The organism is Paenibacillus sp. FSL R10-2796 (assembly GCF_037965315.1).
In the GTDB taxonomy this organism is placed as follows: domain Bacteria; phylum Bacillota; class Bacilli; order Paenibacillales; family Paenibacillaceae; genus Paenibacillus_AQ; species Paenibacillus_AQ odorifer.
This window is the reverse complement of sequence record NZ_CP150178.1, coordinates 1,095,757-1,153,427: the sequence shown is the minus strand read 5'-3', so window position 1 is coordinate 1,153,427 and position 57,671 is coordinate 1,095,757. Positions and strand designations below refer to the sequence as shown.

Below are 57,671 nucleotides of genomic sequence, written 5' to 3'. Positions count from 1 at the left end.
ACGAAAAAGGCAGGTCTCCTGGCTAATGCTTCATCGCTGTTCTTCACCTTCCCACCCTACCTTCGGGGCAGTGGCTTATAGAAGAAACGCTCCGCACATACAGTGGCGGGACCGCGCCGGACTCTTGCACCGGACTTCCCTTTTAAGCAGACGACTAGATTGATAGAGTCTGCACCTTTTCCAGTATGTAGTATCTTATTTTGACATCCATAATCATATCTATTAATACATAGCATGTCTATAGAAAAGCTTAGTATGGGCAGCAAAAAAATGAACAGCAATACGCCACCTTCCGGTAGTTATTGCTGTTCAGAAAGCTTGTTATTCGACTGTTCCATCCGGACTTGCAGTCGGGGAGGGTTCAGCACTTGAATCAGAAGCTGGTGGAATATTAGGATCGGGATCTACGATCAATGTAAATCTTCCGGCTTTGATCATACTTTTCTCTAGAATTGTCGCTCCAGACTCCAATGTAACCTCAACCTGATAGGAAGGTTGTTCACCTTCAGTCACAGCTGTTGCGGAAGGCAACCCAGTGCTGTTCTCAGTATCAGAGGAAGGCGTAGTGGACGGAGAAGCATCAGCTACAGCGTTAGTAGAGTCTGCACCTTCTGCTGTTCCTCCAGTAGTGCCAGCGGCATCTGACTCGTCAGCAGCGTTTCCCTCATCCGTCCCATCCGTTGACGGCACTGGACAAGTCCCATTTGTAGCAGCGACCTTAAAGCTTTTATCTATCTCTGTAGACGAAGACATTAAACTAACCTCAGTCGGTTTAAACTGCACACAGTCATCTGCACTTGCGAAGGTGAACACCAATATGCTGCTCCCCTTATCTCCTTCGACGCTCTGATCCTTCAAGTATACTGAAGCCGGAGGCAGCATATTGCCTGCACTCTGAACAGGGGTCGGCTCAGGGCTTGTCCCCGGCAGAGCCGTCTTCGTATCATCCGGACGCAGCATACTGAATACGATAATTGCAATAATCACCAGAATACCCGTAATGGAGCCGGAGATTAAGAGTCGAAATCGGCTGCGGCTGATCCAGCGCGCCAGCGGGGAAGCCAGTTGGGAGCGGGCTTCATTGTACACATTTTGCAGAGCAGGCCGAGCTGCCGCGACATAGTTCTTTCGGAATTCCCGATTCTTGAACGCTTCACGATCACTGCTCAGGAAATACTTCAGAATCGCCTTACGGTAACCCGGTTGCAGCTTTTTATTCGAAACCGTAAATAAAGGATTGCCTTGCGACCAAGCAAAAAACCGATAGATGATTTCTTTGTCGGAACCGGCTTTACGCTTTAACAGCTCCAGAAGCGCATCGTAATCCAGCGGACCCCTTTCACGCTGAGTTGTATAGTAAAAGGCTAGCGGAAGCCGTTCAAAGGGTTCCAGAACACGCGCCTCTTTTAGCAAACGACGACCCAGTAGCTGCACATCGTCTAGTTCCTGCGGAGACAATCCTGTAAAAATCTCCTCATTCGGCTTCTCTTCACCAAACCAGCGGTAAGCGGCACGCAGCGCATTCTCTTTCTGCTTGCTAATCCTATCCAGTGGCGGCTGCCAATCGACAACATTACCATACCGTAAAAAAACTACCTCCAGAAGCTCCTCCTGCGTCATATCAGAAAGCGATAAGCGGTTCAGTAAGAATCTATCTGCTGAAGCAGCAAGATCCTGCATTAGGGAGAGTGCCTTAGGAGCAACTCCTGTTCCTTTGCGGCGATCTTTTTCTGCCTTATCTACAATTTCATGAATTTCCGCCACAGAAGCCACCGGATCATGCTCCAGCTGGAGCTTTTCTAGCAAATAATCCTTCACAGCATTTTGAGCAAAAGACTGCTCTAACGCCACTGGCAGGAACCGCCCCCAATGGAGCACAAAGCTCAGAATATCCGCAGATCTGGACGCCGCAGCTAGTCTTGATTCCATATAAGGCTCAAGTAGCTGCTTACGGAAATAAGTTTCAGACATCACGCGCTGGAAGTAAGCTGCACTTAACTCATCATTACTCTCAATGATCCCGTAAGCAGCACTCAAAATATCCTTGCGGCCCGCTTCCACACTATGAAGCATCCCATTGATGAAATAATCCACGATTCTGACCCTGTAATTGTGATCTTTAAGTACAAAATACTCTTTAAAGCATTCCATAATCGCCGGATCTGGCACATTTCTTTGCCGAATCAGATCAAATTCCCGGTCAAACCGTTCTAAGAAAATATCATTCAAGCGGATTCTAGAATGAATTGCTCCGTCTGGTTTAAGGTAAGAAAGCAAACCACTTAGCACCGCACTCTTGTTTTCCGTATATAAATGCTCGTTCCCTTGCTCAATCTCATAAAATATAGCCAGCTCATTATAGAAAGAAAGGGTTAGCTTGTGCTCAGGACTCTCTCCACGCAGAATCTGATCGGCGAAGCTTACGAAGTCGTTAATATCTCCTGGATTCAGCAGTAATAGCTTCCACACCAAATCAGCATAAGGCTGGCGGGTCTCGCCAAAATCGACATTCCCCATCCGTCCGGAAGCCAAATCAAAGGTATAATCCTTCTCAATACTGCGGTCACCGGGACGAAGTGAACCTTTTTCCACAAAGCTAAGATGTATATATTTACGGCTTTGCGGTTCATTCGCATAGGTAATCACGCCTAATCTACGGCGGAATTCATACGGCAGCACGCTATACAGAATTTCTGTAAGTTCCACCGCCCGCGCAGACAACTCGGTGATAGGTACGTTTAGAGCCACGTAGATTTTTTTCTTACCTGCTACAGAGAGCATCAGCGCTTGCAATAACGCCTTGAATATCCCTTCATCAATCCCTAACAAGCGTAAGCCTGCGATTGGATCAGGGCTGCGGTCTGTGCGAACAACTGGAATAGAGGGCAGCTCCGGCAAGGTTCCACCAAGCTCTCCAGTATAACGCTCTGCAAAATCAGCATGCAGCCAGTCTCCATAGCTCTGCACAATTTCTTCGGAACGTGAAGCAGGAACTACATAGTTATGTGCAAAAAAAGCGCTTCGTTGGCCTGTGAAATCGGCCGTTTGATAACGACTAAGCCCAATAACTGTATCCCCGTTCTCGGCATGAAATAGGTGCAGCGCACCAGGATATGCAGCCTCATCCTTCTCCCCACGCGCGGTTAACTCTGCAGGAGCATCGTAGAGGCAGAAGGGATGAAGGATTTTTTTCACAAAATTATTGTCTAGACTATCTGATTTCGCTACCGTATCGAAGCCTTCTGTGGAACGAAACACTCCGCGACGTTCGCGGGTGTACATCTGTTGGGCGATTGTTGACCCTGAGAAAACATTCACGGGCCGTCGCTCCCCTCAATATACTTCAGCTTATGCAGCAGCCAAATAAAAGGCTCGTCTACACGAATCGGGCTTACTACACCCTCAATCTTTTGATTCACAGGGTTGCTGCCCAACGCAGATACTGCAAAATAACCCGTATTCGCGAAATAAACATCCATCGTATCTTTAAAGGGTCTGTCCACCTTACCAATAAATCTGCGAATTTCCCCGTCGATATTATGGAACTCGTCCATGTTTAATGTTTTGCGGTGAACATAGTTATTGAACACATTGCTGTTAGACTTGATGTAATCGCCATCTTCATCCTTGAGTGAATGCAGCATATCACTTTTGGCAAGCACAACCGCTGTTGGAATGTCTGTTTTGCTCTTTTCCTGATAGGCAATAAAATCACCGAACATCGTCAGCACCACATCGCGCGGCTCGTCATATTGTGAGACCCATTCTCCCGGGCGGTCACCGATGTTAATATGAATTTTTTCACGGATAGAACGGATTTGCAACGGATCGACCATAAACAGAATACCCGCAGAGTTCTTGATATGCTGACCATGAAGTCCAAGATAATCCTGATCCACCATCCCCTCACCTGCTACATCAAAGAATACAAGTGTCAGTGGCGGTTTATTTTCATCCTTAAAGACAAATTGAAAGATAAAAGGCTCCTGCATTTTTTCCTTCTGTGTAGAAGCCAGCAGATCCCCACGCTCAAAAAGCGGTTCCTCATATAATGTACGGAACTTACGGCTAATCTCTGCATTAAGCGGCATACAAGCGGCATCAAAATGACCTGCTGTAGTATGCTGCAATGTGTGGATCAGCGAGGTCATATACACCGATTTCCCGACTTGGGATGCCCCGATAATCGAGATGATGTTACTTGGCACCTTCCCGGCAGTCACCGGCAGCTCATTATGGCAGGACGGGCAAAGCCGTCTGCGTGTAAGCACACCGTAACGATCCGTAAGCCCAGTTAACACATGATCCGTGTAATGATGATATTCTTCCGGAATATCCGCCGGGTTGATAATCGCTTCTATGTCATCTACCGTATCGAGCCCGAAGCGCTCACGGTATTTGTTCAAGGCGTCATCCTCACCCAATGCGTAATTTTCATCGTCCTCCCGGCTGTGCATAGCCCGAAAGACGACATCCTCCGGAGAGAACTTGGTGAAGCAATACGGACACACTATATCGTAAAAAAGCGGCCGCGGCTCCGGCTGATTCTTTTTCATAAAACGGCTAAAAAAAGACATCTACTCATCCTCCCAAAAGTTGTATCTACGTACTTGCTATGAACGCACTGCTCATTACCCGCTTGTACGCGTAGACCAAGTCTCACTCCGGTACCAATTCGTAATAAAGCCCATATTTCTTGCCATCGGTGAAAAAGATGCGTACAAAATCATCCTTACCGATTTCAATCGGCGGAAGTACATTGCGTCCAGGAGCGAAATCCTGGACGAAGGGAAAGAGAATACCATCCTCTTTCCCTGCCGGATGCCCTCCACGTTTCTTGACATAACAGAGGACATCCCGTGCCACGGGCACTTCTGCCGTAATCGCCATATGTACGGTCTTTTGTTTTCCGAATAAGGCCTTTTTTTGTTGAATGGAATAATAGATCCGGGCTTTGCCTGCACTGACCATCACCCGGTTCACACCATCATTTTGCCTCACCAGGGCAGTCTCACCGTTCTCAGCAAGACGAGCAAATATCGTATAGGATATCAATCCGATCTCATCCAATCGATCACGATAACCATTGTTAGATTTGTATTCCTCACGAGTGTAGAGCTTCATCCCGATCGGCGGATCATCTCCGGTTCCCATGTCAGCCGCTTCTGCGGAGGTTTTGTGGATGTACACCGCCTGCACGCCGTCCGGCCAGCGCCATCTCAGCGTACAGAATCGGTCATCCACTTGGGATGTCACATCCGTTATTCCCGGAGCGGAAGCATTAACCTCGGCGTACCTCATTACTGTAAACCCCTTTCCGCTACACTAGAATCCTTTGCTGTTCCGGCTTCTGCGCCGACCCGGAAAGTTATCCGATGCTGGTGCAGGCGCTGCGTTATTGTTTCTTCTATTTCGATAAATACGTCCTTCTCCTACCGGAATGACGCCTGTAAATAATGCAATAATAGCAGCTAATATAAGAACAGCCAGAAGACGAATAAGACTATCTGTAAAGGAGTCACCGCTAAGTCCAAATTCCAGAATCAGTCCTGCGAACAAGCCTGATATTACGCCGCCAATCCCAAAGCTTTTAGCCAAATGACGGTTATCAAACATAATTCCCAGACCTAATCCAAGCGCAGCTCCCATCAACATCAGTGACAAAATACGAACCGCAGCATAATAAGGACTGTCTGCCGTTGAATCACTGCGCTCAGTTAGCAGCGTCCGATCTCCCAGACGGTCATAGATCTGCTGGAACACATCGCCCAGTAGGGCTGAATCCTTGACATCATAATAGTGTCCGCCTGTCACTCTCGCAATATCCTGCAACAGCTGAGTGCCTGCTGGATCATTCAAGCCCAGACCAATGGTATTCACGGCAATGCCGCGCTCTACATAAGCCTGCAACTCTCTTGTGGTATCGAAATTACTCACTCCGTCAGACAACAAGATGACCATGGCTCCTTGGTCTTTTTTGCCGTCACTGTCAATCTCCTTGAGTGCCTCCGAGACCGCACCGCTAATATTCGTACCGCCTTCGGTTGGCTGCAGATTATCGATTGCAGTCAGCACCTTCTCACGATTCTCCGAATTTGAAAGTGGCGTTAAAGGTTGGACAACTACAGCTTCGTTGTTAAAGGTCACCACGGCTACCTTATTGTCAGTGTCCATTTTTGTAATTAACGCTTTTGCTGCGGAATACCGGCTATTATCGGGATCACTCTGTGTCATACTGCCTGAGTCATCGATAGCCATTACTACATTCTTAACTGGTCTGGCTCCGCCAAAATTCAGCTCATAAACAAACTCCGTTAAAGCTCCAACACCAAGTGCAAGAACAATCATCAGAGGCAGCAGCTTCCACGATAACCCCAGATAGCGCTGCTTCCATGAAGCTCCGTTCAGTCGTGGCGAGATCATCTCTGCAAGCAGGCAGCCTACACCGACTCCCATCGCCACAATGGCAAAATAAATACCCACAAGCAGGATGGAAGGCAGATCGTTATACCAGCTTAGCAGCCATTCGCCAAAAAGAAAGGCGACCCCGCCGCCGATCAGACTGAAGAAGAGCAGCAGCAGATTGATTTTTCTCTGCATCGTTATACTTCCTTTCCGGGTAAAATCTGAATTGTACTCTTATCCTTTAAACATTCCGGGGGTTATGCTGCCTGATAAACGGGCTACCCGGATGTGTTATCATCCCCCAGATTGCACTTTGTGCAATAGAATGGAATAGGAGAAACATCTATTTCTATTCTATTGCATAGTGTGCAGTGGAAATAAGGAGAAATGTCCCTATCCCGGAACTCTAATTAAGAGTTATATCCGATGACTCTATTGCACAAAGGCAATAAAGGGACTCAAAGTGAGGGGACCTATCTATTACGCCATCAGCGCATCTCAGGAAGCTGATCTTCACTCAGCCCATGGAGCTGATAGCCATTCTGAGCATAAGTCTCATAATAGACCTTACCGTTGCGATAATAGAGCAGGTCCTCTAAATGAAAGCCGCCCATCAGGTTTAGCTTCTCCACTCCGCTCCTCCGCTGCTCATGCACGAATCCTAACCGGTAAATCCGGGTTGTCTCATCTACTCCAAAGGCGTAGCGTAGAAACTCTGATGAACTGTCTCCGAAGAAATATTTCTCCTCATGACGATGCTCTTGCGTATATTCGAATAACCGAACATTAATGGCCGCGCACTCTTCTAAATTATGATACAAGCGCTTGAACAGCTCTTCCCTCGATAGAACCTGACGATTCTCATAGGCTGCCGCAACATTTGCACGCCGCAGAAGCTCTTCCTCAAAAGATAAATTGAAAGGTTCTGCTGTCAGCAGCTCCCGACGGCAAATATCAATCAAACGCTCAATCACAGCTTCTTTCCCTTGTTCTAAGAGCTTGGAGATACTGCCCATGTACTTCTCACTGAAGAATATTCCAGGTCCACGCCGGGTTTCGATATCCTTCATCACTTCTTCTGTGACTACGCGGTAGTATTCCATTACGTTCTGGCCCGTTGTTTCGTTTGTTCGCCCAATGCTGTCCATAACAGTAATACGCAATTCTTCCTCCAAAGTCTCCATAGCTTTCACACGGGCCATACTTTCCATATGAAGCTGCTCAAGTGCAGATTCCAAACGACTGCATAGGGCAAGCTCACTTTCTAGGCCCAATAGTTCATATTTTTTGCCATATACGGCTGAGAATAAATAATGAATGAAGTTACGTACTGTTCTTTTATCAAAAAGCGGCACACGCTGGAACGGCTGGCGCTCCACGCTTTCTGCGTAAAGGTCCTCAAGCTCCTCCTGCATGGAGAGAATCGCGGAACGCAGGCCTGCCATATGCTGACGTAAAAGATGGAGCACACTTCCGGCTTCATCACGATCTGCCGTCCACTCCGCAAGCTGATAAAAGCTTACCGCTGGCGTAGATGTTTCCTGTGCCGCCAGCATAGTGCGCCATTGGCGTAATGGATTCATTCCCTCTACTCTCCGGTTTGACTCTGCCACAAAGTTATTGCGGAAATAAGCTTCGCCCCCGTCACCGAACAACTGCCGTTCAGCTTCACGAAGTGACAGCTGCTTCAGTTCATTATAGGTAGGGCGTCCGTGACTCATTAACCCCGTCATTTCATTCAGGCCGTCTTTCTCCGGAAGTAGGTGTACCGCGTGTTCCCGCAAGCTGTCAGGGTCCAGCCCTAACAACGCCTGCCGTTCACGTATAGTCCACGAACTGCCCTCACGCATATCGGAGACAAGCCGCCGAAACGCATGATACAGCACCGCCAAAGCAATTTGAACATTAGGTCTTCTTACCCCGGAAAAGCCAGCAGAGGCGTAGCCTTGTCTTCCAGTGCTGCCCCTGATGCCGCTTTTGAAGGTCATATTGTTATATCCGCCATGACCAGTAGCCTGATCAGAAGCCGGGCGGACCCGATTTTTGAGCAGACTAATATGAGAAATAATCTCGTAGTTGTCATCCATACCGTGTGCAGACATCATACCGCGCTCATTCTTATCGGAGAGCAGATACACAAGGTCAAATAATGCGGAAGGACCATGGGCAACTGGAATCGACAGACCGTCTTCCGTCACAAGTAACGGCGCATTAAACTTATAGTCCGTAGCTTGCATTCTGTCCAATTCACGCAGAAAAGCCAGCCCTACTGAGCTGGAATATCCAAAATTATCCCCTTGCTCCCGCTCATTGATCAGAGCGTAGAGATCTGTCTGTACGGACTTAAAGGACTGGCCGAGTACAGCACGAGCCAACAGTGTAATTTCCGGCAGCAATACATTAAGCGGATCATCAACCCGCGTAATGATAGAGAGATGGATGACGTCAAAAGATGAATATAGACGTCCATAATCCGCTATACTGTTGCTCAGCCGCCGGATAACTTTATTCATTTCAGCAAGATAACGTGTATCCTCATGAAACTTGCGGTAAAGTTCATGACGCACAGTGCGTGGATCTGACCCTGCCGTTTCCGGCAAGGCCATGGCCAGCACCCGGTCTTTTCCTCCCGCAACAGATCCACTTATACTTCCGTCTATTCCTTCTTTTGCCGCACCTGACACAGCATGTAATGCCATAACACCGCCGGCGTTATCCCATTTTCGTTCGCAGCTATCCAGCACCGGACCGATGGCCGGAGCAACCTTGTCGCCTACGAACAGAAACAGGGCAGGGTAATGGATGCTGCTGCGTCCATCCCCTTTGCTGCGCTGTGCCTCTTCCTGTACCGCATATTGTTCACCATAAGATAATGCCTGTGTTTTGATCATAGGCCTATTTCAACTTTCTGCGGATACTGCCGAGCTTGCTAGTCATGCTCTTGTAGAATCCGTACATCTCATCGCCGCTCTCATACTCTACCCGTTCGTACTCCAAGCTATCGCGTGCTTCCAGGAATGATACATACAGTCCTTCCAGCTTATAGAGCAGCGGGGTAACGTCTTCAGCGGCAGTCATTTCACCTGCACGACGTGCTGCCTTACGCAGCAGTACGCTGCGGCTCTTCTCATCCAGCTCCCGGAAGTGCCGATACACGGCATACTCTACGTAGCTGCGCTCTTTCATCAAATTAGCAAACGGCTCCCAAGCGTCCTCTTCTTCATCACGGTCATAAACGTAGAGTGCGCCTTTTTTGATAATGCTGTCCGTATACAAAGCTTCAATGAACTGATCCATCCACTTATCTTCGTCCAGATATTGATGAAGCACACCTTCAAGCTCAGCGGCTTTGGCAGTCAGTTCAGCATATTTAGCCAGCTCCACACGAACACGTGAAATCAGCTGCGGTGAACGAATGAGATTCTCCTGCGCCATGTCCTTGTTGATGCTGCCAAAGATATCTTTAAGGCCTTCCCGCTCCAAGCCCTTCTCACGCAGGCTCTTCAGCTCATCAACCGCCTTCTTCACTTCACCGAGATTTGGGCGTGTAGATTGCAGCTGCATATCGAAACCGTTCAAAATGGCGTCCAGATCAAAAGGTTTGGTGAACACAACAGAATATCTGTTACTTGTGTTCTCATCTACACCTTTTTCAATAATGACTCCACTTGCCAGCGCTTTTGCAAAGTCTGCACGCACTCTAGCGTTATAATCACGTACACGAGAATTGACGTAAGTGTCGCCCCATGATTTTTCTGGAATCGGAGAAGGCAGGTACGTCCAGTTGTTCTTATCCGTCATCACGAGATGGCGACCGATCCCTTCCTTGTCGAGAATGGTCCGCTCATAGTTCTCTTCAAACACCCGCAGCGGCGTGTATACGAAAAGTGGCACACCATTACGTGTATTAAGCCAGAAAATACGATTTTTCACTTGGCTTTCCTTGATCGTAAATTGCGATTTGCCAAGCGCATTATTCTGATAATTACGAATCCCTTTTAGGATACCCGGCGCTTTAACAGGCACGGAAACGAAACCCCATGATGGGAAATGTAAGCTGCCTGAGCTATTGCTAAGGTGGAAGGTAGGCACAGCCTCTTCGTCCAATTTACCGGCAATAATCCGCTCAACGAATTTATCCAGCGGCTCTTCATGGCCGAATTTCATCACAAGGAAATCCTCCATCGAACGGGTAATCAGATCCCCAAACTTATCGCTAAGGAATTCCGAAATTGAGCGAACGATATCAATCTCCTGCTCTTTGACCCAACGTCCGGAATGCTTCAGCATTTCACGGGTGAAGTCACGAATCAGGTCGTCGCCGTCCTTCTGATCCATAATCTTGGAGATGGTCGCCGAAATATCCGGCACGTTCACAATGTTCCAATAATAAGTTTTGTTTCCTTTATAGTCTGCCTGCTCTTCGCCATTGATAAGGATGTCCCCGTTCTTGGCAAAAATCGAGCTAAGCGCACTAAGAATCTCTGTAAACACACCGTAAATCCGGCTGTTCTCATCATTTAAGAGCTCATATAAGTCCTCGTAAAATTGAATCATTTGCTCAGTGCGTTCTACATCGGCGTGCAGCCAATACTCATTGATTTTAGCCTCAATATAGGCATTTTTCTTCTTCTCTTTGGAGACAAAAGCACTGCGGGCATCGCTCAGCTTCTCATCCGCACTGTCCTGCGCCGTCTCAATATCACGTGGCAAACGCAACAAGCTTTCACGTAAAGCCTCAATATAAGACTGAATCAGCTTCAAAATACAGAAGCCCTTCTCGGTATACAGCAAGCGGGAAACGTAGAACGGCCCTTGCTCTGGATGCAGGAAGATGCGCTCCAGCTCTTCACTGAAACGTCCCACAATTTCGCCAGGCAGCTGCTTTTTCGATTTGATATATTCTTCACGGGCACGAGCCAGGAAGTTCTGCTCCAGCTCTGTATCCATGCTTACCACTTGATTCTTAACAACATTGGCATGGCTCAAGCGTTCGCTGTTCTCGTAGCCTGGCAACGGCTCAGGCACACGGGATTCAAACGTCTTGATCATACTGTCGAGATCAATTCCAAGCTTACGTGCGAATTTCTCTACATCCTCTTGACCTGGCGCCTGCTGGAACATTTTTTCCATTTTATCAAACAAGCGGAAAGCCAGGTAAGTCGTCATTTCCTCAATCGGAAGCACAGCGGACGAGGCACCGATAATGTTGTATTCATAGTTAGCTGGGTAGGTCTTGTTCATCTGCGCAATGTTGGTGCGAATATTACTGATATAGTCATGGATGGCGAATTCTTCACCAGACTGTTTTTCTTCACTCGCCATAAAGTTCGTGATGTTCTCCGCCGTTACGTTCATACAGTAATCGTACGCATTCTCCAGCAGCTTACCCTCGGTATTCGTTGCAGAGATCAAATGACATAGATTAAATGGAGGCAGCGGTGAATTTACCGTCAAAATATTACCGTATTGCTGCTGGAACCGCTCACCACGACTGTCCACATTCATCCAGTAATCCAGCTCTTTTAGCGCTGCATAACCGTTCTTGCGAATATATTCACGCGTGTGCTCGCTTAGACTTTTATTAGATAAATTCACGTCAGGTGTAAAGAGGTACCCCAGCGTGTTCACACGGTCAATACCAGCTGATCCATAGTCACGTTCAATAATACCGCGCACGATATAGGCAATATCCAAGAAAGCCCCACTGCCTGTACCGCCCGACAGACCTGTCAGGAGAAAGACCATCAGCTTTTTGTTAGTGCCTACGGATAACGTCTTGATCTTCTTATCAATCGCGCCTACAACCTGATTAATCTTGGTGAACAAAAGCAGACGTCCAGCCTGCCGCACACCAGCAGCACCATTCATACCATCTGTAATACTCAGCTCAGGTGACAGCCAATCCGTAATATAGGAATCGAGGATACTGCGGTTCTGCAACAATCCGCCGATTTCGGCATTCGCCAACAGTACAAATTCATTTTGCGGGTCCAGCCCAATGCCTTTGTATTTTTTTCCACGATCCTGTTCATTCGTCTCAAAAGCTAGAAATTCCACATTATCCGGCTTGTCCCGTTTCTTCTTGGATATCGGATCCTCCGGCAGCTTAAAGCGGCGGTTAATCTGATATTTAAGACGCAGCAGGGCATCAATGCCCGTGCCGCCTAGTCCAATGATCAGGATCGGATTATCAATCGTATCCACCCTGATTTTATCGCTGACAATCCCGCCGCCTAGTGATACATCCAACTGCTGTATATGCTCTCTTACTACTGGTTTCATATGCTTATCCTCCTAAAAGTTTTGCGGAAGCTGTACTTCAGATATCTTGCAGCAAAACTGTTTCTGCGGCATACATTGCCATTGCCTACTATACTAAATATTCCAGATAAATCGTCTTATCTACCGTCTGTAGAGATACTGAAACGCGGTCCCCACTCTTCAGTTCAAGACCACGCGAAGCATCCGCAGCACGTCCGGATCTCTCCACAGTAACACCTTCTCCGCTGCGTAACAGCAATCGGTCATTCTTAGCCGGTGTGAAAATAACAGTTTCGCTCTCCTTCAGTTCAGGCGCCAATTGCAGCAGCTGATGAAGGGTGAACTTGCCCTTGAAGCCTGCAAGCTTCTTATATTGTGGGTAGGTCTTCTCACCCGTATTGCTGTCTTTAACCTCTACTACCAGCTGTCCAACAAAACCACGTGCCGATTTCTTATTCAGCACATACCATGCTGCACCCGCTGCCAGCACTAAAAGAATGCCCCCTATAATGTAATACAGGGTTTTGGATGAGGCTTCCTTCAGGGGTTCTTCGTTGCCAGTCCCTGTAGAAGGTGCTGTTGTTGCTGCTCCGCCTGTCTTCGCGCTGATCTGGACAGGTGCACTTTCCCGATAAAAGCTGCTTTCCTCTGCCCGTACCTTCAACTCGTAGTTATGGCTTTCTTTTACCTCAAATGTACCCTTGAAGACAGCTCCGGAGTTATCCAGTTCGATTTCTTGCACATCACCTGTATCAATATCTGTAGCAAGCAGTACCGCCTTCATATCTTGATACAAATTACTGAGTGTTACCTGAGTACCGTTGCTGAACAGATGGGAGGTGATGTCGATTTTATCACCCTTTTTATAGGTTGCTGATGGCAGCGCATCGATCTTAAGCTCCAGGTCATAGTTAAAGACTAGATTAATATCAATCTTATCCTTTGGCACACCTTTAACCTGAAGTTTCCAATCTCCTTCCTGCGGTGACAGTAGCTTAATCAAGCTATAAGTAGAAGACTTGGACAGCAGGACATTGTTTGAGGGGATCGCAACTTCTTTCCCTGACGGGTCCGTTAATTTCGCTGTCACAGGCTGTGAAGACATAATTGAGATATTGGCTTCCAAAACACTGCCGTTAGGCACGTTGACGGTCACGTCCTGATAATCGCCATTTGCAGTAATCGACTGCACAGGCACTACCTTCAGCTTCAAATGGCTGGCAAAAATCTCACTCAGGATTTGCGGCAGATCGTCTGCTGAGTCCGTCGAAAATGCTTTACCACCCGTCTCGTTGGACAGGTCGGCGAGGCTTTGTTTATTCAGCTTGCCATCTGCATTAAGTCCAATGGTATAGATGGGATAGCCATTTTTTTTGGCAACCTCTACGGCCGCCTTCAGCTCTTTATCTGATTCACTTTGCGTCCGGCCTGTCGCTTTGTTGAAATCGTTATTGCCGTCAGCGAGCATTACAATGATAGGCTCATGGGAAGGGTCACTTCCATTCTGCAGAACCTTTACAGCTTCCTCTACGCCAATAGCGATATCGGTGTAAGCTCCTCGGTCCAAACCATCAATAAAATCCTTCAAATCCTGCTTATCGCTCTCCGAGCTAATTTGCAGCAGGGCCTTTTCCCGTTGCACCTTGTCGGTATAGGCAACAATACCTACTTTATCACCTTGGGTGGATAACATATCTATGAACATTTTCATCGCTTCGTTGGCGATTTTGTTCTTGTCACTAGTCTTCATGGAGTTGCTGACATCAATAAGAAGCACAGCGTCAATGTGAGATTGCGCCGACGTTGCCGCATAGGCCTTAACAGCTGCAAAAGGCGAGGCAGCTAGACAAAGAGCCAGGAGCAATGCCGGAAAGATACGTAGAAAGAGAGTCTTGGTTGTTCTAATACTTTGATATTTACGAAGCATAAATAGGGCTCCTCTTGTGTTATATTAGGCACATATGACAGGTTCAGCACTATCGCTAAAATCTGTAAATAGCATGCCATTATGATATAATTAAACCTTGTAAACTTCAACTTTAGGACCGCCGGACCCAGTGCATTGATGCATAGAAGATTATCATTCTAAAAGCCATCTGGACTGCAGAGCGTCCATGAGAAAGGATTGTTCCATGATTTCATACGTCATTCTTGGGATTACGTTCCTAATTGCCGTAATTCAGATTTCCATTTATGCCGCACATCAGCGCAAACCACTGACACGTGATGATATTAACGATCGACTGCTAGCCGCTTTGAACGGAGGCGATAAAGGCCGTGAATAAGAAAAGACCCGTTACCTTCCGGCCTTTCAAGGCCCCGCGTTACGCTTATGACAAGCTGCGCATCTGTCGCCACTGCGGGCGGTATACCGCTCTTGGCGAAGACCGCTGTGGCAAATGTGGCAGAGCCTCACTTATTGCTGTAGAGCAGCACGCAGCATCACTAGCCAGACGGAAGATGCATACCCGCCTACTATTCATCTTACTGCTCACACTAGCCTCTGTCTATTTTGGAAATAGCATCCAACAAATGATATTGTGTGGTGCCGGGGGTCTTGTGCTTGCTGGACTATTGTACTATACGCAGCGAAAAGTAAGGCAGAACGAGAATCTTCGTTCTCTCAATGAGCTGCTTGGTCGTGGGATCGGCATCATCAAGGAAGGGCTGGAGGTCAACCGTCAGGAAGCTGTCTCCGTACTCCGTGAGGATGATGTTCTTGCCTATGAGAAGCTGCGCGAGCTCTCCATCCTGCTTCGCGGCGACCGGATCGCGCGGCAGCGAGTGGCTTTGCTGCATGGATTTTTACTCCGCAAGGATATGGATCTAGAACTGGAGCAGCTTCTTCTAAAAGACTTCGAACCACTGCTAGCCGAATATATCGGCGAGATCGCTAAAGTCCGTCCCGATCTCATTAAGGATCGTACACTACGCTACGTGAAGAACTATGAAGTGGAGATTCGCCAGATGGCTAACGGCTTAACCATCCTTACGAGCGTTGCAGGAGCGGCGGTAAGAATGAAGCGTTATGCCCTGCTCTACTCCAATATGATTGGCCGATACGTGCAAGATCTGCCCAAGGACCGTTTTATGCGGTTGTCCAAACTCATTGCTGCGAATCCCGATGAACCTTGGAACGGCTTAGACCTCAGGGTAGCTGACATTCGTGAAGCCAAATACCGCTGGGACCCGGAGGTCCAATAGACCTGAAAGCTAAGATGAACCAATATAAAGCAAACATCCTTATTGATGACAACCAACCGTTTCTCAAAGAAATATAAGGATGTTGTATACCGTGAAACTTATACTTTCTTAGGCTTTCTTATATTTTGAAAAAAGAGGCTACTCTATATGACGTTCAAACAATTAATAACCCTGCGAAACTTTATGATCATTTTGTGTATATGCATGCTTGTGCTGCTTGGACAGAAGGTTTTTCTCATCGCAGATAAAATACAAATCACCAAAGAAGCCGACCGTCTCTACGCTGCCGGGGATCTGATTAATGCAGAGGATCAGTACCGTCAAGCAGCGGCCAACTATTCCATTGATTACCAGGAAGAAAGAGTCGCAAAACGTCTGGATGAATTAGCTCCAATCACAGACATCCGCAAAGTTCTGAATGATTTGGTAGCCTCTACTAAGGAGGAAGCAGCGACTAAGGATTTTGCCGGATTTATGAAAAGCTATCAAGCTCTGCTCAGTTTAAAAGCTACATATATGAAGCCAGGCGGTCCCTATGAATCCTATTATCGCCAGTTATCGTCGGCCTCAGGCATTTCAGACCAGTTCACCTCTTATTTCCGTCAGTTTAAGGAGCAGTTCCTTGCCGATCTTGCCCAGAACCAGAGCGGAGGGGTGAGTAATGAAGAGAACTTCAAATGGAATCTTTTGCAGATTCCTGATGCTTATTATGGAAGTGCAGCTTCCAAAGAGGATTTACTAGCCTCAAAGTTTAAAAGCCATGACACAGCTATATTAAAATCCTTAGCAGGAGCAGGAAACTTTACCGGCATGCTGGAAAGCACCCTGTCCCTGTTGAGTGCTTATAGCCAGCATAATTACGAAGCTCCTTGGGTACTTCAACAAGCAGAAAGCAGCGGGAAGATCATCCTGAACAAAGATCTTGAAGGTGACAATATCACAGCTTTTGCTGGGCATGCTGTAGCTTATCGTAATTTTGCAGGATCGGCAGGCATCACGTCATCCAAGGTGCTGACTTTGATCGATACTAGTAAGGCTAAGCTACTAAAAAACGCCAAACGTCTGACAACTAAAGGTCAATATGCTGAAGCGATACAATTATACGGAGAGCTTGCTCCGCTAGAAGATACTTCGACAAACATTGCCGCTGCTAGGCTGGCCTGGAATATTGCAGAGCCTGTTCGCCTCCTTCCTGGCGGTGAAGAGCAAAACAAATACGACAACGTCATCTCCCGCAAAGGACTATTAGGTACAAAAGTGATCGTCGCCGGGACGGATAACAGTGGCGTGCTCTATTATGCCACGATGAATAACGACGACAATGTGGTCACATTAACCGGAAACAGCTTGCCACGCTTCGAGAGTCTGCGCAGTCTTACTTTTAATGAACAGTTGGCAACCTCTTCAGGTGTACCTGTGGTTTTAGCCCAATCTGAGGTTGAAGGTGGACGCACCCTTTTCACAGCGTATGAGATGAAATCAAATGGTATTTCGCAGTTATTTTCAATAGCTGGCGATAGTTATGAACTGCAGTCCGATGACTCTATTCTCGTGCCTAATGCGGATCTTGGAGACGGTGTTGACGGGCAAACGGCACTTTACCGTAAAGTAGACGGCATCTATCAATTCGCGGAGATTGTTCAGGAGTATGCCGTAATCTCAGCTGCGGATCTGACCACTCATCCTTTTGAAAAGGTCTCTTTTCATTGTGAGATCATCGTAGATAACTTCGGCAATAGTCTTGCTTACTCGGATGGGATTTATATTTTGCTCCAAGGAGAAGTGGGTTCCGTTACAGGTAACGCGTTAATTAGTGGCCAATATCAGAATGGATATGAGCTCGTTGGAACAGACATGGGCGAGCAATATGTGCCTGTGTTTATAGTGGAATCCGTGGGTAGCATGAGCTTTGGGTGGTAGGGATTTGGGATACAGGATACGGGATACGGCATACGGGATAACCTTGTCTTTGTGTCGGCTCGACGATCCTGTAAGCTCCACCACTTATAGCAACTAGCGTTGGACAGCGCTTCGATGGTTAATAGGTACGTAATGCCATGAAGATCACATAGCTCGTTAATCATTCGTAATTATCCTGTAGTCTAAGTCTCGTTAATTTACCTATTGCGGATGTTTTTAACAAACCATTGAACTTTCAAGTAATCTGCTCTAGACGCTTTCACACCATTGGTTACGCATCATCCCTTATGTGATCTACGTTTGATGTAACATCTTCAAGCAAATTTGCCATTGTTAGCAGTACCTGTTGCTAGACAAAAAGACACTAACCGGGGGTTGGTGTCTTTTTTCCATGTACTAGCAGTCTATGGATAGATGAAAAAAATCAAAAAGTAACCTGTTACGGGATAATGTCGTATTGCATTAAGCACGGTGACTTTTACTCAGCTACTCAATTGGAACTTTTAATTTCTAAAGCACTTCTATATAGGTCCCACAAACACTCCAAGGAAATAAAATTGTGAACCGTAGTAACAGATATCTTAACCATTTTTTTGGTGAAATCAAATTCAAAGGTTTAAATCGGTGTTCTCGTTTACATAGAGCTCGCTGGGTTCAATTCGATGTTGGTGAGTATGCAACAGCTCTGGCAAACGCCCCATCCGCTCAGCCAAACGGGATAGCTTTTGCTCATGAAAATTAGATAATCCCGTATGAATCCGGTCTTGGAAAGGCTCAAGCCATCTTGTTTCCAGGCTGTCAGAACCGAAATAAACCCCGAGCAGAGAGCCTGCTGTTGCTCCAAAACTATCCGTATCGTTGCCTTGCATCACCTGCTTGCATATCCCGTCACCGACATTGTCTGCAAATCGAAATGTATTAATTAAGGTACCTATTTCCTGATAAACCTGACAGTGACTATAATTTGCATACTTATGGTTAATGCTCTGATAAGCTTCCAGCCAGTTATCTGCATTCGCTACCCTCTGCAGGCAATCCTGAGTAATCTCATAGAATCGGCTCCTTCTAGGTACGAATTGCAGTGCAGTACTTATTATTTTAATAGGATCGCGCAGTACTTGCGCAACTGCAATCGCAGCGGCGATGAACATCGTGGCGTAGATCCCCGTCCGGCGATGTGTAAAACTTGCATCACGCCAAGCTAGCTCAGCGGCAAGAGCGGGTTGACCGGGGCAGGCATAACCGTAAGCATCTGCGCGAATCGCTGCTCCGCATAGTTCTGTATCTTGCACCATGAAGTCGGGCCAAGCCTCTATTTCAGAATGATTGAATAGTTCTCTATCATGCTCCAGATAGCTAATCCCCGATCGAAGCAAGATGGTCCTCTCCGGCCCCCAAGTAGTACTTATCGGAAGATGATTTATCCATAAATCTCTTAAATTTCTTTTCGTAAAACCATCGCCAAATTGTTCTAACGCCATCATACCCATTAATGTGTAATTGATATCATCATCAGGTGCCACATAACGAATTCGCCCCCGCGTCGTCTCAAACCAAGACCAATGTCGACGATCTAAAGCATGGAGAACTTCATCAGAAATGTAATCATTCAGTGGCCATTCCCCTACAGAAGTTAAAGCTTTACGCAATTCCGAGAAGCTGGGGTTTACCTCAATCGGTTTGCCTAGCATTGAACCACAGACTGAAGCGAGGAATCCCGCCTCCACACGCTTGGAGCTATCCTTAAGATTCAAGATGCCGACCTGGCCTAAAGGTCGTGCCGGATCGCATTCCTGCCATATCTCTTGTAAATCGTTTGGTTCATAGTAAGGCCAATCTTCCCTCATTGGGATGGCAACCAAGCTATGAGCGAATTCCAGATAGGCATCATAGCTTGCGGGAAGCTGTTCCAGCTTGGCTAAATAACCCGAGGTTTGATGCCCCTGTGCAAATTTATTGCGTAAAATTCCCTCTAATTGACGATTAAGAAATGTGAGTGATGGCAGCATGCTGTATCTCCTTTGTCCGTTTATTAATCTACGTAAAATAACTTCTACATGAGAATGTAAACGATGATAGATGGAAAAGCAGCCCATCCCATCGCCTTCATTATAAGTTTAAATAAACGAGCATGCGATGATAGAAATAACAGTAAAAGCAATAAGTTTAATAGACTATTAAATAGGGAAAGACACTCTAAAAAACCCTCCAATGGGATGCCAAATGAATCGTCACCCTTATGTCCTTCATTTTTTCGATTACGGGATTACTTGTTGCGTTCGATTAGCATATTACTTTGCCTAATGAGATCGAATGTACTGGTTTATAGCATACACTGTATCCAACTAGTGAACATTTATAATGGTAGTCAAGCAACTATAGCGACTTGGGTGTACATATACGAAGCAGACAACTTTGAACGACTTGGGTAAACAATCCCTACGGATAGTACGCTCCTTCTGCTGACCATGAGAATGGGAACTCCTGTCTGGTCAGTTTTTTTGTCCAAGAGGTGTGGGTAGCCCGTCTATACTCTTTGTGTTTTTCTCTTGTCTATATTCTCTCAGCCCTGCCTCACCCTTTTGGATAGACCAACGCTGCAACGTATCCCGCTCACCCTCATAACTCATGAATGGGACCGAAAATCCGCAGGAAGTCTGTACTTTATGAACATCTATCAAAATGATCTGTCTAGCTCCAGGCAGAGATGTAAACAATGGGGACAGTGTTTCCCATTCTGCTGATTCAGGCAAAATCACAGCCCCTGTTCCATACAGTCTTAAAATATTAGGCGGCCCCTCAAACGCACAAAACATAACCGTCACTCTTCCATTTTCCAGCAGATGCGCGCTCGTCTCATTACCGCTGCCAGTCATGTCTAGATAAGCCACCTGATTAGGAGACAATATCCGAAAACAATCATGTCCCTTCGGCGAAAGGTTAACATGCCCATCTTCTGAAAGCGGCGCCGACCCTACGAAAAAAAGATGCTGCCGAAGAATAAACTCTTCATGTACAGGTAGTATAGCGGTAAATTGTATTCCCATTTGGCATTCTCCATTTCTGTATATTTGTGTGTTGGCTAATTGGTCATCTCTACTCAACTCTATCGGATCCGCCGACTCAATGAGTTCCATGAACTACATGAACTACATGAACTACATGAACTACATGAACTACATGAACTACAGCAGCTTCACCAATTATCTCAGTTCCATCAACCACATTTGCTTAACTAACTAGCTTTGCCGACTACATTAACTTCTATAGTTACATTAGCTCTATCAACTCCGTTAGTTTCACCAACTGGATCAGTTCCAAAAGTGCATTAACTCCATTAACAATACCCACTCCAATAGCTCCTCCATCAAACTAACTTTGACTAGGTCCAAGCGGCGTTTGCCGCTAATGTAGGGCATTTTTGTCTCTCTTTATTGCTACTTTGGCTCGGGGCGGCTAATGTAGAGCAATTTCGCCTCTCTTTCTTGCTACTTTAGCTCGGGGCGGCTAATGTAGAGCACTTTTGCCTCTCTTTCTTGCTACTTTGGCTCGATACCGCTAATGTAGGGCACTTTTGCTCTTATTTCTGACTAATTCGACGTTATGCAGCTGATGTAGAGTATTTTTACCGTACATTTCCGCCACTTTGGCCCAACCCAGCAAATCTACGGGATTTTTACCGTACATCCCCGCCACTTCTGCCCAATCCAGCAAATCTACGGGATTTTTACCGTTCATTCTCGCCACTTGAGCCCAATCCAGCAAATCTACGGGATTTTTACCGTACATCCCCGCCACTTCTGCCCAATCCAGCAAATCTACGGGATTTTTACCGTACATCCCCGCCACTTCTACCCAATCCAGCAAATCTACGGGATTTTTATCGTATATTTTTCCGCAGACACATTAGTTAAGTATATATACTCTAGGGCTTTTCTTATGTCTCCCCCCGTCTGCCTAAATGCAAGCCTCAGCAAGGATTAACAACACATCCCGAGAATTTTAAGCTGTTTATATTCTCTTCCACCGTCAAGTAACCCTTCTCCCCGGTACCTAGCACGTCAGCAAAAATAGGGACTACCTCTCGGCAGCCCCCCTTTCTCTCGCAAGCTGCTTGATACTACTATCAGAAGCAACTCCCTTAAATCCCTTTTTCCCTTTAAAACACATCCCTTTAAACACTTTTCTATAACACTTCCTATAACACTTTTCCCTAAAAAATCTCCCGCTTAAGCACTTAACCCACTAAGCACACAAAACCATCCTTCCCCTATCTATTCAATCGCAATATAAATCTCAACCTGCGTGTCAGCAGGGTCGAAATTCCGTGAATCATAAATCTCAAAATCCCCCGTGTAAGTTCTTACCTCCCCAGACTCCTTAAAGTACGCCCAAATCTCCCCCCACGCTTGCGCGACTACTTCAAATACCGGACCTTTTTTCGTCTTAAAAACCATGTATTTGCTCTCCGGTACAGCCGCATAGGTGAACTGGTTTTCCACTAGTTCGCTTTCCTCTAGCTCGTTTGCCTCTAGCTTGCTTTCCTCTAGTTCGCTTTCCTCTAGCTCGCCTTCCTCTAGCTGCCTTCCCTCTATATGTCTCTCCTCAGCTACTTCATGCCCGATCACAACGGTATACGCTCCGCTCGCATCACTCTCATAATCCGTATACAAAGCATAGATATACTCAGAATTTACCGTAGCTATCTGCCCCGCAATATTACTCTGAAAATAAGTTTCCCACAGCTGCGACAAACCTCCATCAGGTCCCATTTCTGCTTCATTAGTTGTGCGTATGCTAACCCCCGCCAAGGTCATTTTTGCTTTCTCTACAAAATAAGTATTCATCCATTCTCCCTCATTTCCTGTGATTGAACTTAGTATACACAGGCAAAGTGGACATCTGTCTGTCCAGTTCGAATAGATTGATTTCATTCTGGGTTATAAAGACCCCTTTAGGGTAATTAATAGTATGGAACTACACTCGAAGGGAATGACTACAGCATGTCAAAAATCAAATTAGCTGTCATCTACTACAGTGCCACAGGAACTAACTACCAGCTAGCACAATGGGCCGCGGAAAGCGCAGAAAAAGCAGGAGCTGAGGTAAAACTGCTGAAGGTGCAGGAACTGGTCCCCGAGGACAAAATTCAAGCAAATCCAGCCATGAAAGCCCTAGCTGAAAAAACAAAAGATATCCCAGTCGCCACACCCGACGATATAGTCGAAGCGGATGCGATTATTTTCAGTTCCCCAACCCGTTACGGTAACATTGCTTCCCAGATGAAGCAGTTCATTGATACAACCGGTGGCATTTGGGGCAAAGGACTAACAGTAAACAAAGTCGTCAGCGCCATGAGCTCAGCACAGAACCCGCATGGTGGACAAGAAGCTACGATTTTGGCACTCTATACGTCGATGTATCACTGGGGAGCCATTGTTGCAGCACCCGGTTATACCGATCCAGTCACATTCGGTGCGGGAGGCAACCCTTACGGAACAAGTGTCAGTGTAGATGGAGACGGTAAAATGATCGAAGATCAGGATCGGATCCGTGACGCTGTTTTTCATCAAGCGAAGCGTACCGTTGAAGTGGCCGGCTGGGTCCAGGCAGGCAAAAACGCCAATAATCAGAACTAGAGCAGCTTAGTTAATATAACAACACCCCTCGGAGCTACTTGTGTAGCACTGCGCCGAGGGGTGTTTAATTTATATTTTAATTACTCTCCAGGGTATTTAAGCCCCCACTGTGCACGGACTTGATCCAGCAGTTTCAGAATCGCTAACGATTCATCCAATGTCATCACCGGACTCTCTGTAAGCCCTGCCTGAAGACAACGTCCTACTTCCTCCGCTTCAAAACAATATCCAATAGAAGCTCGGTCATCTGCAAAGCTCTCTATCTTCTCATCTCCTATATAAAGCGCAGCCGATTTCGGGTTCACTAATGTACCCTCTACAATAATACGGCCTTCTGTGCCAAACACATGCGCTTCCTCCAACATGTTAAGACGAATACCACCGTTCAACGAAGCGGTTTTCCCGTTACCATATGACAACAGCATCGAGAAATGCTCGTCCACTCCAGTCTCACCTATGTGCACTGTGCTGGAAATAGACTCAGGATGAGGTCCAAACACCATGGAGGCAAAAGAAACCGGATAAATCCCCACATCCAGCAGCGCCCCCCCGCCCAGCTTCGGATTCAGCAATCTGCCTTCCGGGTTCCAGTCGGTACGAAACCCTAGGTCTGCCTTCACCAAACGAACATCACCGATTCTACCCTCAGCAATCCATTCTCTAACCTTCACAATCGCCGGGATGTAGCGACTCCACATTGCCTCCATCAGGAATAACTTATGTGCTCTAGCATAGGCCACAACTTCTTCCAATTCACCGCTGTTTACGGTAAAAGGTTTCTCACACAGGACAGCTTTGCCTGCACGCAGCGCCATTAAAGCATTTTCTTTGTGAAAAGGATGCGGCGTTCCAATATATACCGCGTCTACATTCGGGTCATTCAGCAATTCCTCATAGGTTGCATAGGCATGCGGAATCCCATGATTTTTAGCAAATTCATCGGCACTTTCCTGAGATCTTGACCCAACGGCATAAGCCACACCATTACTGGCATGCGCCAAATCAGTAACAAATTGATGAGCAATCCAGCCTGTGCTAATAATTCCCCATCTCACCTTGTAAGCGTTGTCCATTTTCATTTGCATGTTCCTCCTAATCCTTCTGCTAAGTCTCTTTAATTCTATCAGACCATTCTAATGAATGTATAGGAACTGATGCCAGCAAACACCACCGTCACCACCAAAATAGCAATATTCCAGATCTTGCTCAAGGCCGCTGAGTGCTCGTTAGAGCTTTGAATAAACGCTTTTTGCAAAAGGAATTGTAAAAGCTTCATGATTACGAATCCTAAACAACCCAGCCCGCTTTGCAAAATAACCTCCAGACTAGCTTTACTTACAAATCGATCAGCCATGTTCCCATCATAATGAATCGGCACGGTATCTGGCATTTTGGAATAAAGGAATAAATAAATAGCTACAGGAATCAAGGCCACCACACTGCTTAAGATCATCGTCAGTTTGGTTTTGAACAACGTTTTACCCTCCTTGTGCGGAAAAATAATCTCCCCCGTTATTCTCCTTCCACTTCAATCAGATATATCCCCTTCTTAAATCCACCGCGACGTTTAGCTTTCTCTGCACGTTGCTTCTCCAGCTCCACGCTATTGCTCCCGTGTGTCTCCGCCAGAGCCTGAATCACTTCCATCATATCGGCAAGCTCCTCCAGAGCTTCTTCATCACTTACTGCCTGAAAATATTCCTTCGACTCTTCTTGCAATTTTTTACGTAGTTCAGTTATGTATTCTTTGGACTCTAATATCCTTGTGTTAAAATCTTTACCTTGAGAAGCTATCAAATCGGGGATGCCGTCACGCACTAGCTTTTCATATACAGGCATTTAAGCTCTTCCTTTCTTCTATATTATATTATATCTCCCTTCAATCCGGCTTTGATTCCATCACTAGACGTTCTACAAAAGGAAGATCTGCCGGAGCAAACATGAACTGATCCAGTTCAGCCGGAAGCACCCACCTATGTTCGTCGTGATCCACCAGATCAATTACACCTCCCTGATACCGCGCTTTCCAAGCAATCAATTGGATCTTTATCTCTCCATAGTTATGCTCGTTGATGCCAAAGCTCTCATAGGGAAGGATTGTGATCCCCATCTCTTCCTGAAGCTCTCTTTGCAGACACTCTGCGATGCTCTCATCCTGCTCTATTTTGCCACCAGGAAATTCCCACAGACCTGCCTGCAATTTACCTTGCCGCCGCCGGGCAATAAGAATCTGCCCTTCTTCATTATGTATAATTGCTGCCGCCACCTTGATCACAAAGAACACCTCCACTATTGCTAGTTATTCGACAGATACTACTATTAAAACATACAATTCATTCCAAACCAAAGAGACTCTCCCAAACGCCAACACGGCCTGGGAAAATCTCTTCAGTACAGTCTCTCTATAAATTTCACAGCAGCGTTATCCTTACGAAAGAGCTACTATTTTGTCAGCACAAGCTCCAAGCGAACCTCAAGATTATTTTCTGTATCCAGTACAACGGTGTGGGGATTGCTTAGACCAAAGTCAGAAAAGGCCACTGTTGTCGTTCCCGACAGCATCAACTGTCCCCCGCTATACGCCGCTTGCGACTGAAAGGTGACGTCCTTTTCTACTCCTTTTACGGTAAGCGTCCCCTGCATTTCAACAGGCACAGTTGCTCCTTCAGTCCATTCTGCCGGCAGCTCCGAAAATGACTTCACTACAAACGTGGATTGTGGAAATTCCGTTACGGATAGAAAATCCTCTCCTTTTACATGCTCGTCCCGTTGGCTATTGCCAGAATCCAGAGCGCTCATATCCACTGTCCCTTCCCCGGCCATCGAAGTAGAATCCTCTATATTTACCTTCCAGGTACCCTGAACTTTGTTGTCTACGAAGTTTACTGTTTCTTTAGAGGTCGTCACTGACCAATAGACTTTAGAGGTTTCCCCAAGGGTCCAATCCCCGTTTAATTGTTCGGCTGTGACCGCCACCCCTGCTGATGCTCCAGTGTTATTTGTTGTCTCTCCAGCATCTGCTGTTGTTGCTTGATTTGGAATCACGGACTCGATCTCTACATTATTGCCCAGCGATTTATCCAGTAATGTATAACCTGTGACTACTCCTACGATAATAACTCCTGCAGCGATCAAGGCTATTCTTTTTCTCTTCATCCTGTTCCCTCCAATATTCATAATTTCTGTATGCTTTCAAGCTCGTCCCTCATTCTAACAAAGCAATATGTCGGGAAGAAGTCAGAGCAGAACGGGCTATGATGTGTTAAACTTGTCGTAAATTTTATGGACTGGAGGTACTCCAATTTGACGAAATCCATTCTTGTTGTAGAAGATGAAGAAGCCATCTCTAGGGTCCTCAGTGCTTATCTGAAAAAAGCAGGCTTTCAAGTCACCCGTGTAGCCGATGGACGCGCTGCGCTGGAGTCTTTTGCTATATCTCCTCCTTCATTAGTATTACTAGACATCATGCTGCCAAACATGGACGGCTTTGAACTGCTTAAGCTCATCCGTGAAAAAAGCAGCTGCCCTGTGATCATGCTGACGGCAAGAGATGGGATCAATGACCGGCTAGCCGGCCTCGACGGTGGTGCGGATGATTATATGTCTAAACCTTTTATTCCCGAGGAGGTGGTAGCACGCGTGAACGCTGTCTTACGCCGTCCCTCGCAGTGGTCTGATGGCAGCCGTAAACGGCATTATGGCAGTTTGTTTATCGACTTCACAGCACGTGCTGTCTTTTTAAATGGGGCTGAGCTGAGTCTTAGTCCTCGGGATATGTCAGTGCTGTTATTTCTCGCTGAAAGACCTAATCAGATTTGTACGCGTGAGCAATTAATAGAATTTGTATGGGAAATGGATTATGAAGGAAGCGACCGGGCGGTAGATTTGTCGATCAAAAGACTACGCCAAGCGTTGTCGCACTGGCCTACTAGTGAGGGGGAAATCCGTACCCTAAGGGGGACGGGATATCAATTATGGACAACTTAAAGAGAAACAACGCCAAACGTACCTCTATCCTTTCTTACTGGACGATACGTTATCTGCTCATTATTAGTGTAGGCCTGCTCCTCACAGCTTTAGCTACATTATGGTGGATCCGTCAGGAGGCTATGAGCAATCGTCTGCAGACTGCGGGGCTTTTGGCACAGGAGATTGCAGATCGCAGCTTAAATATGGAAGGCTCCATTGAAATCAGCCAAAATCTCGAAAAACTGATCGAAGACCGGAAGCGGTTTTTCAAGTTAACCATAGAGATGTGCGTGATCATTACTGATCAACAAGGTCAAATGCTATTCTCCCTGCCACCTCTAACTGACAAGGAAATGAGATATAAGCTAAATGATAGCTTGAACGACTCCCGCAGTCCGGAGTTCAAAGCTGCTGTGGCTCCCATAAATTCGGATGACAAAACACTGGGACAGGTTATTGTCCTGCAATCCAAAAAATCACTGCGGCATATTCCACAGGAGGAGATCATATTTTTCTCCATACTGCTGCTGTTTCTAATCATCTTAAGTTGGCTAACCATTTACCTCTTATCTCGTAAACTGGCAAAACCCATTCAGAAGGTAGTCGAGGCAGCGGCTCAAATCAGCCATGGCCGTTATGATATCGTTCTAGATAAGGATGCTAAAGAGCGGGAAATTCATGAGCTGATGATGTCTTTTGAAGAGATGGCAGGCAAGTTACAGCAATTTGAGCAGTCTCGAGCCGTAATGCTGGCCGGAGTCTCCCATGAGTTGAAAACACCCGTAACCTCTATTAAAGGCCTGGTGCATGCCGTCCGCGAAGGGGTCGTTGAAGGTGATGAAGCTGTGGAATTTCTGGATATTGCCCTGCTGGAGGCTGGGCGGTTGCAGCGAATGGTAGCCGACCTTCTGGATTACAATGCCCTGACTGCAGGAATGGTTTCCGTTCGTCACGACCGACTCGATGCCGTACCACTACTATCAGAAATCGTATATCAATGGAAACTGACACAGGCGGAAGATGTTGCTGAACCAGTGCTCCATATGCCGATCAATCCCTTATTTTTGCGTGGGGACTCTCTTCGTATCCAGCAGATTATCGTCAATCTACTTAATAACAGCGTACAAGCCAAAGCTCCGGATCGAAAGGTGCAGCTTACGATAGACCTGCTGGAGCAGCAAGGTCATGGCTTTGCCGAAATCCGTGTTCAAGATAATGGGCTTGGCATCTCATCCAATCATAGTGAGCATGTCTTCGAAGCCTTCTTCCGGGGCAGCGATAAGCAGAGCACACTGCGTGGTCTAGGACTCGGCCTAACCTTCAGCCGTCTGTTGGCCGAATCTATGAACGGAAGCCTCGTGCTTGAGGAGCACTCAGACAAAGGCTGCACCTTCGTGCTGTCTCTGCCGCTTGATGATTAAAAAATAGTCTACGATCCATCGACATGGTATAATCATGTGCACAATCACACCGAAAACCGGAGGCTGTATATGCTTACTTTTGAACAAAAATTAGCGATTCTCGACTCTTACCCCCAGCTGGAACGCAAAAATGTATCCCTTGGGCGCGTGAACTATCACTACGAGGAAAGCCAGCATGATAAGAAAACCGTGGCTTTTCACCTGCATCCAAATGGTAATGGCTATGTGTTCGCAGGCTTACTGCGGGGCTACGAGACAGACGATAAGGGCTTCGTGAATATTCGCGACTACTCGGAATTCGAGCTGCGTAGTTTGCTGGATGCCTCCATCACCTCACTGTCTATTTACATTCCTGATGCTCCTGTAGCCAGCAAAAGAAAGAAAAAGGCTGCGGCAACTGCCGATACACTCTGGACTAATGATGAGGGCCAAACCCTAACCCTAAAGCTTGAGGATGATTTATGGTATGTCTATGCCGACCTCAATCTGGAGATGGCGTTTGAAACGCTTGAGGAAGCTAAAGAATATTTAGCGGAAGAGGGATTTACAGCAGCGCAGTAGTAATTGTCAGACTTTAATCTACACACTCACAACAAAAGAGGTGTCTGAGCAGCCATTTATTTTGGCCGTTCGGACACCTCTTTTCTAATAAAACGATCCTTAATATACAGGTTCCGTATATATGTAACTATAAATACCCAAATCGAGCTCAGAAACCACTTCATAATCTAGTTGGAATTCTATAGTCTTATTTGATAGACCTCCTACAAAATAACTGCCCTCCACAACCAACCTATCCTTCCCTCCAACTGGGGCGACCAAGATCAGCTGTTCAGCTTTATTGGCTGGGATCACAAAGTTTTGCAGCCCACCCGTCTGATCTTGAATATATTTACGGACAGACACGAGGTTACTGCCTAATTCCGAGAGGCCGGAATTGTTGTTCCGCCATACATCAAGCGCATCTTGTTGGGATTGGTTGGAACTGACACACGCCTGATTAACTGAAAGTTCCGGGATTTTATATATATTCCCGCCAATATTATCGATAACTACTTTATGGGTTACTTCCGTACAATTTTCAATTTTCAGAGTCGGCATGGGGTCCTTTTCCTTTGAGAATGTCTTTATGATTTTTTGATCACCGGACTTAAAATTTATTGAGATGTCTTTATTATCCATATTAGAAAATTCGAGCAAGCTATACAACTGATTATTTTTAATTCCGTAGTGCTTTACGTTTATAACAAACCTGTTTCTCTCATCTGATAACGATTTTGATTGCTCTTGGCTTCCTACTGAAATTGTTCTGTTGACCGGGGCAATAATCTTCTCCTCGGCAACTGGTGAGGTTATGTAAATAGATTTTGTACCTTCATCCCAAGTGACACTACTACCCAACACTTCGCTAATAAATCTTAAAGGGACTAGTGTATTATTTTGAAAATTGATACCCTTAATGTTAATATCCCCTTTAACCGCTGAGACCGACTTCGCATGATTATCCCATTTAATAGTTGCGCCTAAAGCTTCAAAGATCGCCCGCATAGGTATGTATGTAACTCCATCTTTCAGTATAGGACTTACATTAAAATGTAATTGCTTACCGTCCAAATAACATTTGAGATCACTGTCTTCCGCAAAGGCTTGACTTGAAGATAAAACAGCAAAACTTATCATCACCACAAAAAAAGTGATAATTTTTGAAGCAAAGTTGTGGTTTTTCATGTTCTTAATTTAGCTCCTAATCTAGAAAAATAAAAAAATTACAATGCAGACCTGAATATATCAAATGGCCAATCAAAATGTAAGTCTAAAAAGAAAACTACCAACGACACCCAAATTATGGTTAGATGAAGGAGAAGCCATATCCTAGAGGGAAAGAAGCGTGAACGCATATGAGTTTTGAAATCGTAGAGGCCACCATACCGGACATCCAAGCCGCATTAGAAGCCGGAGAAATTACGTCAAAACAACTAGTTCTCATGTATTATGAACGCATTGCTGATCACGACAAAAACGGCCTGACGATTAACTCTGTACTGGAGATTAATCCTGATGCGTTGTTTATCGCAGAATCTCTGGATGTGGAACGGGCAATTAATGGCCCACGCGGCCCCCTGCACGGGATACCTGTGTTATTGAAAGATAACATCAATACTGGGGACAAAATGCATACAAGTGCGGGTTCGCTGGCTTTGGCGAATTCTTTTGCCGGGGAAGATGCGTTTATAGTTACCAAGCTGCGTGAAGCCGGCGCCATTATTATGGGTAAAGCCAATATGACCGAATTCGCCAATTTTATGACGAACGGCATGCCCTCCGGCTATAGCTCCCGTGGCGGGCAAGTCCTTAACCCCTACAATATTTCTACGCCAACCGGCGGCTCTAGTGCGGGTTCAGCAGTAGCTGTCGCTTGTAATTTCTGTACGGTCTCTGTTGGCACAGAAACTTCGGGATCGATTCTTAATCCCGGTAATTTGGGCTCCATCATCGGCATTAAGCCAACCGTGGGGCTGCTCAGCCGTTCAGGAATCCTGCCGCTCTCCAATACACAAGACACCGCAGGCCCTATGGCTAGAACCGTTCATGATGCCGTGTTACTGCTAAACGCCATGCTGGGCAAGGATCAGCGCGATGCAGCTATGGGAACAAATACAGGTAAAATCCACGAGGATTATACTGTATTCCTTGATCCGAATGGTTTGCAGGGCGCTCGAATTGGGATACCACGTGATTATTATTTTGAGGAGCTCACAGTTGAGCAGCTTGCTTTGTTCAACGCTTCCGTCGACAGAATGAGAGAGCTTGGAGCGACCATCATTGATCCTGCGGATATTAAGACCGCCCGCGAAATTAGTTACTCTTCGGTGGTATTAAACGAATTCAAAACAGCACTGAATGCTTATTTATCTCATTTGGGCCCCGGAGCACCTATGCGAACCTTGAAGGATATTATTGATTTTAATCATGCACACCCTGTGGAGACTTTGAGATTTGGTCAAGCTACATTAATAGATGCGGAATATACCTCCTCCGGCACACAAAGTGAAGCTCAATATTTACGCCATCGTGCGACTGACCTGAAGCTGTGCAAGGAAGAAGGGATCGATGCCACTATGAAAGAATACAATCTGGATGCCCTGCTGTTCCCTGCCGATTTTGGCGCCAGAATTACTTCCAGAGCAGGATATCCGTCCATCGTCGTTCCTTCTGGATACACGTCGGCCGGCGCTCCCTTTGGTGTAACCTTCTCAGCAAAAGCTTATCAGGAGCCTACGCTTATCAAGCTAGCCTATGCCTATGAGCAGCATTACAAGGTGCGAAAAGCACCTTCGCTAAAAAGCTTCATTTGATTAAACCTATTCCTGGAGTGGAACAATACCTAAATGCCTGTTTCCCTCATGGGACAGACTCCATGTACGCACTTCATAGCTACGAATGCCAGACAGCACGTAAGGATCTTTTTCGGCAAGGAGAACGGCTTCTTCGCGTGAGTTCGCTCTTACAATAACCATACCGCCAGGACAATCACTAAAGGGACCACACAGCACTAATTGTCCTTTACGGTCCAGCTCTTGTAAATGCTTAACATGACCACGAATAATCTCCATGTCTCTACGGTCTTTATTCGTCGGGCTAAGCAAAATAACATAACGAATATCTGCTTGATTGACCTCACTCATCCTATTCTCCGCCTCTCGTTCAAATAGAAACTAAAGCCCTTAACGGTGATTTCCCAATGCCGATTCGGGCTTTTTTATTTCGCAATATCTTCGTTCGTAGCTTTATTCATAATCTCGCTGATTTTCTTCATCGGCAATATTTTGAATCTCATCAGAATGAATAAGAAATAGCTCGTAGTCCCCCTCTGCATGCAGCTTCAGCGCTCGTTCTTTAAAAAACTTCGGGCTGCCTTCCGCCGCATCCTCATCATAAAAGAGCAATATCCCGTCACTTTTGCGGAACAACAAGTCATCTCTGGCCCGGAACTGCCAGCTGCCGTCATAAGGGGCATTACTGACCGCCCTGCAAAAGTCCGCACCCGCAATAATACGTCGGTATTCCTCCTGCTTCTCTTCCTTCCACTTCTCTTCCTGTCCAGTATGCGCCGTAATGATCCCCAATTTCAATTCAGGATATTGAGTCTTGAGTTCACATACCACCTCACAAGCCCAAAGATCGACACCATACTGGCCGGGGGTAATAATCCATTCGACGCCTTCTTCAATTAGCGGCTTTAATCTGTTAGACAGCGCCTTTTTGATATAAGGAATTCCCGGATGCTTATTGTCAAAAATACCGAGCTCATGCGCACGGTAGCCTGTTACGAGTAAATTCTTCATGTACTGCCTCTTTCCTGAACGTTGGTTATCTCTTATCATGACTTACCTTTGTAGAGTTTTATCCCACTTATATGATTATTATATAGCATTTACATGATCTATTTCTTTAGGCAAACTTTCAGCTGATCTTAATCAACCTTTCAGAACCGTCTGATATATTTCTCCTAATCAATCTAAAACTATTAAGGAGAGAAAATAAATGAAGAAATTAATACCGATTATGATCTCAGGAAGTCTACTCGCTTCTCTACTATTGGCTGGCTGCAGCACCAATTCGGAGTCCGAAGGAACAGCTGTTACTAATAACCAAGCGAACACGGCACCCGCAGATAACACTGAGGCACAGCAATCTCAAGGAAACGGCAATCAACAAAACGGCAGACCCGACATGTCCATGAATTTCGGCAAGATTAAGAGTATTAGCGACAACACAATTACAATCTATACGTCAGAAATGCCTTCCCCGCCCGCACAAGGCACTGGAGATACGGCTGGAGCCGATATGCAGAACGGCCAGGCTGGTACTCCGCTGGAAAGACCCGAAGGTGATCAAGGCTCAGAAAACGGTACACCTCCAGAGGGGGGAATACCGGAAGGCGGAGCCCCTGACGGCGGTAGACAAGGTGGTGGACCACAGGGAGGTGGGATGCAGCAAACCTTCTCCGAGGAAACCACAGATATTACAATTGATGCTGATACCAAAATTGTAACGATGACCTTTGACAATGGCACGCGTCAGGAGAACACGATCAGCTTAGCTGACCTGAAAGCTGATGACATTATCCAATATACGCTGAAATCCGATTCCACTTTGGCGGAGAGCATTACCTTAAGCAGCGGAAACCCCAATGGGGATGGCTGAAGGCAAAAAGAGCAGCGACTGAACTACCAAAAAATAACAGAAAAAAATCCCCACCTACGACCAGCTTCAAAAAAGCGTTTTGTAGTGGGGATTTCAAATTTATATAGGTTAGACGAGACTCAACTATTTTTTATCCGACAAAATCAATACTCCACGACCCGGTACAACTGCTGAACCACTGATTACATTACCTGTCAGTAGATCAGTACGCTCAGCTGCCCCAATATCCGCGCTTAAATCCCCGGCAGTGTGGTTCAGTAAGAACAAGTAAGATACGCCATCCTTCACACGTTGAACAGATTCGATACCTTCCGGTGCAGTTACCAGCGGCTGAATGTTCTTTTCGGCACATAGATTCGCTAAGAATCCTTGTAGGAATCCAGCTTCTGGGCTAGTCGCCACATAATAAGCTTTACCTTCGCCAAATTTATTCACAGTCAACGCAGGCATTCCTTTATAGAAATCAGAACCGTACTCTGCCAAAACTTCTGCCCCTTCGGCATGGATCAGATCGCAGAGCAGATCACATTTATAAGAACCACTCAAGCTACCCCACGTTTTATCCAGCACGAGCTCATTGCTCATACCTGGCAGTAATGCATCGATTTCCTCTGCCCAAATTCCAAGCACTTTACGTAACTCGCCTGGATAACCTCCAACCGTTACAAGGTCGTTCTCATTAACAATACCGCTGAAATAAGTCGTAATGAATGTGCCGCCCGCTTTTACAAAGGCTTCAACCTTCTCTGCAAAACCTGGCTTGACCATGTACATTACGGGTGCGATAACAATTTCATACTTGGACAGGTTCTCTTCGACCCCGATCATGTCGGCTTCGATATTTTGCTGATACAGCGCATCATAATATTTGTGGACTTCATCCACGTAATCCAAGGCAACCGACGGTCCGCTTGAGAGATCAAGCGCCCAACGATTTTCCCAATCGTAGATGATCCCTACTTTAGCTGCACTGCGCGCATCCAGTAGTTGATCTCCAAGCTGCTCCAGCTCTTTACCCAGCTCAGCACATTCACGGAATACCCGTGTGTGTTCATGACCCACATGCTCAATTACCGCTCCATGATACTTTTCACAAGCCCCTATCGAACGACGCAGTTGGAAGAACAACACAGTATCTGCACCACGCGCTACAGCCTGGTAACTCCATAGACGCATAACGCCTGGACGTTTCAAAGAGTTGTACGGTTGCCAGTTCTGCTGGCTCGGTGTTTGCTCCATCAGCATGAATGGTTGGCCATTTTTTAATCCACGCATAAGATCATGTGTCATTGCTGTAAAGCTGACCGGTGTGTCCAGTGAAGGATAGTTGTCCCAAGAAATTACATCCATATGCTTGGCCCACTCAAAATAATCCAGCTCCGGATAAAAGCCCATCAGGTTCGTTGTAACAGGTTCGTTAGTGCTGTGTTCTTTGATCGCTTCGTATTCGATTTTGTAACATTCGAGCAAGCTATAAGACATAAACCGGCGATAGTCCAACGAGATTCCTTGGAAGTTAGTACGGTTACCGTTCCATTCTTCACTCAGCTCATTTGGCACCACAATTTCTTCCCAATCATAAAACGTATGTCCCCAAAAGCGTGTATTCCAAGCCTTGTTCAAAGCATCCAGCGAACCATAACGCTCCTTCAACCAGACACGGAAGGCAGCAGCGGACTGTTCGGAATAATCATAGCCACCATATTCATTTGAAATATGCCAAGCTACCAGTGCCGGATGATCCTTGTAGCGTTCTGCCAGCTTACCAGCCAGCTTCGCTGCATACTTGCGGTAAACTGAACTGTTCGGATTGGAGTTATGACGTCCGCCGAACTTACGTTTTCTGCCCTGCACATCGACACGGGTCACTTCAGGATAACGATGAGCCATCCAAGCTGGATGTGCTCCTGTTCCTGTAGCTAGACATACATAAGTTCCATTTTTATATAGTCTATCCATTAATTCATCCAATGAGGAGAAATCATAAGTATCTTCGGAAGGTTGGATTAAAGCCCAGGAAAACACATTAATTGTGGCAACATCAATTCCCGCCAGCTTGAACATCCGTTCATCCTCAGCCCATACTGGCGCATCCCATTGCTCCGGATTGTAGTCTCCACCGTACCAAATTTTAGGTAATTTATCGTTAATCACACTTCGCACACCCTTTATAGTATAATTATATATCTATTGTAAATGGTTAAGGTTGCCCTTTAAATATAAAATAATATCTCATACATATAAGAATATAGAACTAACAGGAGAGGATAACATTGTCCGAAATCATGCATCGCAGGATCGTATTCGTCCATGAAGGTGGACAGCACTTGCCAATCACTTTAGACAGTATGGGGCACAATCATGATCAGGAAAAAGTATCCCGCCCCGATGGTTATGACACGTATCATTGGCTTCAAACCTCAGAAGGTGAAGGGATCATCCATTTTGACAATAAAACCTTTTCCCTGCCCGAAGGCAGCGGCGTATTACTACTTCCTTATACACCCCATCGTTATGAGGCTTCCACTAAAAACTGGGGTACCTATTATCTAACGTTTGGTGGCGATTCGGCACACTCTATTTTGGAGACCCTTGGGATGAATAGTAATTCTTTTTACCGTTGGGAAAATGAAGCGCCTCTCCCCAATTTGCTGAAGGAAATGCTGGATCGTCATGATGCCTATCAGGATATGTTTGGTCTCGGCGCCTCCACAGATGCTTATCGTTTTTTGCTTACTTTGAGTAAATATGGCCAGCTTCAAAATAATACGGCGATTTCCCGCAATGTAGATAAGCTGCAGCCACTGCTAAAATGGATGGACAGCCATTATGGCGATCCTGATCTTGGACTGAACGATCTAGCCGATGAACTAGGCGTATCTGGGCGCTATCTTAACAACCTATTCGTCCAAACTTTCGGACTCTCGCCTTATGCCTATTTCGTACGGTTACGCATCCGCAAAAGCAAAGAAATGCTCGTAAGCCAACCCGATCTTACGGTAAAAGCTATCTCCCAGCTAGTCGGCTTCCGCGATGTCAGCCATTATGTAGCCACTTTTCGCAAGCAATCCGGGACTACGCCGGAGCAATTTAGACGCCTACATTAAATATGCCCCGCCTGCTGTGGAGAAATTGCTCGCTGCGAATATGCGGCTAGAACGTAGTAAGAGTATGGTATGCGCTACTATTGTGTAGAATTGGGCGGTACGGTGAAGTGCGGTACGGTACGGTGGCTGGGTGCATTTGGCTGCGAGTGTACGGCACCTGTGAGATGGATCGTGCAGATCTGCACATGGTGGACTCCTTGTGAAAATCTGCTCATGTTGGGGACTCCATTGTGCAGCTCTCTTCAGTCAGTATGAGTAAGTCAGACGAAATAATTGCACTTTGTACACTTAAAATAGCCTGCACGGCAGATATTATCCATATAAGTGTATTCTGTGCAACTATATTCTCGGAATATGGCCTTGCAGCGGGATTAGCCAATTTTTAGCTGCACAAAGTGCAACTAAAACCAATTAAATACTCCAACACTTCAAATAAGTGTACGAAGTGCAACTATTTTCTGTTGTGCTTCTGTTGTGCTTCTGTTGAAGTTTCTACATGCCCTACTCCACTCATTTTTTACTCCACACTTCCACTTACTTCACTATTCCTACCCCACACATTCCCCTACACCGCTCTTCCCTTACTCCACACATCCCTCACTCCATCTTCACCAACCTCACTTTACCCTACTCCACACATCCCTCACTCCATCTTCACCAACCTCACTTTACCCTACTCCACACATCCCTCACTCCATCTTCACCAACCTTCACTTCACCCTACTCCACACATCCCTCACTCCATCTTCACCAACCTCACTTCACCCTTACTCCACACATCCCCCACTCCATCTTCACCAACCTTCACTTCACCCTACTCCACACATTCCCCACTCCACTTTCCCCTCTCCTGCCACACTCCCAAACCCACTCCAAAATCTCTTTACTCAAAACCACTCAAATCTCCAGCACCTCAACACCATACGGCTCGAGCTGGAGCTCTCCCGATCGAATCTTATTATCCAGCAGGCTGCTGTATTCTCGTGGCAACGGAACGATCACCGACTCGCGGCTCAGATTAAGCAGGAACAAGAAGCTTCCCTGATCTCCAGTCCGCACGGAGGCTTGTACTCCGTTTGGCAATCCTGCAAAGCATAACAACCCTTTTTCCTTAGCCAGGTTCTCCAATAGAACTGACCAGTATTGCTCTTCCGCATGGGTTCCAAAGTAATAAACCTGACCTTTGCCGAAGGAATTAACAGTTACAGCGGGTGTGCCGCGATAGAAATCATCACCATACCAGGCAATTGGCTGGGCCACTACAGGTCGGAGGATGTCGCACCACTGCGTACATTCATATGGGTTACCCTCCGCATCCACGATGACATGTGTTTCAACGCCAATCGGATCATACTCCAGCACTTCAACGCCGGTACAATAGCTCAGCTGCCCAGGCAGCGGTTGCATGACTGCGATGTTGTTTATATTTTTGACGCCACTACGGTTGGTGATCAGCAAGGTCCCGCCAGCGAGGGCAAAATCCTCCAGATTACGTACGATCTCCTCATCCAGCAAATATAAATTTGGAGCGATTACTACTTTGTATCCATCAAGCGGTTGTCTGAGGTCGATAACATCGCAGCCCATGCCAAGCTTGGTCACCGCCCGGTGAATCTGCTTAATGTTCTCATAATAATCAAAGCCCTCTGCCTGCGGCTGAATATCCAGCGCAGCCTTCTCTTCATGAGAATGGAGGATAGCCACTTCGTTTTTCAGCATCGTTCCTTGGAGCTTGCCGCTCAGCCCATTAACCTCATGACATAGCTGCGTGAACTCCGCTAATCTGCGTCCGGGAACATTGCTGTGATCAATCAGCCCGTGCCAGAATTGTTCTGCTCCTGAAGTTGCACTTCTCCAGCGAAAATGAACAACAGTATCCGCACCTCTAGCAATCGCCTGCCATGCATAGGCACGAATTAGTCCCGGATAAGGGGTTCGCCACATCGGCATCCAACAACCCGGAGATCCACTCAGCTGCTCCATGATCCAGAAGTTTTGGCGTTTGATGCCACGGGTTACGTCCAATGAAAGTGCTCCGCTATAAGGCGTTGTCTCTTGTTTGGTTGGCGAAGTATTCGGATAATAATCAAACGCAGCCACGTCCAGATCTGCACCCACTGCGTACATATCGAGACGCTGCGGATAGCTGTGAAAGTTATGGGTTATGAAATGCTCTGGACAAATCATACGCAAAATATTGATCTGCGCTGTCTGAAACGCTACCACCGAATCCCACTGAAACCGCTGAAAGTCCAGCAGAAAAGATGGATTCTGATGAGGTGATCCGCCCAACGGCACGGTAAGCTCATTCCAATCGCTGTACTCCCCGCTCCAAACAACGGTTCCCCATTCTGCATTGACCTCAGCCAGTGTTCCGTATTTAGCTTGTACCCATGCTCGAAAAGCAGTATTACAAGCGTCACAATGACAATCCAACATGCCAAATTCATTATCAGTCTGCCAGCCTATGACGGCCGGGTGTTCACTGTAACGTTCGGCAAGACGCAGAATAATACGGCTGCCATACTCACGCAGCGATGTGCTGTTATAGCAGCGGTGTCCACGTACCCCCGGGTGAAAAATCTCTCCATTAGCAAACACCGGAAGCACATCCGGAAATTTCGTCGTTAACCATCTTGGCGGTGTAGCTGTTGGCGTACCCATCACAACCTGCAGATCATATTGATGAAAAAGGTCCAGCGCACGGTCCAGCCACTCAAACTGGTAATTCCCCTCAGTTGGCTCCAGTCGGCTCCATGCGAACTCAGCAACCCGGACTACTTTAACACCTGTTTCTTTCATCAACTTGATATCTGGTTCCCACATGGATTCATCCCAATGCTCCGGGTAATAGTCCACACCCATCTGAACATGATCATATCGTTTCATTGGCGCTTCTCCCCATCCCTTGATAATCAGCCCTGTTTCCCAAAAAAAGCGCTCCCCGTCTCAAATTGATGAGGTATACGGAGAGCGCTTCTGTTAACCACTAATATCCATTAAATCTTCTCTATAATGTGCTTTACTTATTTTTTAAGCTTGTCCCATGCAGCTTGCATACCAGTCATCCAACCGTTAACGTCAACCTTGTCAGCAATGAACTGTTGAATCACGCTGGCAAATTCTTGCGTTACACCATCAGGGAATTTAGAGGATTGCAGGCCATAAACTTTGTTTTCTTTTACATAGTTCCATACGTCTGCTCCAAGCATACCGATGTCTTCAGGTGTTGCTTCGATTGTGGACAAAGCAGGGATGAATTTCCATTTTTTAACGATGTACTCTTTACCCATATCGGAAGTTACCAACCAGTTCAAGAACGTTTTTGCTTCTTCTTTAGAACCGGATTCTTTGTTGACTACAAGGTTCGCAGGGATACCAACAGTCATTTTGTCATTCTTCTCAGCATCTTCATTGATTGGCATAGGGAACATGCCAATGTTCATATCAGGAGTGATGTTATCAACAAGAGTTTGTGCCCAGTTACCTTCTTGCATCATTGCAGTTTCGCCTTTTGCGAACATTGCCAGGTGAGTGTTAGCATCTGTGGTCAAAGGATTCTTTTGTCCGTATTGTAAAGTCAGTTTGAGATACTTGCTCCACTCTTCAAACGTTTTATTGCCTACAATTGTACCAGTTCCTTCATTCAAACCTTTGATGAATTCATCTACATTATCTTGTTGTGCAAAGGCTACGCTGATCCCTTGGTTACCTAGCAGCCACCATTCCTGATATGCATTACCAAAAGGAGTTACATCGATAGCTTGCAGCTTTTTGGCTGCTTCTTCAAGCTGTGACAATGTTTTTGGAGTTTCAGTGATTCCCGCTTTAGCGAACAAGTCCTTGTTATACACAATACCGATACCCTCAAGGTTCATTGCCATACCGTATACTTTGCCATCTTTAGTCATAGGCTCTGCAGCCATAGGAATCAGATCTTTTACCCAAGGTTGGTCGGACAGATCTTCCATCTTGTCTCCCCAAAGTTCCATTTCTGCATATCCACCATTGGAGAAAATATCAGGCGCATCGCCGGAAGCGAATTTAGTTTTCAATGCTGCTGCGTAGTCCGCACCACCACCAACTGTTTGGATATCCAGCTTGATGTTAGGGTATTCTTTTTCGAATTCAACCTTAAGCTCATTGAGGCCTTCTACGATTTCAGTTTTGAATTGGAAGATCTTAACGGTCTTCACTTCACCTGAATTTGTGCCAGCGCTTCCATTTTGTGAGTTACTAGAAGCGTTATTATTACCACCACATGCCGTTAGAGCTAAACTCATTGCCATTACTGCTGATAGAGCAACTGCGGAGTGTTTCTTCTTCATTATATATTCCCCCTTAAAATAGTGGACTGCTTAAAAAATATTTGGAACGGAGGGCTCGGTGTTAACCTTTCACCGAGCCAGCCGCTATTCCCTCAACAATGTAACGTTGCATAAACAGGTAGAAAATTATAATTGGTGCGACCCCGATTACGAGAGCCGGAAGTGCCATATCCCATTGTTTGGTGTATTGACCAAAGAAGGAGAAAGTCGCTAGTGGAATGGTCCGAAGCTCTGGTGCCTGAAGAATCAAGGATGGCAACAGATAGTCATTCCATATTCCAAGTGCGTTTAGCACGATTGTTGTCATCACCATTGGCTTCAGCAAAGGAAGCACAATACGGAAGAACACGGTAATAGGATTACATCCATCTACTGTAGCCGCCTCTTCAATTTCAAGAGGAACGGACTTGATAAAGCCGTGGAACAGGAAGATCGCCATCGGAACACTGATTCCTAGATTCGTGATAATCAAACCAAGGAAAGAGTTATTTACTCCAATAACATTTACGACCTTCAGAATTGGAATCATGATCGTTTGGAACGGAACTACCATTGCTGCTACAAAGATAAGCAGCAAGAACTGATTGAATTTCGTATTCGCCCGAACCATACGATAAGATGCCATCGCACTGAACAGAGAGATTAGAATAACACTGATCACTGTGATAATAACCGAGTTTCGGAATGCTTCACCGAAACGGGCTAATTTCCAGGCGGTTGAATAGTTCGACCACATAAATACTTTTGGCCAGCTTGCCGCATCACTCAGAATTTCACCGAAGGATTTCACCGAGTTTGCGAGCAAGAAATAGAATGGAGAGAGAAAGAGCAGCGCCAGAAGGATCATTATCACTTCCGTACCAATATTCCATCTCTTTTTTTCCGTAGGTTTCATTACGCTTCAACCTCCTTGCTCTTCGTGATACGGACCTGAATCAGAGTAATGATGGCTACAATTACAAAGAACAGCAGCGCTTTTGCAGTACCCAGCCCGTAACGATTGTTCAGGAAGGCTTCATTGTAAATATTCATAGCAACGGATTCCGTCGATTTGAACGGTCCACCCTTCGTCAAGGACAAGTTAAGGTCAAACATTTTGAATGACCAGGAAATGGCCAAGAATAATCCGATAGTTACAGCAGGCATAATTAGCGGAACTACGATATTGCGTAGCACCTGCCAACGGGATGCACCATCAATATCAGCCGCTTCTAGTACTTCTTTAGATACGTTACTCAACGAGGCAATGTAGATAACCATTAGATAACCGGAAGACTGCCAAACAAAGACCATTACAATCGCCCAGAATCCTGTTGTGGCATCACCGAGCCAAGGAAGATTAAAGAAGGACCATCCTGTGAGGTCGCCCATAGTGGCGAACCCTTTGATGAAGATAAATTGCCAGATGAAACCAAGCAACAATCCCCCGATAACGTTCGGCATAAAGAAAATAGTCCGAAGCATGTTACGTGTCTTTAAAGGTTTAGTTAACAGATAAGCTAAGAAGAAGCCTACCACGTTAGTCAAAATCACACCTAACACCGTAAATCTTACCGTGAACCAAAAGGAAGACCAGAAGTCAGGGTCATTTGAGAAAATAGTGGAAAAGTTTTGAAATCCGACCCAACTTACATTACCGGATACACCGTTCCAATCTGTGAAAGAGTAATACATCCCCATCAAAAATGGGATAATCGTTATTAAGGTAAAAAACAAAACTGCCGGACCAACGAAAAAAAGCTGTTGACCTAACTGGGACAACTTAGTGCCGCGCATTTATTGCCCCCCCCTTTCTTTTGCTCACTTACTTGTTTATGCTTTATACACATATTATCTGTTTTTTTCAGGGTACCTCACACCTACTAAAGTGATCTTTCAGGTGTAAAATATTGATCGGATGTGACAAATTTCGATGAAATGGAACACGATTCGCACAAAATTGATCGTTTTTATCCTACTGCCAACGTTAATCTGTATTATGGCCACCATGTTTATTAGCTATCACTATAGCACTCAATCCCTAAGAACAAGGGCAGTAGATGAGAATACGAACCTCCTCTTTCAAGGCAATAGAAACATCGAAAGTCTGATTCAGGAGATCAATCGTCTTTCCCTTATCGTCTATTCAGATTCAGATTTCTACAGACTGCTCGAAGCGGGATACGAGGATATGGCAGCAAATACACGAATTTATTCTTCTCTAAATTACATTTCTTCATCCATGCCAGATATATCCCAGGTGTATCTTTACGGTGTAAAGGATAGAAAAGCCACTTTGCTCACCCAAAATACACCCAAACGTTGGCAGGGTATCCCCCCTTATGCTGACTCAGAGATCACTAGCAGTTCTCCTGTGTTTATACAAAGTACACATATAAGTCACAGCTATGGTCTAACCTCACCTATCCCGCAACTCATACCGGAGCCTGTGTTTACATTGCATAGACGAATTGAAAGGATTCCCACTACCACCCCACTCGGCTTCCTGTCGATCGATGTTAAGCTAACGGCTCTTACCGACATCGTCAGCCAGTTATATGATCAGAAGCAGGAGAACATTTGGCTGCTGGATGGCGATGGCAGGATTGTATACGGAAGCAATAGTGAGGAATACGGCAAGCGCCTACACGCTTCTTGGTACAACAAGCAAATCGCCACGAATCAAAGCTCGCAAGGGTATTTTGAAGAGGAAGATGCTGTGTTTATTTACCAAAGAATCGAAACCCAAGGTTTAAATTGGACCCTCGTGAAGCAGATTCCTACGTCCTATCTTTTCCGGGAAGCTAACGAGGCGGCAGCGATCAATATATTCCTCCTTGTTCTACTTTTGATTACAATTGCCACGTTAACGACCCTGATCTCTTTTCGAATCACGGCTCCTATCAAGCAGTTGACTCGTTACATGAATCAGGTGCAGACCGGTAATCTTGATGTTGAAATTCAACCTATGGGCAAAGATGAGATTGGCGTGGTTACCGAGCGATTCCGCAGTATGATGGACACGATCAACAACCTGATTTTAAGAGAGTACAAGCTGGAATTGTCCAATAAGACCAATGAACTGCGGGCACTGCAGGCACAAATCAACCCGCATTTTCTGAATAACACGTTACAGATCATTGGCACGCTGGCCTTAGAGCTTAAAGTGCCCCAAATTTACTCACTTCTTTCAGCTCTAGCCAAAATGATGCGCTACAGCATGTACAATGAGGAGAAGATCGTAACTGTTAAGGATGAGCTGGATCATGTCAAAGCCTACATTGAACTGCAAAAGGAACGTTTTGAAAATAAGTTCAGTTTCCGCTACGATATGGAGGAATCACTTTTAGAGACGTTTATGCCGAAAATGATTTTACAGCCTATTGTAGAAAATTATTTCAAACACGGCTTTAATCTTTCCCGCAGTGACGGATTCATTGAAATCACCGCAACAAGAGTGGATGACAACCGGATGGAAATCTGTATCCAAAATAACGGAAATGCGATCCCTTCAGCGAAGTTAGATCTTTTAAAGCAGAAGCTACAGCATCCTACTAGAACAGATATAGATTTATTAAGAAATACAGAGCAAACCAAGGAAGCTACAGGATCAGGTATTGGTCTGCCGAACGTTCTGGCTCGACTCAAGTTTGTGTGCGGAGATAGCGCCACTTTAACTGTGGATAACCTTAGAGCGGGCGGAGTAGTAGTGAAATTGGAAATTGAAATTATAGCGGAGCGTGAAAAGATATGAAGGCGTTGATTGTTGATGACGAGGCAAGAGTTAGAAAGGCAGTCAGACTGCTTGTCGACTGGGACGCCCATCAAATAGATGAAATTCTGGAAGCCGGAAATGGAAATGAAGCCATCGAGATCATCCGGCAGGCTAAACCAGCATTAGTCATTATGGATATGATGATGGAATCAGGTAATGGGATAGAGTTAATGACCTGGGTGAACGAATTCGCCGGCAACACTAAGTTTATTGTAGTCAGCGGACATAATGATTTTGAGTTCGTACGGCAGACTGTGCGGCATGGGGGTATTGATTATATCCTGAAACCTATCGAAGCCGAGGCAATCAATGTAGCGGTAGCTAAAGCAGTTGCAGCCTGGCGCTCAGAAGAAGACGACCGAAGCGAACGGCAGAAACAGAGTATTCAGCTTAATGAGTTCAAGCCCATTTATGGGGAAAAGCTATTATCTGCACTAATTGATGATCCGATCAATTCTGATTTATCTTTGCGGAGGTTATGCAGTGATGGTATCATTCCGGAAAGCATCCATTCCGCTCGGTTAATATTGGTGCAGACAGATGCGGGTAACAATCCGTTGATTAAACGTTTTGGCGGAGACACCGAGCTAATGAACTACGCTATCGTCAATATTTGTAATGAATTTTTGCACAGTCCGCATAAGGGTGTTGCTTTTCGTTATTGGGGAGGTCCTCCGGAGATTGCGATTATTCTGTGGGATATTCAAACCTCTGTTGTCGAGCTAATAGGCAGAATCAATCATGGCATCTACTCTACCTTGCAGGTCCGAATGCATTTTGGAATCAGCAGCATCGGCAACTTACCTAAGCAGTTACCTTATCAGCGTGCAGAGGTGGCAGAGGCCTTACAACGCCGAAACTTATTAATTCATGAGGATTACTGCCATTTCTCCTCTTCCTCCGAAGAATTCAGAGATCGTAAAGAGATCGCCAAAGCAGAGGTTCGCGGTAATGTATCAACAACGAACTTTGCTGACGTCAAGGAAGATTGGAAAATGGCAGTCATCAGCGGAAGTCCAGAGATATTATCAACAGCTGCGCAGCACTGGGTAGATGAGCTTAGCCGAGGCGGAATTGTTACGCCAGAAATCCTAAACTCATGGAAAAATGATGCTCTACTATTTCGTTCCCAGCTGGTACGGGAAATGTTAGGCCCTGAAGCTGAAGGCGCACTGGCCGAGCTTGAACAGGCCGACCAGCTTCACCCAGCTCCTTATACGAACGGTTACTCGTTCTCCTTATTCGCTTGGCGTGACTGGTCGTATACCCTAATGCAGGAGCTGGCCGAAGTAATCGCCCTGAAACAAGCTAAAGAACGTAATCCGATGCATGATATCGTCAAATACATCGAGCTTAATTACGCTTCCGACCTGTCCTTACAGGAAGTGGCCGGAAAGTTTTTTGTTAGCCGTGAATATATTTCCCGCCGATTCAAACAGGAATACGGGATTAACTTCTCCGACTTTATTGTTAATATTCGAATAGATAAAGCTAAACTACTATTGCAGAATCCTCGTCTGAAGCTGGCCCAAATCTCCGAAATGGTCGGTTTTCATGATGTTAAATATTTCAGCAAAGTGTTTAAGAAGCAGGTCGGATCTTCACCTAAGGACTACCGGGACACATTTAAGAGTTGATCAATACCAGTTTAAAAAGGCGTCCGCAACCGTCTTACCGGCTATGCCGTTCGGATGCGGGTCGTCTTGTCCACTCATATATTCCGGTCTGATCCGGTGATCGTCTGGTGCAGGCAACGATAATAGGCTTGCTATATCAAACACACGGTCTACTCCAGCGGGTGGGTTAGTCAGGATTTCATGATTCACTCTACGCCAAGTTTCTTCTCTTGCCTCCTGAAAATTAAACGGCGGCACCGTACTTAGAATAATACTAGCATCAGCATTTGCTGTTTTGATCTTAGCAATAATAGTTGTCAGATCACCAAGTAACTCATCTGCAGAGCGGCAGCCAATATCAATATCATTTACGCCGAGGACAATCATCAGTTCATCACTCTGTTTAGCTTTGTGAAGCCAAGGGCCATCCGCAGCCACATCATACGCTCTAGCCCAGCCTGAGCCGAGATTCCATACACCAATCTCTGCACCAAGACCATCCGCAATTCTCGCTGCCCAATATTCGTATCCGTCCTTTAATGTCCGCACACCTTGAGTAATCGAATCTCCCAAAAATACTAGCTTCTTATTCACAGCTTTCTTATACCCGATATAGCTTGGCAGTACCAAAAGCTTGTCAGATTCTGTAAATCCATCGGCTGATTCCTGTGTAGCCAGATTTCCGGGCGCATCATAAGCGGTTGCCAGCATCCCTTCTACGTTGAAAGGAATGGATTTGCCCGCAGTAGTTGTCTTAATTGTCCATGTAAATGCTAAGTAATGGCCATCGGGAAGATTGATACTTGTCTCATCACTCCAGAAGCATTCACCGGCCGCTACTGACTTGGAGACATTGCCTTCAAAGGTGACAGCATGTTGTGTATGCTCAATAATAGCTCCGTTTGGCTCAGTCCCTCCATCCGCGATAAAAGCCGATTCGATTACCCAACTGCCCCCAGGCTCACTGCCCGAAGCTTCAAGCCCTTGGTCCCAGGTGGAATCCACCGCATTGCTATGCCAAAATTTCAGCTGCAACGGGCCGTTTTCCCGTAAACGAATATAAGTCCGGAAGGTATGTGTAAAAGGTTCTTGCCTATTCATAATAAAATTAGCGGCGGTTGAAAGAACCGTAGCAGAGGTATAGTCCGTCTGATTCAAAACTCCGCTTCCCTTAATTAAATTAGTATTCATAACGTTTCCCCCGTTATTAGTTAAGATTGTAACACTAAAACCTCTCCTATAAACCAGGGAACGGATCGTTCACCCAGTCTACAAGAGAGGTTATGGCTATATCAATATGCTTTAAGAAATCATCTTATTTCAGTGTAATGGTAAACGATACAGATTTTGCACCCGCGTTTACTTTCACTGTAGTCTCATCCACTTGCTCTGCACCTTCTACGGAAGCGATAGCTCCCAGATCTTTAAGGGAAAGCGAGAATTCTTTACCGCTGCCTTCTGCAGTAACTGTTACGCTGTTGCCTTTGCGGGCAGCCTTCACAGTCAATTCTGGAGCACCTTTAAGATCACGTACGGTTGCAGAAGTAGTAGTACCTTCTTCAAGTGAATACAGGCCAAATTTCACGCCATCCGCAAAGTCATAATCCGGTTTGTTGTCGATGCTGCCGATTGCCAGCAAGGAGTTCTGACGAACGAACAGTGGCAGGCTGAAGAAATCATATTTCTCTTTGCGCCATGATCCGCCTTGTACAGTTTCACCAGATAACAGGTGAGTCCAGCGACCTGCTGGCAGATAGTATTTCACTTCGCCGTTTTCTTGGAAAATAGGCGCTACGAGCAAGGAATCACCCAGCATGTATTGGCGATCGAGCACTTCGCATGTTGGATCTTCCGGGAATTCCATAACCATCGCCCGCATAGAAGCCCAGCCATGCTCTGCAGCCTGCCCAGCCACATCATACAGGTAAGGCATCAAGCTGCATTTAAGCTTCGTGAAGAAGCGGGTAACATCACAAGCTTCATCATCGTACGCCCAAGGCACACGGTACGAAGTGCTGCCGTGCAGACGGCTGTGGCTGGACAACAGTCCAAAAGCTAACCAGCGTTTGAATACATGTGCCGGAGCAGTGTTCTCGAAACCACCGATATCGTGACTCCAGAAACCGAAACCGGACAAGCCCAGGGACAAACCGCCGCGAAGGCTTTCTGCCATGGATTCATAATCTGCGTAGCAATCTCCGCCCCAGTGAACTGGGAATTGTTGGCCGCCAGCAGTTGCAGAACGTGCGAACAATGCTGCCTCATTCTTACCAAGCTTCTCTTCCAATACTTCAAATACAACTTTGTTGTACAGTTGAGTGTAGTAGTTGTGCATTTTCATCGGATCAGATCCGTCGAAATAAACTACATCTGTAGGAATCCGCTCACCGAAGTCTGTCTTGAAGCTGTCTACGCCCATATCTACCAAATCACGCAGGTAGCCGGCATACCATTCACAAGCCGCAGGGTTAGTGAAATCCACCAGTCCCATACCCGCTTGCCACAGGTCACATTGATAAACATCGCCGTTAGGCTTTTTGATCAGGTAGCCGTTTTTCTTGCCTTCTTCAAACAAGCGTGAACGTTGACCAATATAAGAGTTGATCCATACGCAGATCTTCAGGCCTTTTTCCTTCAGGCGTTTCAGCATGCCCTCTGGATCTGGGAATACACGTTTATCCCATTCAAAATCAGTCCATTGATACTCACGCATCCAGAAGCAGTCAAAGTGGAATACATGCAGCGGCAGATCACGTTCTGCCATACCTTCTACGAAGGAATTTACAGTCTCTTCATCATAGTTGGTAGTGAACGAAGTTGTCAGCCACAAGCCAAAAGTCCATGCTGGTGGAAGCGCTGGTTTACCTGTAAGAGCAGTATAGTTGCTAATAACGTCTTTAATGGTAGGTCCATCAATCACGAAGTATTCCAAGCTTTCTCCAGCTACGCTGAATTGGGCTTTTTTCACTTTTTCTGAAGCGATTTCATAGGAAACCAATTCCGGATGATTCACGAATACGCCATAACCTTTGCTTGATACGTAGAAAGGAATGTTTTTGTAAGCTTGCTCAGAGCTAGTGCCGCCGTCTTTGTTCCAGATATCAACGGTTTGTCCATTTTTCACGAAAGCGGTAAAACGTTCGCCCAGACCATATACGAATTCGCCTACGCCGAGATCCAGCTCATCACGCATGTACGTGTTACCGTCTTGGTCGGTGATGTAAGCCATGGATTTAAAGCCACTGCCTGTAATACGTTCTTCGCCGCGATAGAAATCCACCGCCCATTGTTCGCCTTTGCGAATCACTACACGAAGTCCGCCGCTGATCAGCACGGTTTCGAGATCCGTTTCTTCAATCTTCACATGATCGCCAGTACCTTTAGTCAGTTCGAAAACCGGACCACGTTCCTGTACACCATCATGATGAATAATTTTAATGCCTACCACGCCTGGAAGCGGAGAATGGAATTTTACAGTAAGCAGGGTTGAATTCAGCGTTGCTGCGCGCCCTGTGATTGGAGTCGTTTGTGTAATTGCTGTTAATCCTTCGGGAGTCTTTTCTACAACATAATTTTGAACTGCGCCGTTAATCGTGATACCTTCACGAACCAGCCAGAGACCATCAGTAAATTTCATTGTGTACTTGCCACCTTTCAATTTGGTGTTTATAGTTGCATTATACCGATAAAAAATGAACAAAACTAATACTATATAGCTCATTTATAACACTATTTTGATGTTTTTCTAAGAAAAGAGGCCTTTATATGGACCGTACAACTCAGAGTTTGCTAAAAGAAAACAGAGTTCATGGAGATAGTATGTTTCCACTCGCAGCTTATTGGATAGAACTTCCATCCGGAACGCATGTACTCGATACACATTGGCATGAAGAAGCGGAGTTCTTTATGCTGCTAGAAGGAGAAATTCTGTTCCAAGTAGACACAGAATATTTTCCACTCCGCGCGGGCGAAGCGGTATTTATCGAATCTGGCGATATACACGCCGCCTATGTGCTGAACGAAGACACCCCCTGCAAATTCTGTGCGCTTGTATTTCTGCCTGATCTTTTGGCTAGCGCCCAGTACGATACGATCCAGCAAAACGCGATTTTGCCACTGCAAGAGAAGCGCCAGAGCTTTCCGAGACATATTACACCAGATGTCCCTTGGCAGCAGGAGCTGCTTCATCATCTGGAGCAAATGATGGAGGCATACGCTAATAAAATGCCCGGATTTGAGACCTTTATGAAAGGAACTTTGCTAATCATGCTTTCCAAGATTACCGCAGAGGGCCGATTTGAGAACCGCAGCCAATCGGATGATGCTGATACCACCAAAATTAACCGCCTTAAAAAGGTGATCCTTTATATCCAAGATAACTATCAGGAACCGATACGTACCCGTGATCTATCAGAGCTTATTCCCATGAGCGAGGGGCAATTCTGCCGCTTCTTCAAAATGATGACTCGTAAAACGCCAGTCGATTACATCAACTCATACCGGATTCGCCAGGCTGCCGATCTGCTGCAACAAAGTGAAAGAAAAATATCCGACATCGCATTCGAGGTCGGATTTGATAATGTAAGCTATTTCATAAAGGTTTTCCGTAAAGCGATGAAATGCTCGCCTTCGGAGTTCAGGAAAGGTGCAGGCTAGTTTCATCTACATCATAAAAAAACGATGGATTCCAATTGGAGGCTCGCGATGAACTCACCGATTCTTAGCTTTATCACACCGCCTATTCCTTATTTCATAGACTGTGGTCGTGCTCACTACAATGCTGGAGACTATCATATCAGTCGTAATTGCATCGGCGTATTTGATCTAATCATTGTTAAAAAGGGGATGTTGCCCATCGCCGAGAACGAGGTGCACTGGGAGCTAAAGGAAGGAGAATTCCTCATCCTTCGTCCAGATGCCCATCACTATGGTTTTGCCCCTTGTCCTATCGAAACAGAAATCATCTGGATTCATTTCCAGACCTTCGGCAGCTGGATCGAGTGTCAGGATATGAACGAATGTCTGGAGAATCAGAGCGAGCTCATCGAAAGCCATAAACAAAAAGCTTATTTAAATCACTGCGATGTATGCTCGATCTTTATTCCGAAGTATACGGAAATATCAGAGAAGGCAATGGAGGTATTAGAGTTCTTTTTCCATCTGGAACAAGAACCCCAGTCGATGCGCAACTGGAAGCGCCAAGCCTCCTTTCAACAGTTCCTGCAATTCTTGGACCGTGATCTGGCCGAGGCATCCGATGCAACCGCCATTCATCTTGCCGAGAAGATTGAATTGTTCATTCGGCAAAATTATACTCGTGATGTCTCTAACTCCTTACTTCAAAAAGAACTTAACTATCATCCCAACTATCTCGCCAAAAACATGCTAAAAATATACGGTGTGACCCCTATGGCCTATCTCCTGTCCTATCGTCTAGAACAATCCAAACGGCTGTTAATTCAAACTTCCTGGTCCATTGCCCGCATCGCTGAAGAGGTTGGCTTCCATCATATTACTTACTACTCTTCCTGCTTCTCCAAGAAAGAAGGCATTTCTCCCTCTAACTTTCGACAAAAATTCACCGGTAAATAGACATTACAAAGCCTGGAATCGAAAATATCTTCCTCTTCCGGGATAGTTTGGACAAAGAAGCTGTTAAGCGTCCATCAAACAACGCTGCGGCTAACAGCTCTCCTTATTAAGTATTGCTGCTGATTTACCGATATATTATAGATAGATCTTATCGTCGTAGGAGGATAATGAACCATGCACATAACGAATATGACCGCATCTATGGGAACGAGGTTTAATGTATCTGTTAGTCACCAAACTAATGATAAAACTATGAAATCAAACAGCAATACTAGTGGTAATGGTAATGGAGATAAATTATCAATAAGTAAATCTGCAAAGGCTGCTTTTCAAAATCAATCCAAAATGGACGGAATGGTTAACTCCCTGCTTAAACAAAAACAAAATATCATCGACAGTAAGAACAGTCTGATTGAAAGAACTACCAAAAGTTCACATAATCTCGAATCTATTCAAGATCAACTTAAGGAGTTCGACAAGCAGCTCCAAACGATTGACCAACAAATTGCAAAATACAGCTTCGAAGAGCAACAAAAGAACTTAGAAGATGCTCAAAAAGCTAATCCAAAGGATGAACCTAAAACCGAGCAAGAGATACAGAACGAAAGATTGAATACGATTGTTTCTGTAAGCCAAGATGTTAGCCAAATGGAGGTAGTTTCTTCTACCCACACTAAGATGCGTGGCGAGGCAAAAGTTCTGACCAAGGAAATAGAGCTGGATGAGGCTCGTTCTACTCATTCCGCAACAGCCAAACGGGAGCAGTTATCCAAAATCGAAACTAAACTATCGGAAATGAACGAAACGTTAGGCGATGCCATGAAAGACACGGGAGATAAAATTAAAGATCAGATCGATAAAGCAGGTTCAACAGAAATTAAACCTTTTGAAGAGAACACCAATGAGCGGACAGAACAATTAGCTACCTATCAAGAAATTCAACGTTTAGCCGAAGAATCTGATAAGTCGCAGCTAGAAGTACTAATCTAACAAGGGCAAGAATCTCTATATAAAAAAGCAATCGGATCTCCTCCGCAGCAGAGGGTCTGCCGATTGCTTTTTTTAGATGCAGCTGATGTATTTTTCGGCTATTCCTTCCGAATCACAATAAAGCAGGTGCTGTCCGGCAGCGCCACTTCCTGTCCGCTCTCATCCATGAACCTTACTCTATCACGCAAAGCTTCGGTATAACCTTCTTGCAAGTAATGCCGGAAGACCTCAATCTTTGCCTGCTCTCCTAAAATCTGTTCAATAAATGAGGCAAACTCCGTAGGGGTGAAATAACCAAACTGTTCTTGGACTTCGTGAATATAAGCCTCTTCGCCCCAGGTATAAGTATATAAAAATTCCATGGCATCATTAACGGGCATGAGTACTTCTTGTTCCCCTAATCTCTGAAACTGAATCTGACGTCCAGCAAAATCCTTCGCATAACGCTCCAGCCACACCAGACCGTCCTCTTCCAGAAAGCGAACTCTCCGCAGCAATGATGCAGGTTCAGTCATGATCCCATCGCGGATAATGATAACCCCGCCAGCTGACAATACAGCAAAGGCACTTCGCAGAGCTGCGGAGACGGTGTCGTGATTGAACTTATTACCATTTAGCGGCACATAAGAATATAGCTCATGCAAAATCGAAGAGAAAATTACCGTGTCCACCGTTCCGGCCTCCACGAAATCTTTAAGGTTCAACGCATCTCCCTGCAGCACCTCCCAGTGGCGACCTTCCCGCTGCTTGCGTTGTCGCAAGGCTTCCACTACATTGCTTGATATATCAATGCCGATAGGAGTAACTTCGGGCATACGCTCTTCCAGTAAATCCAGCAGCACACCGCCGCCCGGACCGATATCCAGCACTTTTTGTCCAGTGACATGATCTAGAATTACAGCTTTATAATCTGCTGCATTATTCATTTGGCTTAAGTAGGTATCTTCATTATGAAAACGGTCAAAAGCATCCCTGCGCAGCTCGAATAGATCGAATAACAGCAATACAGCACGTTCATACAAGGGTGATTTTTCAGCTTCCATACAGAATTCGATCAGCTTCTCTGCCGCTGCCGAGAATTGGAATTGAAAAAATACCGTGTCTGGCAGATGTTCCTTAGAATATTGCCGCAAGAGTAGGTGAGGGTTCTCAGCAGGCAAAGTCCCTTGCTCGATATCCTTCCATGTAAGCTCCGCTAAATATTTTTCGATAATCCGCTTCTTATAAACATTGGTCTTCTTAACACCCTTGTAATCGTAGTAAATGCTGTTCATGACATGCTCGAAGCTGATATGGCTTAAGGATTCATTCTGCGCCCTCTGGGCAGCAAGCACCATCACCTTCAGAAATTGCTCCAGCGAAAAGGTCTGTAGTGCAGATTCTACATACCAGAAGGTAATCTTACTTAATGAAACCAACCGTTCAGCATGGAAACCTTCCTGCGTCAGCTTAGCCCATTCCGTAGTGAAATCCTCTCCTCTAGAGATCGGACCCAGCCGCATTCTGCGCAGTCGTTCCTTCATCGGCATAGGACTAGCAAGATTGCCTGAAGAAATCAGCTCAATAAGCTGCTTCACTTCATGCTGCACATTCTGCCATAACTCGGGAGACACAGCTCCGATGATGCAATGATTGAGCACGGTCAGCAGGCGTTCCAGTTCCTCCGCGGTCAGCAGCTGATCTTCCACTATATCATGGAGTGGCTTATTGACTTCCGGCGGCACTTCTCCGCGAATTTGCTGTCCTATAAGTCCATGAGTCTCAATAAGCCGCTGAATCATCGTACCTTTCTCGGAGACAGCCTTCCCTAAATATCTCTCATATAACTGTGCGGAACCTAAATTATGTACAAAACAATTGATCCCTTCCTCCTGCCAAACCAGCCGCTCCTTTGCTGTACCTCCCTTAGCCGTTTCTGACCAAATTAACGTTTCTTCCACCAGCTCTTTTATCCAAATAGAACGGGGAAGTTGGTCCAGAATCTGCAAGCTACGTTCCACATAGTCTAGTACGGGATTCCTGCGATCCAGCTCCTCCAGAGATTCCACACGTTCCAAATTTACAATCTGCTCCTCCGCTTGGACAATAAGCTTCAGCCAGAGGTGATCCTCCAAATGATCTTGCACACCTTCACGGTATAAGGCGATGGCTTCCAGTGATTTCAGCATATGCTCCTCCTTCGCTCCAAAGTGGAGACTATAAAGACCTATTATTATATATATACAATCCCGTTAATTAAAAAACAGAACCAGGACTCATGAAATAGCCATGTCCCGGTTCTGTTTGCATTCCATTCATTAGGTTCCGAACCGCTGCCGATACCCACATTTGCGGCACAGCTCCTCCACCGCTTCTCTACGTGAGAAGCCATAGAATAAATTGTTCGCCCGCTCCCCCTCTACAATCTCTGAGAACGGAGTTTCATGGATGTTGCCTAGGTTAATTACTCCTTCACCATCCAGACAGCATGGCACAACCGTGCCATCCACAAGGATTGCCGCTTGGCTCCGCAGGGCATGACAGAACCCTTTTCCGTCATCTTCCGGCTCATTCAGCGCTGGCCAACGGAACTCATGATCCTGATTAAGGTAGACGCGTGGGGCAATCTTGACACCACTGCCAGGCACAACCTTTTCTTCGATCTTGAAATCCAAGTTGAAGGCTTCCTCCAGCAGGGCAAGGGTTTCACGGTTACGGTTTCTCTCCAGATTCGTCAGATTATCCTCCGTCAAATTCCACAAGCGGAAAGAAATAATGACCCCTTGCGCTGAGGCTTCCCGTACAAAAGAAATTATCTCTGAAAGATAGCCTTCACGGTTCTCTGACCCTTCATGCCCATCAAAGCTGTGCAGAGAAAAGTTCATCTGACGCAGTGCGGGCTTACCAACAATTTTAGGTCCGGCTTTATGAATTAACGTGCCATTGGTTGTAATATTAACCTTGAACCCTTTGGCATGAGCAGCATCCAACAGTTCACCGATCTTGGGATGCAGCAACGGCTCCCCTTTGACGTGAAGATAAATATGATTGCTGTGTGGTTTAATTTCATCCAATATCGTATTAAACGTATCAAGCTTCATGAAATTTTTCGTCCGGGCGGTTTGTGGACAAAAGCTGCAGGCGAGGTTGCAGACGCTTGTTATCTCAATATAAACCTTTTTAAAAGTCTTCAAGTCCTGCTCCCCATTCTATTTATTATAAATCTGAGGCATAGCGGAGACCGATCTGTGCTCTGGCTTCCTCCATAATCTCTGCTGCGGCCATGGAGTTCTCATGAGTATTAATTCTGCTCTCCCGTTCACCATTCTTAATCAAGTTGATGAATTCTTCCACCTCATAATACATAGGTTCAAACACCTGAGGCAACGTAAGCTCCTCAACTGTACCATCACGATAGTAAATTTTCACCTGATAAGGCTCATTGATTTTGTCGATCACCATCGTACCGTTCTCTCCATGAATCTCAGCTGGCAGATAGGAGTCGGAAATCTTGGAGTGCATAACTACCGCATCCATATCGTCATACTTCATAATGAGACTTCCTTCACCATCCACACCTGACGAGAGCATGACACCCACTGCCTGTACTGATTGAGGCTTGCCAAAGAGCACTACCATTGGATACAAACAGTACACTCCAAGATCCATTAACGAGCCATTGGAAAAAGCGGGATTAAACGCATTTAACACAGTCCCCTGCCGGTAGGCATCATATCTGGAGGAGTACTTACAGTAACTTGCAAAATAACGGCGAACTTGGCCGAGTTTATACAAATTATCACGAATCACTCCAAAGTTCGGCATAAAGGTCGATTTCATCGCCTCTACCAGTAGCACATCATTTGTGCGCGCAGCTTCAATCATAGCTTTAAGCTCCGTACTGTTGGATGCAGCCGGTTTCTCGCAGAGCACATGCTTGCTGTGATTTAAGCACATAATCGCTTGTTCTGCATGCATAGAATTTGGGCTGGCAATATATATAGCATCTACATCTTTGCTTTTCACCATATCTTCCAAATTCGTATAAATTGTAGCTCCCGCATATTTAGCAGCAAAGGCCTGACCTTTCTCCATTGTGCGAGAGTACACGGCTGTCAGGATAAACTCCTCATTCTCCAAGCCGGCTTGCACGAAGCGGTCTGTAATAAAGTTTGTTCCAATGACCCCGAAACGAATTGTCATGATGTTATCCCGTCCTTTTTAGTTATTACTAACTCTACATGCTATTTTCTCACTCATAGGTAGTCATGTCTA

At 45.8% G+C, this 57,671-nt stretch carries 44 protein-coding genes and 1 riboswitch (1 of these 45 running past the window's edge); of the genes, 15 read left to right on the top strand and 29 right to left on the bottom strand.

What is annotated here, in order from left to right; all coding sequences use genetic code 11:
• Window positions 1-194: riboswitch (cobalamin riboswitch) on the bottom strand; it reaches 10 nt to the left of the window's first position.
• A gap of 127 nt (window positions 195-321) precedes the next feature.
• The 7 genes from NST58_RS05110 to NST58_RS05080 all read right to left on the bottom strand — a co-directional run bounded on the left by NST58_RS05110 (window position 322) and on the right by NST58_RS05080 (window position 14,596).
• On the bottom strand, window positions 322-3,318 hold the full coding sequence (locus NST58_RS05110) for a glycosyltransferase (protein WP_339246577.1): 2,997 nt from the start codon (window positions 3,316-3,318) through the stop codon (window positions 322-324).
• A complete protein-coding gene (locus tag NST58_RS05105; RefSeq protein WP_076129587.1) occupies window positions 3,315-4,577 on the bottom strand; it encodes a hypothetical protein in 1,263 nt (420 codons plus the stop codon). Before NST58_RS05105 ends, NST58_RS05110 begins: the two co-directional genes overlap by 4 nt.
• 82 nt (window positions 4,578-4,659) lie before the next feature.
• On the bottom strand, window positions 4,660-5,301 hold the full coding sequence (locus tag NST58_RS05100) for a beta-mannanase (RefSeq protein WP_076099551.1): 642 nt from the start codon (window positions 5,299-5,301) through the stop codon (window positions 4,660-4,662).
• Window positions 5,302-5,325: 24 nt separating this feature from the next.
• A complete protein-coding gene (locus NST58_RS05095; protein ID WP_339246573.1) occupies window positions 5,326-6,600 on the bottom strand; it encodes a VWA domain-containing protein in 1,275 nt (424 codons plus the stop codon).
• Window positions 6,601-6,893: 293 nt separating this feature from the next.
• Complete coding sequence (locus NST58_RS05090) at window positions 6,894-9,296, bottom strand: transcription initiation factor TFIID (protein WP_339246570.1); 2,403 nt, start codon at window positions 9,294-9,296, stop codon at window positions 6,894-6,896.
• A 4-nt stretch (window positions 9,297-9,300) separates the two neighbouring features.
• Window positions 9,301-12,690, bottom strand: coding sequence for a tubulin-like doman-containing protein (locus NST58_RS05085; RefSeq protein ID WP_076129589.1), 3,390 nt, complete (start codon window positions 12,688-12,690; stop codon window positions 9,301-9,303).
• A gap of 88 nt (window positions 12,691-12,778) precedes the next feature.
• Window positions 12,779-14,596, bottom strand: coding sequence for a vWA domain-containing protein (locus NST58_RS05080; protein ID WP_076185016.1), 1,818 nt, complete (start codon window positions 14,594-14,596; stop codon window positions 12,779-12,781).
• Window positions 14,597-14,801: 205 nt separating this feature from the next.
• Between NST58_RS05080 and NST58_RS05075 the strand changes: the two genes are divergently transcribed.
• The 3 genes from NST58_RS05075 (at window position 14,802) to NST58_RS05065 (ending at window position 17,793) form a co-directional block, all read left to right on the top strand.
• Entirely contained in the window at window positions 14,802-14,954 is a 153-nt protein-coding gene (locus NST58_RS05075; RefSeq protein ID WP_155986556.1) for a hypothetical protein, read from the top strand.
• Window positions 14,947-15,873 (top strand): hypothetical protein, encoded by a 927-nt coding sequence (locus NST58_RS05070; RefSeq protein WP_076302826.1) that lies wholly within the window; start codon window positions 14,947-14,949, stop codon window positions 15,871-15,873. Before NST58_RS05075 ends, NST58_RS05070 begins: the two co-directional genes overlap by 8 nt.
• Before the next feature lie 147 nt (window positions 15,874-16,020).
• Window positions 16,021-17,793, top strand: a complete 1,773-nt coding sequence (locus NST58_RS05065; RefSeq protein ID WP_339246568.1) for a hypothetical protein — start codon at window positions 16,021-16,023, stop codon at window positions 17,791-17,793.
• A gap of 608 nt (window positions 17,794-18,401) precedes the next feature.
• Here the strand turns inward: NST58_RS05065 and NST58_RS05060 are convergent.
• From NST58_RS05060 to NST58_RS05045, 4 genes are all read right to left on the bottom strand, one after another.
• Window positions 18,402-19,802, bottom strand: coding sequence for an ADP-ribosylglycohydrolase family protein (locus tag NST58_RS05060; protein ID WP_339246565.1), 1,401 nt, complete (start codon window positions 19,800-19,802; stop codon window positions 18,402-18,404).
• 483 nt (window positions 19,803-20,285) lie between these two features.
• The gene (locus NST58_RS05055) at window positions 20,286-20,840 is read right to left on the bottom strand and encodes a pyridoxamine 5'-phosphate oxidase family protein (RefSeq protein ID WP_076194429.1); all 555 of its coding nucleotides are present in this window, start codon (window positions 20,838-20,840) and stop codon (window positions 20,286-20,288) included.
• A 511-nt stretch (window positions 20,841-21,351) separates the two neighbouring features.
• A complete protein-coding gene (locus NST58_RS05050) occupies window positions 21,352-21,633 on the bottom strand; it encodes a hypothetical protein (protein ID WP_280753481.1) in 282 nt (93 codons plus the stop codon).
• Window positions 21,634-22,067: 434 nt separating this feature from the next.
• Window positions 22,068-22,640, bottom strand: coding sequence for an effector binding domain-containing protein (locus NST58_RS05045; protein WP_339246563.1), 573 nt, complete (start codon window positions 22,638-22,640; stop codon window positions 22,068-22,070).
• Window positions 22,641-22,796: 156 nt separating this feature from the next.
• On the opposite strand from NST58_RS05045, the gene wrbA reads away from it, so the two are divergent.
• Window positions 22,797-23,432: an NAD(P)H:quinone oxidoreductase type IV gene (gene wrbA / locus NST58_RS05040; protein WP_076138996.1), complete on the top strand. Its 636-nt coding sequence runs from the start codon at window positions 22,797-22,799 to the stop codon at window positions 23,430-23,432.
• Between the two features lie 80 nt (window positions 23,433-23,512).
• Here the strand turns inward: wrbA and NST58_RS05035 are convergent, their stop codons facing one another.
• The 5 genes from NST58_RS05035 to NST58_RS05015 form a co-directional block, all read right to left on the bottom strand.
• Complete coding sequence (locus NST58_RS05035) at window positions 23,513-24,505, bottom strand: Gfo/Idh/MocA family oxidoreductase (protein ID WP_076308991.1); 993 nt, start codon at window positions 24,503-24,505, stop codon at window positions 23,513-23,515.
• A gap of 50 nt (window positions 24,506-24,555) precedes the next feature.
• On the bottom strand, window positions 24,556-24,906 hold the full coding sequence (locus NST58_RS05030) for a DUF1648 domain-containing protein (RefSeq protein WP_081391932.1): 351 nt from the start codon (window positions 24,904-24,906) through the stop codon (window positions 24,556-24,558).
• A 38-nt stretch (window positions 24,907-24,944) separates the two neighbouring features.
• Entirely contained in the window at window positions 24,945-25,271 is a 327-nt protein-coding gene (locus NST58_RS05025; RefSeq protein ID WP_339246559.1) for a nucleoside triphosphate pyrophosphohydrolase, read from the bottom strand.
• A gap of 40 nt (window positions 25,272-25,311) precedes the next feature.
• Complete coding sequence (gene mutT / locus NST58_RS05020) at window positions 25,312-25,707, bottom strand: 8-oxo-dGTP diphosphatase MutT (protein WP_339171578.1); 396 nt, start codon at window positions 25,705-25,707, stop codon at window positions 25,312-25,314.
• A gap of 167 nt (window positions 25,708-25,874) precedes the next feature.
• Window positions 25,875-26,588 (bottom strand): YceI family protein, encoded by a 714-nt coding sequence (locus NST58_RS05015; protein WP_076194409.1) that lies wholly within the window; start codon window positions 26,586-26,588, stop codon window positions 25,875-25,877.
• A 147-nt stretch (window positions 26,589-26,735) separates the two neighbouring features.
• Between NST58_RS05015 and NST58_RS05010 the strand changes: the two genes are divergently transcribed.
• The 3 genes from NST58_RS05010 to NST58_RS05000 all read left to right on the top strand — a co-directional run bounded on the left by NST58_RS05010 (window position 26,736) and on the right by NST58_RS05000 (window position 29,383).
• Window positions 26,736-27,419, top strand: a complete 684-nt coding sequence (locus NST58_RS05010) for a response regulator transcription factor (protein ID WP_232061150.1) — start codon at window positions 26,736-26,738, stop codon at window positions 27,417-27,419.
• Window positions 27,407-28,822: a HAMP domain-containing sensor histidine kinase gene (locus NST58_RS05005; protein ID WP_076129601.1), complete on the top strand. Its 1,416-nt coding sequence runs from the start codon at window positions 27,407-27,409 to the stop codon at window positions 28,820-28,822. The genes NST58_RS05010 and NST58_RS05005 overlap by 13 nt, the downstream gene beginning before the upstream one ends.
• Before the next feature lie 69 nt (window positions 28,823-28,891).
• Entirely contained in the window at window positions 28,892-29,383 is a 492-nt protein-coding gene (locus NST58_RS05000; protein WP_280753479.1) for a hypothetical protein, read from the top strand.
• Window positions 29,384-29,482: 99 nt separating this feature from the next.
• Here NST58_RS05000 and NST58_RS04995 read toward each other — a convergent pair whose 3' ends face one another.
• Window positions 29,483-30,550, bottom strand: coding sequence for a copper amine oxidase N-terminal domain-containing protein (locus tag NST58_RS04995; RefSeq protein ID WP_339246555.1), 1,068 nt, complete (start codon window positions 30,548-30,550; stop codon window positions 29,483-29,485).
• A 170-nt stretch (window positions 30,551-30,720) separates the two neighbouring features.
• Here NST58_RS04995 and NST58_RS04990 point away from each other — a divergent pair, with 170 nt between their 5' ends.
• The gene (locus NST58_RS04990; RefSeq protein WP_076305095.1) at window positions 30,721-32,178 is read left to right on the top strand and encodes an amidase family protein; all 1,458 of its coding nucleotides are present in this window, start codon (window positions 30,721-30,723) and stop codon (window positions 32,176-32,178) included.
• A 6-nt stretch (window positions 32,179-32,184) separates the two neighbouring features.
• Here the strand turns inward: NST58_RS04990 and NST58_RS04985 are convergent, their stop codons facing one another.
• On the bottom strand, window positions 32,185-32,508 hold the full coding sequence (locus tag NST58_RS04985) for a YciI family protein (RefSeq protein WP_143759986.1): 324 nt from the start codon (window positions 32,506-32,508) through the stop codon (window positions 32,185-32,187).
• A gap of 102 nt (window positions 32,509-32,610) precedes the next feature.
• On the bottom strand, window positions 32,611-33,168 hold the full coding sequence (locus NST58_RS04980; protein WP_036680784.1) for a DUF1273 domain-containing protein: 558 nt from the start codon (window positions 33,166-33,168) through the stop codon (window positions 32,611-32,613).
• A 199-nt stretch (window positions 33,169-33,367) separates the two neighbouring features.
• On the opposite strand from NST58_RS04980, the gene NST58_RS04975 reads away from it, so the two are divergent.
• The gene (locus tag NST58_RS04975; protein WP_339246553.1) at window positions 33,368-34,030 is read left to right on the top strand and encodes a hypothetical protein; all 663 of its coding nucleotides are present in this window, start codon (window positions 33,368-33,370) and stop codon (window positions 34,028-34,030) included.
• A gap of 123 nt (window positions 34,031-34,153) precedes the next feature.
• On the opposite strand, the gene NST58_RS04970 is transcribed toward NST58_RS04975, so the two are convergent.
• Window positions 34,154-36,184, bottom strand: coding sequence for a beta-galactosidase (locus NST58_RS04970; protein ID WP_339246551.1), 2,031 nt, complete (start codon window positions 36,182-36,184; stop codon window positions 34,154-34,156).
• A gap of 119 nt (window positions 36,185-36,303) precedes the next feature.
• Here NST58_RS04970 and NST58_RS04965 point away from each other — a divergent pair, with 119 nt between their 5' ends.
• Entirely contained in the window at window positions 36,304-37,137 is an 834-nt protein-coding gene (locus NST58_RS04965; RefSeq protein ID WP_254848824.1) for an AraC family transcriptional regulator, read from the top strand.
• Window positions 37,138-38,034: 897 nt separating this feature from the next.
• On the opposite strand, the gene NST58_RS04960 is transcribed toward NST58_RS04965, so the two are convergent.
• The 4 genes from NST58_RS04960 to NST58_RS04945 form a co-directional block, all read right to left on the bottom strand.
• Window positions 38,035-40,026: a beta-galactosidase gene (locus NST58_RS04960; protein ID WP_076219661.1), complete on the bottom strand. Its 1,992-nt coding sequence runs from the start codon at window positions 40,024-40,026 to the stop codon at window positions 38,035-38,037.
• Window positions 40,027-40,163: 137 nt separating this feature from the next.
• Window positions 40,164-41,465 carry an extracellular solute-binding protein gene (locus NST58_RS04955; RefSeq protein ID WP_094902687.1) on the bottom strand — a complete coding sequence of 434 codons (1,302 nt, stop codon included), beginning with the start codon at window positions 41,463-41,465 and terminating at the stop codon, window positions 40,164-40,166.
• 61 nt (window positions 41,466-41,526) lie between these two features.
• The gene (locus NST58_RS04950) at window positions 41,527-42,360 is read right to left on the bottom strand and encodes a carbohydrate ABC transporter permease (protein WP_036680774.1); all 834 of its coding nucleotides are present in this window, start codon (window positions 42,358-42,360) and stop codon (window positions 41,527-41,529) included.
• Entirely contained in the window at window positions 42,360-43,241 is an 882-nt protein-coding gene (locus NST58_RS04945) for a sugar ABC transporter permease (RefSeq protein WP_036680772.1), read from the bottom strand. The genes NST58_RS04950 and NST58_RS04945 overlap by 1 nt, the downstream gene beginning before the upstream one ends.
• Window positions 43,242-43,377: 136 nt before the next feature.
• Here NST58_RS04945 and NST58_RS04940 point away from each other — a divergent pair, with 136 nt between their 5' ends.
• Together NST58_RS04940 and NST58_RS04935 are read left to right on the top strand one after the other, a co-directional pair.
• Window positions 43,378-45,198 carry a histidine kinase gene (locus tag NST58_RS04940; RefSeq protein ID WP_339246549.1) on the top strand — a complete coding sequence of 607 codons (1,821 nt, stop codon included), beginning with the start codon at window positions 43,378-43,380 and terminating at the stop codon, window positions 45,196-45,198.
• Window positions 45,195-46,856, top strand: coding sequence for a helix-turn-helix domain-containing protein (locus tag NST58_RS04935; RefSeq protein WP_076185000.1), 1,662 nt, complete (start codon window positions 45,195-45,197; stop codon window positions 46,854-46,856). Before NST58_RS04940 ends, NST58_RS04935 begins: the two co-directional genes overlap by 4 nt.
• On the opposite strand, the gene NST58_RS04930 is transcribed toward NST58_RS04935, so the two are convergent.
• Window positions 46,857-48,026 carry a GDSL-type esterase/lipase family protein gene (locus NST58_RS04930; RefSeq protein ID WP_076184999.1) on the bottom strand — a complete coding sequence of 390 codons (1,170 nt, stop codon included), beginning with the start codon at window positions 48,024-48,026 and terminating at the stop codon, window positions 46,857-46,859.
• 124 nt (window positions 48,027-48,150) lie between these two features.
• Window positions 48,151-50,472: an alpha-xylosidase gene (yicI, locus tag NST58_RS04925; protein WP_076129610.1), complete on the bottom strand. Its 2,322-nt coding sequence runs from the start codon at window positions 50,470-50,472 to the stop codon at window positions 48,151-48,153.
• A gap of 128 nt (window positions 50,473-50,600) precedes the next feature.
• Between yicI and NST58_RS04920 the strand changes: the two genes are divergently transcribed.
• The 3 genes from NST58_RS04920 to NST58_RS04910 all read left to right on the top strand — a co-directional run bounded on the left by NST58_RS04920 (window position 50,601) and on the right by NST58_RS04910 (window position 53,417).
• On the top strand, window positions 50,601-51,491 hold the full coding sequence (locus NST58_RS04920; protein WP_076129611.1) for an AraC family transcriptional regulator: 891 nt from the start codon (window positions 50,601-50,603) through the stop codon (window positions 51,489-51,491).
• A 48-nt stretch (window positions 51,492-51,539) separates the two neighbouring features.
• Window positions 51,540-52,427 carry a helix-turn-helix transcriptional regulator gene (locus tag NST58_RS04915; RefSeq protein ID WP_076129612.1) on the top strand — a complete coding sequence of 296 codons (888 nt, stop codon included), beginning with the start codon at window positions 51,540-51,542 and terminating at the stop codon, window positions 52,425-52,427.
• Between the two features lie 174 nt (window positions 52,428-52,601).
• Entirely contained in the window at window positions 52,602-53,417 is an 816-nt protein-coding gene (locus NST58_RS04910; protein ID WP_339246546.1) for a hypothetical protein, read from the top strand.
• 98 nt (window positions 53,418-53,515) lie between these two features.
• On the opposite strand, the gene NST58_RS04905 is transcribed toward NST58_RS04910, so the two are convergent.
• The 3 genes from NST58_RS04905 to NST58_RS04895 all read right to left on the bottom strand — a co-directional run bounded on the left by NST58_RS04905 (window position 53,516) and on the right by NST58_RS04895 (window position 57,599).
• Complete coding sequence (locus NST58_RS04905; protein ID WP_339246543.1) at window positions 53,516-55,585, bottom strand: class I SAM-dependent methyltransferase; 2,070 nt, start codon at window positions 55,583-55,585, stop codon at window positions 53,516-53,518.
• Between the two features lie 129 nt (window positions 55,586-55,714).
• Window positions 55,715-56,590 (bottom strand): radical SAM/SPASM domain-containing protein, encoded by an 876-nt coding sequence (locus tag NST58_RS04900; protein ID WP_076219700.1) that lies wholly within the window; start codon window positions 56,588-56,590, stop codon window positions 55,715-55,717.
• Between the two features lie 22 nt (window positions 56,591-56,612).
• On the bottom strand, window positions 56,613-57,599 hold the full coding sequence (locus NST58_RS04895) for a Gfo/Idh/MocA family oxidoreductase (protein ID WP_339246540.1): 987 nt from the start codon (window positions 57,597-57,599) through the stop codon (window positions 56,613-56,615).
• Between the last annotated feature and the right edge of the window lie 72 nt (window positions 57,600-57,671).

Excerpts from the sequence above, each read along its gene's own strand:
- NST58_RS05105 (WP_076129587.1), bottom strand. The coding sequence starts at position 4,577 with ATGTCTTTTTTTAGCCGTTTTATGAAAAAGAATCAGCCGGAGCCGCGG.
- NST58_RS05100 (WP_076099551.1), bottom strand. The coding sequence starts at position 5,301 with ATGAGGTACGCCGAGGTTAATGCTTCCGCTCCGGGAATAACGGATGTG.
- NST58_RS05095 (WP_339246573.1), bottom strand. The coding sequence starts at position 6,600 with ATGCAGAGAAAAATCAATCTGCTGCTGCTCTTCTTCAGTCTGATCGGC.
- NST58_RS05090 (WP_339246570.1), bottom strand. The coding sequence starts at position 9,296 with ATGATCAAAACACAGGCATTATCTTATGGTGAACAATATGCGGTACAG.
- NST58_RS05085 (WP_076129589.1), bottom strand. The coding sequence starts at position 12,690 with ATGAAACCAGTAGTAAGAGAGCATATACAGCAGTTGGATGTATCACTA.
- NST58_RS05080 (WP_076185016.1), bottom strand. The coding sequence starts at position 14,596 with ATGCTTCGTAAATATCAAAGTATTAGAACAACCAAGACTCTCTTTCTA.
- NST58_RS05075 (WP_155986556.1), top strand. The coding sequence starts at position 14,802 with ATGATTTCATACGTCATTCTTGGGATTACGTTCCTAATTGCCGTAATT.
- NST58_RS05065 (WP_339246568.1), top strand. The coding sequence starts at position 16,021 with ATGACGTTCAAACAATTAATAACCCTGCGAAACTTTATGATCATTTTG.
- NST58_RS05060 (WP_339246565.1), bottom strand. The coding sequence starts at position 19,802 with ATGCTGCCATCACTCACATTTCTTAATCGTCAATTAGAGGGAATTTTA.
- NST58_RS05055 (WP_076194429.1), bottom strand. The coding sequence starts at position 20,840 with ATGGGAATACAATTTACCGCTATACTACCTGTACATGAAGAGTTTATT.
- NST58_RS05050 (WP_280753481.1), bottom strand. The coding sequence starts at position 21,633 with ATGTACGGTAAAAATCCCGTAGATTTGCTGGATTGGGCAGAAGTGGCG.
- NST58_RS05045 (WP_339246563.1), bottom strand. The coding sequence starts at position 22,640 with ATGAATACTTATTTTGTAGAGAAAGCAAAAATGACCTTGGCGGGGGTT.
- wrbA (WP_076138996.1), top strand. The coding sequence starts at position 22,797 with ATGTCAAAAATCAAATTAGCTGTCATCTACTACAGTGCCACAGGAACT.
- NST58_RS05035 (WP_076308991.1), bottom strand. The coding sequence starts at position 24,505 with ATGGACAACGCTTACAAGGTGAGATGGGGAATTATTAGCACAGGCTGG.
- NST58_RS05025 (WP_339246559.1), bottom strand. The coding sequence starts at position 25,271 with ATGCCTGTATATGAAAAGCTAGTGCGTGACGGCATCCCCGATTTGATA.
- NST58_RS05015 (WP_076194409.1), bottom strand. The coding sequence starts at position 26,588 with ATGAAGAGAAAAAGAATAGCCTTGATCGCTGCAGGAGTTATTATCGTA.
- NST58_RS05005 (WP_076129601.1), top strand. The coding sequence starts at position 27,407 with ATGGACAACTTAAAGAGAAACAACGCCAAACGTACCTCTATCCTTTCT.
- NST58_RS05000 (WP_280753479.1), top strand. The coding sequence starts at position 28,892 with ATGCTTACTTTTGAACAAAAATTAGCGATTCTCGACTCTTACCCCCAG.
- NST58_RS04995 (WP_339246555.1), bottom strand. The coding sequence starts at position 30,550 with ATGAAAAACCACAACTTTGCTTCAAAAATTATCACTTTTTTTGTGGTG.
- NST58_RS04990 (WP_076305095.1), top strand. The coding sequence starts at position 30,721 with ATGAGTTTTGAAATCGTAGAGGCCACCATACCGGACATCCAAGCCGCA.
- NST58_RS04985 (WP_143759986.1), bottom strand. The coding sequence starts at position 32,508 with ATGAGTGAGGTCAATCAAGCAGATATTCGTTATGTTATTTTGCTTAGC.
- NST58_RS04980 (WP_036680784.1), bottom strand. The coding sequence starts at position 33,168 with ATGAAGAATTTACTCGTAACAGGCTACCGTGCGCATGAGCTCGGTATT.
- NST58_RS04975 (WP_339246553.1), top strand. The coding sequence starts at position 33,368 with ATGAAGAAATTAATACCGATTATGATCTCAGGAAGTCTACTCGCTTCT.
- NST58_RS04960 (WP_076219661.1), bottom strand. The coding sequence starts at position 40,026 with ATGAAACGATATGATCATGTTCAGATGGGTGTGGACTATTACCCGGAG.
- NST58_RS04955 (WP_094902687.1), bottom strand. The coding sequence starts at position 41,465 with ATGAAGAAGAAACACTCCGCAGTTGCTCTATCAGCAGTAATGGCAATG.
- NST58_RS04950 (WP_036680774.1), bottom strand. The coding sequence starts at position 42,360 with ATGAAACCTACGGAAAAAAAGAGATGGAATATTGGTACGGAAGTGATA.
- NST58_RS04945 (WP_036680772.1), bottom strand. The coding sequence starts at position 43,241 with ATGCGCGGCACTAAGTTGTCCCAGTTAGGTCAACAGCTTTTTTTCGTT.
- NST58_RS04940 (WP_339246549.1), top strand. The coding sequence starts at position 43,378 with ATGAAATGGAACACGATTCGCACAAAATTGATCGTTTTTATCCTACTG.
- NST58_RS04935 (WP_076185000.1), top strand. The coding sequence starts at position 45,195 with ATGAAGGCGTTGATTGTTGATGACGAGGCAAGAGTTAGAAAGGCAGTC.
- NST58_RS04930 (WP_076184999.1), bottom strand. The coding sequence starts at position 48,026 with ATGAATACTAATTTAATTAAGGGAAGCGGAGTTTTGAATCAGACGGAC.
- yicI (WP_076129610.1), bottom strand. The coding sequence starts at position 50,472 with ATGAAATTTACTGATGGTCTCTGGCTGGTTCGTGAAGGTATCACGATT.
- NST58_RS04920 (WP_076129611.1), top strand. The coding sequence starts at position 50,601 with ATGGACCGTACAACTCAGAGTTTGCTAAAAGAAAACAGAGTTCATGGA.
- NST58_RS04915 (WP_076129612.1), top strand. The coding sequence starts at position 51,540 with ATGAACTCACCGATTCTTAGCTTTATCACACCGCCTATTCCTTATTTC.
- NST58_RS04910 (WP_339246546.1), top strand. The coding sequence starts at position 52,602 with ATGCACATAACGAATATGACCGCATCTATGGGAACGAGGTTTAATGTA.
- NST58_RS04905 (WP_339246543.1), bottom strand. The coding sequence starts at position 55,585 with ATGCTGAAATCACTGGAAGCCATCGCCTTATACCGTGAAGGTGTGCAA.
- NST58_RS04895 (WP_339246540.1), bottom strand. The coding sequence starts at position 57,599 with ATGACAATTCGTTTCGGGGTCATTGGAACAAACTTTATTACAGACCGC.